Annotated in this window: 51 protein-coding genes (2 of these 51 cut by a window edge); 17 read left to right on the top strand and 34 right to left on the bottom strand. The window is 53.2% G+C overall.

The window, feature by feature from the left end; genetic code table 11:
- The 9 genes from OGY68_RS21070 to maeB all read right to left on the bottom strand — a co-directional run.
- On the bottom strand, nucleotides 1-855 hold the 5' portion of the coding sequence (locus OGY68_RS21070; RefSeq protein WP_003835050.1) for an aldehyde dehydrogenase family protein. Its footprint begins 549 nt before the window's first position; the window shows 855 of its 1,404 coding nt (coding positions 1-855); it begins with the start codon at nucleotides 853-855; its stop codon lies beyond the left edge, outside the window.
- A gap of 11 nt (nucleotides 856-866) precedes the next feature.
- On the bottom strand, nucleotides 867-1,154 hold the full coding sequence (eutN, locus tag OGY68_RS21065) for an ethanolamine utilization microcompartment protein EutN (RefSeq protein WP_003038011.1): 288 nt from the start codon (nucleotides 1,152-1,154) through the stop codon (nucleotides 867-869).
- A gap of 114 nt (nucleotides 1,155-1,268) precedes the next feature.
- Complete coding sequence (eutM, locus tag OGY68_RS21060) at nucleotides 1,269-1,562, bottom strand: ethanolamine utilization microcompartment protein EutM (protein WP_003835054.1); 294 nt, start codon at nucleotides 1,560-1,562, stop codon at nucleotides 1,269-1,271.
- Between the two features lie 36 nt (nucleotides 1,563-1,598).
- Nucleotides 1,599-2,615, bottom strand: a complete 1,017-nt coding sequence (gene pta / locus OGY68_RS21055; RefSeq protein ID WP_032944169.1) for a phosphate acetyltransferase — start codon at nucleotides 2,613-2,615, stop codon at nucleotides 1,599-1,601.
- Nucleotides 2,612-3,415, bottom strand: coding sequence for an ethanolamine utilization cob(I)yrinic acid a,c-diamide adenosyltransferase EutT (gene eutT, locus OGY68_RS21050; RefSeq protein ID WP_003835057.1), 804 nt, complete (start codon nucleotides 3,413-3,415; stop codon nucleotides 2,612-2,614). The genes pta and eutT overlap by 4 nt, the downstream gene beginning before the upstream one ends.
- 9 nt (nucleotides 3,416-3,424) lie before the next feature.
- Nucleotides 3,425-4,123 carry an ethanolamine utilization acetate kinase EutQ gene (gene eutQ, locus OGY68_RS21045; RefSeq protein ID WP_032944171.1) on the bottom strand — a complete coding sequence of 233 codons (699 nt, stop codon included), beginning with the start codon at nucleotides 4,121-4,123 and terminating at the stop codon, nucleotides 3,425-3,427.
- A complete protein-coding gene (gene eutP, locus OGY68_RS21040; protein WP_003037998.1) occupies nucleotides 4,101-4,580 on the bottom strand; it encodes an ethanolamine utilization acetate kinase EutP in 480 nt (159 codons plus the stop codon). Before eutP ends, eutQ begins: the two co-directional genes overlap by 23 nt.
- 12 nt (nucleotides 4,581-4,592) lie before the next feature.
- The gene (gene eutS, locus OGY68_RS21035; RefSeq protein WP_003037995.1) at nucleotides 4,593-4,928 is read right to left on the bottom strand and encodes an ethanolamine utilization microcompartment protein EutS; all 336 of its coding nucleotides are present in this window, start codon (nucleotides 4,926-4,928) and stop codon (nucleotides 4,593-4,595) included.
- Nucleotides 4,929-5,088: 160 nt separating this feature from the next.
- Nucleotides 5,089-7,368, bottom strand: a complete 2,280-nt coding sequence (gene maeB / locus OGY68_RS21030) for an NADP-dependent oxaloacetate-decarboxylating malate dehydrogenase (RefSeq protein WP_003835063.1) — start codon at nucleotides 7,366-7,368, stop codon at nucleotides 5,089-5,091.
- A 280-nt stretch (nucleotides 7,369-7,648) separates the two neighbouring features.
- Between maeB and tkt the strand changes: the two genes are divergently transcribed.
- Nucleotides 7,649-9,643 carry a transketolase gene (gene tkt, locus OGY68_RS21025; protein ID WP_057066929.1) on the top strand — a complete coding sequence of 665 codons (1,995 nt, stop codon included), beginning with the start codon at nucleotides 7,649-7,651 and terminating at the stop codon, nucleotides 9,641-9,643.
- On the opposite strand, the gene OGY68_RS21020 is transcribed toward tkt, so the two are convergent.
- From OGY68_RS21020 to aegA, 3 genes are all read right to left on the bottom strand, one after another.
- The gene (locus OGY68_RS21020; RefSeq protein ID WP_008785425.1) at nucleotides 9,633-10,676 is read right to left on the bottom strand and encodes a DUF1176 domain-containing protein; all 1,044 of its coding nucleotides are present in this window, start codon (nucleotides 10,674-10,676) and stop codon (nucleotides 9,633-9,635) included. The genes tkt and OGY68_RS21020 overlap by 11 nt on opposite strands.
- A gap of 123 nt (nucleotides 10,677-10,799) precedes the next feature.
- Nucleotides 10,800-11,375: a GDP-mannose pyrophosphatase NudK gene (gene nudK / locus OGY68_RS21015; RefSeq protein ID WP_008785426.1), complete on the bottom strand. Its 576-nt coding sequence runs from the start codon at nucleotides 11,373-11,375 to the stop codon at nucleotides 10,800-10,802.
- A 156-nt stretch (nucleotides 11,376-11,531) separates the two neighbouring features.
- Nucleotides 11,532-13,511, bottom strand: coding sequence for a formate-dependent uric acid utilization protein AegA (aegA, locus tag OGY68_RS21010; protein WP_008785428.1), 1,980 nt, complete (start codon nucleotides 13,509-13,511; stop codon nucleotides 11,532-11,534).
- Nucleotides 13,512-13,771: 260 nt separating this feature from the next.
- Between aegA and narQ the strand changes: the two genes are divergently transcribed.
- Nucleotides 13,772-15,469, top strand: a complete 1,698-nt coding sequence (gene narQ / locus OGY68_RS21005; protein WP_032944178.1) for a nitrate/nitrite two-component system sensor histidine kinase NarQ — start codon at nucleotides 13,772-13,774, stop codon at nucleotides 15,467-15,469.
- 184 nt (nucleotides 15,470-15,653) lie between these two features.
- Nucleotides 15,654-18,767 (top strand): multidrug efflux RND transporter permease AcrD, encoded by a 3,114-nt coding sequence (gene acrD / locus OGY68_RS21000; RefSeq protein WP_008785430.1) that lies wholly within the window; start codon nucleotides 15,654-15,656, stop codon nucleotides 18,765-18,767.
- A 75-nt stretch (nucleotides 18,768-18,842) separates the two neighbouring features.
- On the opposite strand, the gene ypfM is transcribed toward acrD, so the two are convergent.
- Complete coding sequence (gene ypfM / locus OGY68_RS20995) at nucleotides 18,843-18,902, bottom strand: protein YpfM (RefSeq protein WP_001386977.1); 60 nt, start codon at nucleotides 18,900-18,902, stop codon at nucleotides 18,843-18,845.
- A gap of 389 nt (nucleotides 18,903-19,291) precedes the next feature.
- Here ypfM and OGY68_RS20990 point away from each other — a divergent pair, with 389 nt between their 5' ends.
- Genes OGY68_RS20990 through OGY68_RS20980 form a run of 3 tightly spaced genes read left to right on the top strand, consistent with a single transcriptional unit; the run spans nucleotide 19,292 to nucleotide 21,007 of the window.
- Nucleotides 19,292-19,648, top strand: coding sequence for an ArsC family reductase (locus tag OGY68_RS20990; protein WP_003835078.1), 357 nt, complete (start codon nucleotides 19,292-19,294; stop codon nucleotides 19,646-19,648).
- A gap of 3 nt (nucleotides 19,649-19,651) precedes the next feature.
- A complete protein-coding gene (gene dapE / locus OGY68_RS20985) occupies nucleotides 19,652-20,779 on the top strand; it encodes a succinyl-diaminopimelate desuccinylase (RefSeq protein WP_003037976.1) in 1,128 nt (375 codons plus the stop codon).
- A gap of 27 nt (nucleotides 20,780-20,806) precedes the next feature.
- Complete coding sequence (locus OGY68_RS20980; protein WP_003835080.1) at nucleotides 20,807-21,007, top strand: YpfN family protein; 201 nt, start codon at nucleotides 20,807-20,809, stop codon at nucleotides 21,005-21,007.
- 103 nt (nucleotides 21,008-21,110) lie between these two features.
- Here the strand turns inward: OGY68_RS20980 and ypfH are convergent, their stop codons facing one another.
- The 6 genes from ypfH to dapA all read right to left on the bottom strand — a co-directional run bounded on the left by ypfH (nucleotide 21,111) and on the right by dapA (nucleotide 27,660).
- Nucleotides 21,111-21,809: an esterase gene (gene ypfH / locus OGY68_RS20975; protein ID WP_057066931.1), complete on the bottom strand. Its 699-nt coding sequence runs from the start codon at nucleotides 21,807-21,809 to the stop codon at nucleotides 21,111-21,113.
- A 73-nt stretch (nucleotides 21,810-21,882) separates the two neighbouring features.
- Nucleotides 21,883-23,898: a tRNA(Met) cytidine acetyltransferase TmcA gene (locus OGY68_RS20970; RefSeq protein ID WP_057066933.1), complete on the bottom strand. Its 2,016-nt coding sequence runs from the start codon at nucleotides 23,896-23,898 to the stop codon at nucleotides 21,883-21,885.
- Between the two features lie 15 nt (nucleotides 23,899-23,913).
- A complete protein-coding gene (gene ypfJ / locus OGY68_RS20965) occupies nucleotides 23,914-24,777 on the bottom strand; it encodes a KPN_02809 family neutral zinc metallopeptidase (protein ID WP_032944186.1) in 864 nt (287 codons plus the stop codon).
- Nucleotides 24,778-24,905: 128 nt separating this feature from the next.
- The gene (purC, locus tag OGY68_RS20960) at nucleotides 24,906-25,619 is read right to left on the bottom strand and encodes a phosphoribosylaminoimidazolesuccinocarboxamide synthase (RefSeq protein ID WP_003835086.1); all 714 of its coding nucleotides are present in this window, start codon (nucleotides 25,617-25,619) and stop codon (nucleotides 24,906-24,908) included.
- 111 nt (nucleotides 25,620-25,730) lie between these two features.
- The gene (bamC, locus tag OGY68_RS20955; RefSeq protein WP_003835088.1) at nucleotides 25,731-26,765 is read right to left on the bottom strand and encodes an outer membrane protein assembly factor BamC; all 1,035 of its coding nucleotides are present in this window, start codon (nucleotides 26,763-26,765) and stop codon (nucleotides 25,731-25,733) included.
- Between the two features lie 16 nt (nucleotides 26,766-26,781).
- Entirely contained in the window at nucleotides 26,782-27,660 is an 879-nt protein-coding gene (dapA, locus tag OGY68_RS20950; RefSeq protein ID WP_003037957.1) for a 4-hydroxy-tetrahydrodipicolinate synthase, read from the bottom strand.
- A gap of 145 nt (nucleotides 27,661-27,805) precedes the next feature.
- On the opposite strand from dapA, the gene OGY68_RS20945 reads away from it, so the two are divergent.
- Together OGY68_RS20945 and bcp are read left to right on the top strand one after the other, a co-directional pair.
- Nucleotides 27,806-28,378, top strand: a complete 573-nt coding sequence (locus OGY68_RS20945) for a glycine cleavage system transcriptional repressor (protein ID WP_003037954.1) — start codon at nucleotides 27,806-27,808, stop codon at nucleotides 28,376-28,378.
- Nucleotides 28,378-28,848, top strand: coding sequence for a thioredoxin-dependent thiol peroxidase (bcp, locus tag OGY68_RS20940; protein WP_003835095.1), 471 nt, complete (start codon nucleotides 28,378-28,380; stop codon nucleotides 28,846-28,848). The genes OGY68_RS20945 and bcp overlap by 1 nt, the downstream gene beginning before the upstream one ends.
- Before the next feature lie 107 nt (nucleotides 28,849-28,955).
- Here bcp and iadA read toward each other — a convergent pair whose 3' ends face one another.
- From iadA to OGY68_RS20920, 4 genes are all read right to left on the bottom strand, one after another.
- Nucleotides 28,956-30,119 carry a beta-aspartyl-peptidase gene (gene iadA / locus OGY68_RS20935; RefSeq protein ID WP_057066937.1) on the bottom strand — a complete coding sequence of 388 codons (1,164 nt, stop codon included), beginning with the start codon at nucleotides 30,117-30,119 and terminating at the stop codon, nucleotides 28,956-28,958.
- An 11-nt stretch (nucleotides 30,120-30,130) separates the two neighbouring features.
- On the bottom strand, nucleotides 30,131-30,592 hold the full coding sequence (locus OGY68_RS20930; protein ID WP_003835099.1) for a YjiG family protein: 462 nt from the start codon (nucleotides 30,590-30,592) through the stop codon (nucleotides 30,131-30,133).
- A gap of 1 nt (nucleotide 30,593) precedes the next feature.
- Nucleotides 30,594-31,253, bottom strand: coding sequence for a nucleoside recognition domain-containing protein (locus tag OGY68_RS20925; RefSeq protein ID WP_032944189.1), 660 nt, complete (start codon nucleotides 31,251-31,253; stop codon nucleotides 30,594-30,596).
- A 166-nt stretch (nucleotides 31,254-31,419) separates the two neighbouring features.
- Entirely contained in the window at nucleotides 31,420-32,484 is a 1,065-nt protein-coding gene (locus OGY68_RS20920) for an AI-2E family transporter (RefSeq protein WP_003037941.1), read from the bottom strand.
- A 226-nt stretch (nucleotides 32,485-32,710) separates the two neighbouring features.
- On the opposite strand from OGY68_RS20920, the gene bepA reads away from it, so the two are divergent.
- Entirely contained in the window at nucleotides 32,711-34,174 is a 1,464-nt protein-coding gene (bepA, locus tag OGY68_RS20915; RefSeq protein ID WP_125363143.1) for a beta-barrel assembly-enhancing protease, read from the top strand.
- 123 nt (nucleotides 34,175-34,297) lie between these two features.
- Nucleotides 34,298-34,657 (top strand): arsenate reductase (glutaredoxin), encoded by a 360-nt coding sequence (arsC, locus tag OGY68_RS20910; RefSeq protein ID WP_003037937.1) that lies wholly within the window; start codon nucleotides 34,298-34,300, stop codon nucleotides 34,655-34,657.
- A 34-nt stretch (nucleotides 34,658-34,691) separates the two neighbouring features.
- Here arsC and OGY68_RS20905 read toward each other — a convergent pair whose 3' ends face one another.
- The 4 genes from OGY68_RS20905 to OGY68_RS20890 all read right to left on the bottom strand — a co-directional run bounded on the left by OGY68_RS20905 (nucleotide 34,692) and on the right by OGY68_RS20890 (nucleotide 39,115).
- Entirely contained in the window at nucleotides 34,692-35,393 is a 702-nt protein-coding gene (locus OGY68_RS20905; protein ID WP_211924219.1) for a DnaA inactivator Hda, read from the bottom strand.
- Nucleotides 35,394-35,488: 95 nt separating this feature from the next.
- The gene (uraA, locus tag OGY68_RS20900) at nucleotides 35,489-36,778 is read right to left on the bottom strand and encodes a uracil permease (protein ID WP_003835107.1); all 1,290 of its coding nucleotides are present in this window, start codon (nucleotides 36,776-36,778) and stop codon (nucleotides 35,489-35,491) included.
- 96 nt (nucleotides 36,779-36,874) lie between these two features.
- On the bottom strand, nucleotides 36,875-37,501 hold the full coding sequence (upp, locus tag OGY68_RS20895) for a uracil phosphoribosyltransferase (RefSeq protein WP_003835110.1): 627 nt from the start codon (nucleotides 37,499-37,501) through the stop codon (nucleotides 36,875-36,877).
- Nucleotides 37,502-37,684: 183 nt separating this feature from the next.
- Complete coding sequence (locus OGY68_RS20890; RefSeq protein ID WP_057066941.1) at nucleotides 37,685-39,115, bottom strand: 6-phospho-beta-glucosidase; 1,431 nt, start codon at nucleotides 39,113-39,115, stop codon at nucleotides 37,685-37,687.
- 295 nt (nucleotides 39,116-39,410) lie between these two features.
- Here OGY68_RS20890 and purM point away from each other — a divergent pair, with 295 nt between their 5' ends.
- The 4 genes from purM to ppx all read left to right on the top strand — a co-directional run bounded on the left by purM (nucleotide 39,411) and on the right by ppx (nucleotide 44,915).
- Nucleotides 39,411-40,448 (top strand): phosphoribosylformylglycinamidine cyclo-ligase, encoded by a 1,038-nt coding sequence (purM, locus tag OGY68_RS20885; protein ID WP_020996702.1) that lies wholly within the window; start codon nucleotides 39,411-39,413, stop codon nucleotides 40,446-40,448.
- Nucleotides 40,445-41,086: a phosphoribosylglycinamide formyltransferase gene (purN, locus tag OGY68_RS20880; protein ID WP_008785442.1), complete on the top strand. Its 642-nt coding sequence runs from the start codon at nucleotides 40,445-40,447 to the stop codon at nucleotides 41,084-41,086. Before purM ends, purN begins: the two co-directional genes overlap by 4 nt.
- Nucleotides 41,087-41,302: 216 nt before the next feature.
- Nucleotides 41,303-43,369, top strand: a complete 2,067-nt coding sequence (gene ppk1 / locus OGY68_RS20875; RefSeq protein ID WP_032944192.1) for a polyphosphate kinase 1 — start codon at nucleotides 41,303-41,305, stop codon at nucleotides 43,367-43,369.
- A 4-nt stretch (nucleotides 43,370-43,373) separates the two neighbouring features.
- Nucleotides 43,374-44,915 (top strand): exopolyphosphatase, encoded by a 1,542-nt coding sequence (gene ppx, locus OGY68_RS20870; RefSeq protein WP_032944195.1) that lies wholly within the window; start codon nucleotides 43,374-43,376, stop codon nucleotides 44,913-44,915.
- On the opposite strand, the gene OGY68_RS20865 is transcribed toward ppx, so the two are convergent.
- The gene (locus OGY68_RS20865; RefSeq protein WP_057069344.1) at nucleotides 44,895-47,165 is read right to left on the bottom strand and encodes a bifunctional diguanylate cyclase/phosphodiesterase; all 2,271 of its coding nucleotides are present in this window, start codon (nucleotides 47,163-47,165) and stop codon (nucleotides 44,895-44,897) included. The two genes, ppx and OGY68_RS20865, sit on opposite strands and share 21 nt — an antisense overlap.
- A gap of 350 nt (nucleotides 47,166-47,515) precedes the next feature.
- On the opposite strand from OGY68_RS20865, the gene OGY68_RS20860 reads away from it, so the two are divergent.
- Together OGY68_RS20860 and mscS are read left to right on the top strand one after the other, a co-directional pair.
- On the top strand, nucleotides 47,516-47,719 hold the full coding sequence (locus OGY68_RS20860) for a YfgG family protein (protein WP_008785446.1): 204 nt from the start codon (nucleotides 47,516-47,518) through the stop codon (nucleotides 47,717-47,719).
- Nucleotides 47,720-48,084: 365 nt separating this feature from the next.
- Entirely contained in the window at nucleotides 48,085-48,963 is an 879-nt protein-coding gene (mscS, locus tag OGY68_RS20855) for a small-conductance mechanosensitive channel MscS (protein ID WP_057069350.1), read from the top strand.
- Nucleotides 48,964-49,084: 121 nt separating this feature from the next.
- On the opposite strand, the gene guaA is transcribed toward mscS, so the two are convergent.
- Nucleotides 49,085-50,662, bottom strand: coding sequence for a glutamine-hydrolyzing GMP synthase (guaA, locus tag OGY68_RS20850; RefSeq protein WP_048216398.1), 1,578 nt, complete (start codon nucleotides 50,660-50,662; stop codon nucleotides 49,085-49,087).
- 63 nt (nucleotides 50,663-50,725) lie between these two features.
- Complete coding sequence (gene guaB, locus OGY68_RS20845; protein ID WP_003037756.1) at nucleotides 50,726-52,192, bottom strand: IMP dehydrogenase; 1,467 nt, start codon at nucleotides 52,190-52,192, stop codon at nucleotides 50,726-50,728.
- Between the two features lie 160 nt (nucleotides 52,193-52,352).
- Here guaB and xseA point away from each other — a divergent pair, with 160 nt between their 5' ends.
- On the top strand, nucleotides 52,353-53,726 hold the full coding sequence (gene xseA / locus OGY68_RS20840; protein ID WP_057068022.1) for an exodeoxyribonuclease VII large subunit: 1,374 nt from the start codon (nucleotides 52,353-52,355) through the stop codon (nucleotides 53,724-53,726).
- Here the strand turns inward: xseA and OGY68_RS20835 are convergent.
- From OGY68_RS20835 to der, 4 genes are all read right to left on the bottom strand, one after another.
- Nucleotides 53,723-53,938 (bottom strand): zinc ribbon domain-containing protein, encoded by a 216-nt coding sequence (locus OGY68_RS20835; RefSeq protein ID WP_003835160.1) that lies wholly within the window; start codon nucleotides 53,936-53,938, stop codon nucleotides 53,723-53,725. The genes xseA and OGY68_RS20835 overlap by 4 nt on opposite strands.
- A 52-nt stretch (nucleotides 53,939-53,990) precedes the next feature.
- Nucleotides 53,991-55,073 (bottom strand): Gfo/Idh/MocA family oxidoreductase, encoded by a 1,083-nt coding sequence (locus OGY68_RS20830; protein WP_286617523.1) that lies wholly within the window; start codon nucleotides 55,071-55,073, stop codon nucleotides 53,991-53,993.
- Nucleotides 55,074-55,136: 63 nt separating this feature from the next.
- Entirely contained in the window at nucleotides 55,137-56,678 is a 1,542-nt protein-coding gene (locus tag OGY68_RS20825) for a peptide MFS transporter (protein ID WP_048225012.1), read from the bottom strand.
- A gap of 300 nt (nucleotides 56,679-56,978) precedes the next feature.
- Nucleotides 56,979-57,671: the 3' end of a ribosome biogenesis GTPase Der gene (gene der, locus OGY68_RS20820; protein WP_003835168.1), read on the bottom strand. It continues 780 nt past the right edge of the window; only the last 693 of its 1,473 coding nucleotides appear in the window; the start codon falls outside the window, past its right edge — the gene reads right to left on this strand; its stop codon occupies nucleotides 56,979-56,981.

Genomic DNA, 57,671 nt, shown 5'->3' with positions numbered 1-57,671 from the left:
CAGTTCATCAGCGACGCTATCGACCACGATCAGCACTTTTTCGTCGGCGCAGATGATGTTGTTATCAAACGATGCACCTTTGACTATCGACTGCGCCGCGCGTGCCAGGTCAGCCGTTTCATCAACCACCACTGGTGGATTACCCGCACCAGCGGCAATCAGACGTTTGTTGGTGTGCTTACGCGCGGCGTCTACTACGGCTTCACCACCGGTCACCACCAGCAGGCCGATACCTGGGTACTTGAACAGACGCTGCGCAGTCTCGATATCCGGGTTGGCAACCGTCACCAACAGGTTTGCCGGACCGCCTGCAGCAACCACCGCCTGGTTAAGCAGAGTGATAGCGCGCTGAGAGACTTTTTTCGCCGCCGGATGCGGTGCGAAGACCACGCTGTTACCAGCGGCAATCAGGCTGATAGCGTTGTTAATGACGGTCGCGGCCGGGTTGGTGGATGGGGTTACCGAGGCCACCACGCCCCACGGTGCGTTTTCAATCAGCGTCAGACCGTTATCGCCGGTCAGAACCTGTGGAGACAGGCATTCCACACCCGGCGTGCCGCGCGCCTGCGCCACGTTTTTGGCAAATTTATCTTCGACGCGTCCCATGCCGGTTTCAGTGACGGCAAGTTCCGCTAATTCTCTGGCGTGCTTTTCGCCCGCCTCACGTAGAGCCGTGATAGCCAGTTGGCGCATGGCGACGCTTTTCAACCCCTGCTGGGCCAGTTTTGCTGCCGCCACTGCGTCATCCAGGGAGGCAAAAACGCCCATTTCTTGAACGGCACTGACGGGTTGGCTGCTGTCTTTCATTTTCAGCAGTACCGCTTTCACGACCTGTTCAATATCCTGTTGATTCATGATTTTCTGCCTTATTTATGGAAGATCACCTGACCACCTGCCACCACTTCATCGACAATGCCAATCACGCACAGATCGACAGGCGATGATTCATTCCGGTGCGCCTGACGGGCGGAGCTTCCGCTGACCAGCAGCACCCACTCTCCGGTTCCCGCCCCGATGCTGTCGATAGCAACAGCACATTGCCCGTCGGGATTTCCCTGGGCGTCAATCATTTCCACCATCAGCAACTTGTCGTGCGCGAGCCCCTGATGGCGTACGGTACAAACAATTTGTCCTGTAACGATTGCCAGTTTCATACGCGCCTCCGTGGCATATTTCAGGTAAAACCTCCCCCTACCCTCCGCAGAAGGTAATGTGAAAAGGAGAGAGGGTGACGCCAGCAATGAAGTCTGTGGCGTCACATGGACGACTTACATGTCGTTGCTGTCGCCTTTAAAGCTGATCGGGAACACTTCTTCCAGATCGCCGTGCGGACGTGGGATCACGTGTACTGAAACCAGCTCACCAATACGCTGTGCAGCCGCAGCACCTGCGTCCGTTGCAGCTTTACATGCCGCTACGTCGCCACGGACCATGGCAGTGACCAGACCGCCACCGATCTGCTTCACGCCAACCAGTTTCACCCGTGCCGCTTTAACCATTGCGTCAGAAGCCTCAATCAGTGCAACCAGGCCCCGGGTTTCAATCATTCCTAATGCTTCCATTGTGTTTTCCTCTCATTAAGGGGTCCAGAACGGGACCTAAACAACCAGTGTTTGTGAGGCGTTTTCACGACTCACGTCAGTCTGGCGCGGCACTGCTGCCACCAACGCCAGTTCGATAATTTCCTGTACGCTACAGCCACGAGAGAGATCATGAAGCGGTGCGGCAAGCCCTTGAATCAACGGACCTACTGCGCGATACCCTCCCAGACGCTGAGCGATTTTGTAGCCAATATTGCCTGCCTCGAGCGATGGGAAGACCATCACATTGGCATTGCCCTTTAACGGACTGGCGGGCGCTTTTTGCGCTGCGACATCCGGAACAAAGGCGGCATCAAATTGCAGTTCTCCGTCCACGGTAAGCTGCGGGGCACGCTCACGAACGATCTCGGTCGCCTGCTGCACGTTAGCGACGTTAGGATGGCGAGCACTGCCATTACTTGAAAACGACAGCATAGCGACGCGCGGCTCTTCACCTGTGATCGCCTGCCATGTCTGCGCGCTGGCAATCGCAATATCCGCAAGCTGTGCGGCGGTGGGCTGCGGCACGACGCTGCAATCGGCAAAACCTAATGACGGACCAAGGTACTGCGGCAGCATCAGGAAAATTGACGACAGCGTTTTACAACCAGGCTGTAGCCCGATAATGCGTAATCCGGCACGCAGCACGTTCGCTGTTGATGAGAGATTGCCCGCAATACAGACGTCAGCTTTACCCGCGCTGACCATTGCAGCGGCGAACATCAGCGGATCGTTGAGTTTTTCCAGCGCATCCGCAGGCGTTTTATCTCCCGCGCGGGCCAGCCAGCGCAGCGCAAACTCTTCGCGCATTGGCTGATTGCTTTGCGGATCGATAACCTGAATGCCATCCATTGCCACCCGGTGACTGAGGGCAAACTGGCGCAGCGCAAACGGACTGGCAACGAGAATGGGATGTGCCAGACCGTGCTGATGCAGGTAATTCGCCGCCTTCAGCACCCGGACATCCAGAGCATCCGGGAACACCACCCGTGCCGGTGAGCGTTGGGCGAGTTGACGAGCACGTTCAATGATCATTGCTTCTCCCCCAGTCGCTGTTGAATTTGGTTAACCGTCAGCGGATGCTTCGCAACGCTCAGAATCATCATCACGTAGACCGTACTGGAAAGGCGGTTGAGCGCCTGCATAATGTCCGGTCGCATAACCTCAAAACTGCGAGTGATGAACACCTGGGCCGCCACCGTCTCCGTTTCACGGACTTTGGTACGCAGCAGATTAAGCAGCGCGCAATCACGTCCGTGGCTGGCTTCAGGCACCAGGTGGTCGTGGTCCAGATAGCGCAGCGGTTGATGAGAAAGACGGTGTAAATCTTCGTCACTTAACCCCACGACAGCTTGTGCTGCCAGCGGCTCATCCATGGCGTCAGCGCGCATAATATTGCCCAGGCGCGAGCGGATATCCGCCAGCCACGGCTGCCACGGTTCTGCCATCTCAATCTGCAACCACACAGCCAGGGCGATGGTGCTGTCCAGCGCGGCGCGAAATCCCAGCCGAGGGTCACTTTTGGCGACCATCTTGTCCGCCGTCAGATGCGTCAGGGTGTCCGGTTTCTTCGCCACCGGTTGATGGCACAGTTCGCAGCTGGCCTGTGGATGCGTATCGCTGCTGGTTAATCCATGCACCGGCTGCGGCTGCTGTTCTTCGTCATCAATAAACAGGCTGCCCTGCTCGTCGATAAACTTAATACGCAGATGTCGGCTTTCCAGTAATTCCCGGGCAGACGGCGTCAGGCGAGCGTCAGCGGGGAGATGAATTTCAGCCCCTTCGCTGAGCGTATGATTCGCTCTGAGCCATGCTTCGGTAATGAAATCCTTCATACATCCGCCTTAGCAGGACTGCCAGTTCGCAGGCCAGGCCACATACAGAAACTTCACCGTCGATGGCGTACCAAATTCGATGCTGGAACCTTTCGGGATAAACATGACGTCCCCGGCTTTTGCAATCATGGTTTCGCCTTCGTGGCGAACGTGCAGCTCGCCTTCCAGAATCATGTCGATTTCGTCGTAGTTCAGCGTCCATGGGAAAAAGGCGTTATCCCACTGCATAAACCCGGCGGCCATGCTGCTACCGTCCTGGTCGGTCACCAGATCGGTTAAGCCCACGCAGTGCGGCTGCGCGCCGTCAAAACGACCAAACTTCACGCTGCTACCGTCGATGACTTTGACGCCGCCTTTGCCGGTTACCGAGTTAAAGCTCGGCTGCATTCCGCCCTGCTCCAGCGACTGCTTCTCCTTCATAACTTTGTCCATCAGCTGGGCGACCAGGCTTTCGGTAAACTGCCCTTCCGGTAACTGCGCAATGATGGTTTCGCGAATGCGCTGGCTTTCCGTTTTGCCATCATCAACCGCCGCCGGTACAGCAGCAGTTGGCGCGGATTCATCGCATTCACTGATGGTAACGCCCAGCAGCTCCGCAACTTCGCGCGCCTCCGGGGTGATGATGCTGGCGCGCAGAACAACCGACATTTCCTGTTCGCCGCGTGCGTGGGCCGCACGAATATCGTTAGCTGTGATGAGTTTTTTCACCTGCCCTTTCCTCCTTTTGGCTGAGCTCAGTCAGATAATCCACCAGGTGCTGCACGCTGCGCGGGTCATGGCTATTGAGCTCAAAAATCGGCTCCTGAAACCCCATCCCGCGAAGTAGTTGTCGCGTTGCGGCGACGTCGGCATCCGGCATGTCCGTTTTACTGATAACGGCGATTTGTCGTTTACTGGCGCCGATATCCAACAGCCCGGCAGGTAAGCGACTTTCTTTGTCATTTGCCGCGTGTATATAAATCAACGTATCGACATCCTGCAGCGTGGTAATTAAGGCGTGATACCAGCGCGGATGGCTAAAATATTCCCCTGGCGTATCGATATCGCCATTTTCATTAAACTCCACGGCCTGTGTTTTTCTGGCGAGGGAATAATTCCCCTGTAGCGCATTAAAGAGCGTTGTTTTCCCCGCCCCCACCGTACCGACAAATGCAATACGTTTCATCGCCGCCTCTGATTAACTTTTTGTCAGGTTGCACAAAGTGAAATTTAATAATCGACCCAGACCACTTACCGTCTGTAATAACGCTTCTTCTACTGCGCCTACCGAACCGTAGATCACCAGTGCGCCGCTGAATCTATCGAGAAAACCGATATGTACATCCGCCGCCTTCATGGCTAAGTCACCGGCAATCATCGCGGTTTCGCCTGGCGTCAGCGTCATGATGCCGATAGCGCCCGCTTCGGGTACGCCGATCTTTTTCGCTAATTCCTCGCCGGGGTGCGCAATGAGATGCGCCAGCGTGACCTGTTTCCCCGGCACAAATTCCTGAATAATGCGTTCTTTTTCCATTGCTCACCGCCTCCGCTAAAACTGCCCTCATCGTGGCAATTTTTTGTCAGAGTAAATAACAAAATTCGGCAACCAGGTTTAAAAGGTGAAGTAGATCACTAAGAAAGGGAAAATAAAAAGGCGCGGGAGAAACCCGCGCCGGAAATAAATTAAAGTGAAATTACAGCGGCTGCGTTTGGGCTTCTACAACCGCCAGCGCCACCATATTAACGATACGACGAACAGAGGCGATCGGCGTTAATACGTGAACCGGTTTCGCAACCCCCATCAGCACCGGGCCAACCGTTACGCCTTCAGAACTGGAAACGCGTAGTAAGTTGTAACTAATACGGGCAGCTTCCATATTCGGCATCACCAGAATATTCGCTGAGCCTTTCAACGGACTGTCCGGCATGCGGTCATTACGGATGCTTTCCACCAGCGCGGCGTCGCCGTGCATTTCGCCGTCAATCATCAACTCTGGCGCGCGCGCCTTAATCAGCTCCAGCGCGTCGCGCATTTTGCTGGCCGACGGACAGTTAGAGGAACCAAAGTTGGAGTGCGACAGCAACGCCACCTTCGGTTCGATACCAAAGCGACGCACGGTCTCTGCCGCCATCACGGCGATTTCCGCCAGTTGCTCAGGCGTAGGATCGTCGTTGACGTAGGTATCGGCGATAAAGGTGTTACCGCTTGGCAGCAGCAAGGCGTTCATCGCCCCGGCAGTATGCACGCCGTCGCGATGACCAAATACCTCTTTCACCACGCTGAAGTGCTCATGGTAGTCGCCAATCGTACCGCAGATCATCGCATCCGCTTCGCCGCGCTGTACCATGATTGCGCCGATCACCGTAGTGTTGGCGATCACCGCACGCTGCGCCTGCTCCTGGGTAATCCCACGACGCTTCATAATCTGGTAGTACTCGCTCCAGTACTCTTTAAAGCGCGGATCGGACTCATTGTTGACGATTTCAAAATCGACGCCCGCTTTGATCTGCAGACCCAGTTTCTGGATGCGCATCTCGATCACGCTCGGACGACCGATCAGGATCGGTTTTGCCAGCCCTAACGTGATCAGCTCCTGGGTAGCGTGCAGTACGCGCGCTTCTTCCCCTTCGGTCAGCACCACGCGCTTCGGCGCTTTGCGTGCCAGGGAGAAAATCGGCTTCATGAACAGGTTGGTTTTGTAGACGAATTCAGTCAGCTTATCGATGTAAGCGTCAAAGTCGGCAATCGGACGCGTTGCCACGCCGGAGTCCATCGCCGCTTTCGCCACCGCGGGGGCGATTTTGACGATCAGACGCGGGTCGAACGGTTTCGGAATGATGTATTCAGGGCCGAAGCTCAGGTCCTGATCGCCATAAGCAGAGGCCACCACTTCACTCTGCTCAGCATGCGCCAGCTCAGCAATCGCGTGCACCGCCGCCAGTTTCATCTCTTCGTTGATGGCCGTCGCACCAACGTCCAGCGCACCGCGGAAGATGAACGGGAAGCACAGGACGTTGTTAACCTGGTTCGGGTAGTCTGAACGACCGGTACAGATGATGGCGTCGGAACGCACCTCTTTTGCCAGCGGCGGCAGGATTTCCGGCTCCGGGTTGGCGAGTGCCAGAATCATTGGCGCACGCGCCATCTTCTTAACCATTTCCTGCGTCAGCACTTTCGGGCCCGAGCAGCCGAGGAAAATATCTGCGCCGTCAATGACATCATCCAGCGTACGCTTACCGTCATCCACCACCGCGTAAGCCGCTTTGGTTTCCGCCATGTTCGGTTCGCGGTCTTTGTAAATCACACCTTTGGAGTCACAGACCACAATATTGTGTTTCTGCATACCCAGCGCTACCAGCAGGTTCATACAGGCAATCGCCGCCGCACCTGCACCAGACACCACCATGCGCACGTCAGAGATATTTTTCTCAACCACCCGCAGACCGTTCAGAATAGCGGCAGTACTGATGATTGCCGTACCGTGCTGATCATCGTGGAAGACCGGAATATTCATGCGCTCGCGCAGTTTTTGCTCAATGTAGAAGCACTCTGGCGCTTTAATATCTTCGAGGTTGATACCGCCAAACGTGGGCTCCAGGGCCGCAACCACATTGATAAACTTATCCGGATCGAGTTCATCGACTTCAATGTCGAACACGTCGATCCCGGCGAATTTCTTAAACAGAACGCCTTTACCTTCCATCACCGGTTTGCCGGCCAACGCGCCAATGTTGCCGAGACCCAGCACCGCTGTGCCGTTGGAAATAACCGCAACCAGGTTGCCGCGCGCGGTGTATTTGTAGGCTGCCAGCGGGTCCTTTTCAATTTCAAGACACGGTGCAGCCACGCCCGGCGAGTAGGCCAGCGCCAGGTCGCGCTGCGTTGCCAGAGGCTTGGTCGGAGAAACCTGGATTTTACCGGGTACCGGAAATTCGTGGAAATCGAGGGCGCTTTGTTTTAACTGGTCATCCATCTTGTTGTTCCTTTCACGTATCTATCAAAAAAGTGGCGCGGGTAACCATTCTACTGAGCCGCACATTATCACCTCAGTCAACGGTACAAACTTTGAAGGTCCCCAAACTCTCACCATTCAAAGAAAGAATTTGTTATCAATTTATAACAACCATGTTACCTGCTTAATCCAGCAATACCATGTCTGTCTGCTATGCTTTTTGCTGACAACGCCCGCAATTTTCCCAAAAGTGTGAATCACAACACGCATCTAACACTTTACTTTTCAAGGAGTATTTCCTATGACCCGTAAAGAGCTTGCCAATGCCATTCGTGCGCTAAGTATGGATGCCGTCCAAAAAGCTAACTCCGGCCACCCTGGAGCACCAATGGGGATGGCCGATATCGCCGAAGTTCTGTGGAACGATTTTCTACGCCATAACCCGACCGATCCCACCTGGTACGATCGTGACCGGTTTATTCTGTCCAACGGCCACGCCTCAATGCTGCTTTACAGCCTGTTGCATCTTTCCGGTTACGACCTGCCAATCGAAGAATTAAAGAACTTCCGTCAGCTCCATTCGAAGACGCCAGGGCACCCGGAAATTGGCTACACGCCAGGCGTGGAAACCACGACAGGACCGCTGGGTCAGGGTTTAGCCAACGCAGTCGGTATGGCCATTGCCGAACGTACGCTGGCAGCGCAGTTTAACCAGCCGGACCATGAGATTGTTAACCACTTTACCTGGGTCTTTATGGGCGACGGCTGTCTGATGGAGGGTATTTCACACGAGGCTTGTTCGCTGGCGGGCACGCTGGGGCTTGGCAAACTCATTGGTTTCTACGATCACAACGGCATCTCGATTGATGGTGAAACCGACGGCTGGTTTACCGACGATACTGCAAAACGCTTTGAGGCTTATCACTGGCATGTGGTACACGACATTGACGGTCATGACCCAGAGGCGGTGAAAAAAGCCATTCAGGAAGCGCAGGCTGTTACCGATAAACCATCGCTGATTATCTGCCGCACGGTGATTGGTTTTGGCTCACCAAATAAAGCAGGGAAAGAGGAAGCGCACGGCGCTGCGCTGGGCGAAGAAGAGGTGGCACTGACCCGGCAGAAGCTGGGGTGGCATCATCCTGCTTTTGAGATCCCCAAAGAGATTTACCGGGCGTGGGACGCACGCGAGAAAGGCGAAAAAGCGCAACAGGGCTGGAAGGAGAAATTCGCAGCTTACCAACAAGCCTACCCGGAACTGGCGGCAGAGTTTTCTCGCCGGATGAGCGGTGGGCTGCCGAAAGAGTGGGAGGCAACAACCCAGAAATATATTACCGAGCTGCAGGCCAATCCGGCCAAAATCGCCACCCGTAAGGCCTCGCAAAATACCCTTAACACCTACGGGCCTATACTGCCAGAGCTGCTTGGCGGATCGGCGGATTTGGCCCCCAGCAACCTGACCATCTGGAAAGGCTCCTCCTCTCTTAAAGAGGATCATGCAGGAAACTACATCCACTACGGCGTGCGTGAATTTGGTATGACGGCGATTGCCAACGGTATCGCCCATCACGGGGGCTTCGTACCGTACACCGCTACGTTCCTGATGTTTGTCGAATATGCCCGAAATGCCGCGCGTATGGCGGCGCTGATGAAAGCCCGACAAATCATGGTTTATACCCACGACTCAATTGGCCTGGGGGAAGATGGTCCTACGCACCAGGCCGTTGAACAGCTCGCCAGCCTGCGCCTGACGCCTAATTTCAGTACCTGGCGACCGTGCGATCAGGTTGAAGCGGCAGTAGGCTGGAAGCTGGCAGTCGAACGTCATGACGGGCCAACGGCGCTGATCCTCTCGCGGCAGAATCTGGCACAGGTTGAGCGCACGCCAGAGCAGGTGCAGCAAATTGCCCGCGGCGGCTATGTGCTGAAGGATGGCGGCGGTAAGCCGGATGTTATTTTGATTGCTACCGGTTCAGAAATGGAAATCACGCTGCTGGCAGCGGAAAAACTGACCGGAGAAGGTCGTAACGTGCGAGTGGTTTCTCTGCCCTCAACCGATATCTTTGACGCCCAGGATGAGGCGTACCGGGAATCGGTCCTGCCAGCAAACGTCAGCGCTCGCGTGGCGGTAGAAGCAGGAATTGCTGACTACTGGTACAAATATGTCGGGCTGAAAGGGGCAATTGTTGGGATGACGGGTTATGGAGAGTCGGCTCCAGCGGACAAACTGTTCCCGTTCTTCGGCTTTACGGTAGATAACATCGTCGACAAAGCGCACAAGGTGCTTAACGCGTGATCCACAGTGTGGGCCAGGCATCTGGCCCATGCCAGTTATCGCAGCTTGGCTCCTGGGCATAGCGCACCAGGCGAAAACGTTGACCGTCGTAGCGCCAGCGGGTCTGGATACCGCAATCTGCCAACCCTCGTCCTTTAGCGAGGGTGACCAGCTCCCGCGACTTCTCGTCAAACGTAGCGTTGGTCAGCTCCATATCGCGACTTTCTGCATCCGTTTTAAACGGCAGGCTTAACCGTACCGCGCGTGAAGTCAACGGAGTCGTACGTGAAACCACCCACGCCAGATCGATGGTGTTATACGCCCCGGCCTCACAGCCAATCATCAGCAGCGCTTTATCGTCTGTTAGGGCCGTGACGCGCATCTCGCGACGCAGCGGATCGATAGAGCAACGAATACCGTTGATCCGCCAGTTACCATAGTCCAGCAGTTCACTGCGCTCCTGCTGCGTGAGAGGCGTTGGCGTTGGATTAATGACCGCTACACCTTTCAGCGCGGGGGCCGGAGGTACGCTGAGCGGAGGCTCGTCACCTTTTTCAATCCATGCGGTTTCGCTCCCCACCCGTTTTTGCTGGGCGTCGATAAACAACAATGCGGCTTTTAGCCCGACCAGCGAAAGGTTTTGCGCACCTTTTTGCAGGGTAATCGCCTTCGCGTCCTGTACGGTTTGTAAAAATGCGCTGATGGTGGCGGGATCATCGGTCGTCAGCTGCCAGGGAGTTATGCGCCAGTGCTCGCCGCTCAGCGAGAGTGGCGCACCATCCAACAGCAGACGCGGCGCAATATCGCTCTCTTTGACGCTGGACGATTCCAGCCCGCCCAGCTCAATACGCAACACGGCGTCGGTATGCGCCCCGGCGCTGCGGCTCAAGGTCATGACCAGGCCGTGGTGCTCTCCGGTATTGCGCGCCACGCAAAAATTTTGGTTATTACACGTCACCTGCCAGTCAGAAAACGCCTGTTGCGCGGGCGCAGCCCACAGCAATCGGGCGGGTAGCAACCCGAGCAGGAAAAGGAGAATAACGCGATAGCGCATGGACGGTACAACCCCGAAGTCAAAACACACAGCCTAAGCGGTATCTTCCTTGCGCGACTGATGTGGCTCAATAAGAATCGTCGGATTGGCCGTAAATTTGTAAAGAAATATAAATCCCGCGCATTAGTCCATGAGATGCGATGACTGCAAATAGTTCAGCAATAGCACCGTTTTACCGTCACGGATCTCACCCGTTTTGATCATTTCCAGCGCCTGTGTGAACGGCAGTTCCAGAACTTCAATATCTTCATCTTCCACGCCGCCACCCGCGTTTGTCCGCTGACTGTCACGGTATTGCGCGATGAAGAAGTGGATTATTTCCGTCACACCGCCCGGCGACATGTATAGCTCAAACAGTTTACGTACTTCACCCACTTCAAAGCCGGTCTCTTCAATCGCCTCTTTTCGAATACATGCTTCCGGTTCGTCGTTATCCAGCAGCCCGGCGCAGGTTTCAATCAGTTGACCGTCTTCGTTACCGTTGACCCATGTCGCAACGCGAAACTGGCGGATGAGCACCACCGTTTTCTTCTCCGGGTTATACAGCAGGATTGTGGCGCCGTTGCCACGATCGTAAACCTCACGTTTGTGACGGATCACCTCTCCATTCTTACGGGTCAGGTCATAAGTGATATTGCGCAGGACGAAGTAGTTATCGGAAAGGACTTTATCTTTGATGAGGGTAATTTTTTGCGACATACCGGCTCCACAGCAAGAAGTGAGAAATAATACTACGCCGTGAAACCGGGTTTGTCTTGGAACAATGTAGGCCTGATAAGCAAAGCGCCATCAGGCATTCATGCGGCACATTGCCGGATGGCAACGCTAACGCGTTTTATCCGGCCTACTCGCCGATTAATGAGATTTGACTGATTTTACGCCCAGCCAGTCGACGATCCCCTGGGCGGCATGCCGCCCTTCCGCCATAGCCGTCACCACCAGGTCTGCACCGCGTACCGCGTCACCACCGGCAAAGATTTTCGGGTTACTGGTTTGATAACGGTATGCACTTTCAACATCGGCGGCAATGCGCCCCCAGTTATCGACCTTAACGCCATGCGACTCCAGCCACGGCATGCCATGTGGGTGAAAACCAAACGCCATAATCACCGCATCTGCGGGCATCACAAACTCACTCCCGGCAATGGGAACCGGGCGGCGACGGCCCTGCGCATCAGGTTCGCCAAGTTGAGTACGTAAGAAACGCACACCGCTGACTCGCCCATCGGCATGCAACACCAGCTCAACCGGCTGAACGTTAAACTCGAAATTTGCCCCCTCTTCCCGGGCGTTCTTCACCTCTTTTTTCGAGCCGGGCATGTTGGCTTCATCACGACGATAGGCGCAGGTCACCTGGCTTGCGCCATGACGCAGGGCGGTTCGCACACAGTCCATTGCCGTATCGCCTCCGCCCAGCACAACCACGTTTAGTCCGGCGGTATCGATAAACGGTTCTTCAGGCAGTTCCTCCAGCCCCATCACCTGCTTGGTGTTGGCAATCAGGAACGGCAGCGCATCATACACGCCTGGCGCGTCTTCATTTGGCAGGTCCGCCTTCATGGAACGATAGGTTCCTACGCCCACGAACACGGCATCGTAATCCTCCAGCAGCTTTTCAAGCGCGACATCCTTACCCACTTCACAATTAAGTTCAAAATGAATGCCCATGGCGCTGAAGATTTCACGGCGACGCGCCAGCAGCGATTTGTCCAGCTTGAAGGCCGGAATACCGAACGTCAGCAAACCGCCAATTTCAGGATGGCGATCGTAAACGGTGGCGCTGACGCCGCTGCGCGCAAGCACATCCGCACAGGCCAGACCCGCCGGACCCGCACCGATGATGGCAACACGCTTGTCCACTTTCTGCACATGGCTTAAGTCCGGTCGCCATCCTTTACTCAGCGCCCGATCGGAGATGTAACGCTCAATATTACCGATGGTAACTGCGCCATGCTCGCTACGCACCGTACATGCCCCTTCGCAGAGTCGATCCTGCGGGCATACGCGTCCGGTCACCTCCGGCAGGCAGTTGGTCTGGTGAGAAAGCTCAACCGCCGCGTCGATATTCCCGGCTTTGACCAGTTCAATCCACTGCGGAATGTGGTTATGCAGTGGACAGGTCCATTCGCAGATACTGTGGTCGCCGCATTTCAGGCAGCGAGAGGCTTCGCGCTCCGCCTGCGCCGTACGAAACGGCAGATAGATCTCTTCAAAGCTGGTTTTCCGGGCCTCAATCGCCAGTTTATCCGGCTCCCCGCGCGCAGGCGTCGCCTGCATTTGCTCACGTTTAGTGATGACATGTGGAACAAAATCGGTAGTGCTGGCATGCCATGGCTGGCTTTCCAGACTTGCGGTACGCAGCCTGCGCGCTTTTGACAGACCGGTAAGCGAATTTTCCGTCACCAGCTGTAACGCCTGCGCCGGACAGTTCTCTACGCAGGCGGGTCCCTGTTCACGCCCCTGGCACAGATCGCATTTGTGCGCGGTAGCTTTCACCTTCCCTTTGGCGACGGGAGTGAGTACGATCTGCATCGTGCCGAAAGGGCAGGCTACAACGCACGATTTACAGCCAATACACTTTTGCGGGTTCACCTGAACGCTGTCGTTATCATGGCTAATTGCCCCGTTTGGGCAACTTCTGGCGCAGGGTGCATCTTCGCAGTGGTGGCAGGTCACCGCGCTGCGCTGCTGCTGATGCTTAATGACGGTAATTCGGGGCTGAAAATGCCGTTGACTCAGGACATGCTGTTCGCCATTGTGAGCCATGACGCAGGCGACCTCACAGGCATGGCATCCCAGGCACTGCTGGCTATTGACCATAATAAAACGATTCATGGCTTCCTTCTTTTTTGGTTGCAAAAACCTTATTCTTTATAAGAGTGTTATTAACCGACACGGAAGGAAGCGGCAATGTTCATTTGCCCAGGAAGCACAACTATTTATCCAGAACCTGTGGCAGATCAATTTATTTCATCGCATATGAAATTGTGTTTCAGTTACCATCCAGTTTCATGGCGTTTTATTAACATTTATCAAATACACCGCATCGTTCACGCTGTTTTCAGGCGCGACGTGTATTGTGTGAGGATGCACAAGTGACGGTAAAGCGTCCGGTCTCGGCCAGTCTGGCTAAAGCTTTTTTCTACATAGTGATGCTGTCGATTCTCTCAACGGGTATTGCGCTGCTCACGCTGACCAGCAGCTTGCGAGATGCCGAAGCCATCAACGTTGCTGGCTCATTGCGCATGCAAAGCTACCGTCTGGGTTACGATCTACAAAGCCAGAGCCCGCAGCTTAATGCCCACCGCCAGCTTTTCCAGCAGGCGCTAAACTCGCCAGCATTACAGAATCTGAACGCGTGGTATGTGCCACAAGCGGTAAAAAGCCGCTATGGACGTCTGCATGCTAACTGGCTGGAAATGAACGCCCGCCTGATCGACGGCGATTTAAAATGGTACCAGGCCAACATCAACAACTACGTCGATCAGATCGATCTCTTCGTGCTGGCGTTGCAGCATTATGCCGAACGTAAAGTAATGCTGGTATTTGGCATCTCGCTGGCGGGCGGGATCGGCATATTCACCCTCGTCTTCTTTACCCTGCGGCGCATTCGCCAGCAGGTGGTGCGTCCGCTGAATAAACTGGTGATGGCCAGTCAGCAAATTGAACACGGTCAATTTGATATCCCACCGCTGGATACCGGTTTGCCTAATGAACTGGGGTTGCTGGGCAAAACATTTAGCCAGATGTCGAGTGAATTACACAAACTGTATCGCTCGCTGGAAGCGTCTGTGGCCGAGAAAACTCACGATCTGCACGAAGCCAATCGCCGTCTGGAGGTGTTGTATCAGTGCTCGCAGGCGTTAAATACCAGCCAGATTGATGTGCACTGCTTCCGCCATATTTTACAGATCGTCCGCGAACATGACGCCGCGTATTTCCTTGAACTCACTGTCGGTGATAACTGGCGGATTAGCGAAGGGACTAAAAGCCTCGAGCTACCGATGCAGATCCTGCCTGTCACCATGCAGGAAACCGTCTACGGCGAACTGCACTGGCAAAGTCCAAACGTCAATGCTTCTACTCCGCTGCTCAACAGCGTCTCCTCGATGCTGGGACGCGGGTTGTACTTCAACCAGGCGCAAAAACATTTTCAGCAGCTGTTGTTAATGGAGGAGCGAGCGACGATTGCACGCGAGCTGCACGACTCGCTGGCGCAGGTGCTCTCTTATTTACGCATTCAGCTCACGTTGCTTAAACGTTCAATCCCGGAGGATAACGCCCCGGCGCAAAGCATTATGGCGGATTTCTCCCAGGCGCTGAACGATGCCTACCGTCAGCTACGCGAACTGCTCACCACCTTCCGTCTGACCTTACAGCAGGCAGACTTACCCTCCGCCCTGCATGAAATGCTGGAAACGCTGCAAAATCAAACCTCAGCTAAACTCACACTCGACTGTCGGTTACCCACGCTGGCGTTGGATGCGCAAATGCAGGTGCACCTGTTGCAGATCATCCGCGAAGCGGTGCTGAACGCCATTAAGCATGCCAGTGCGAGCGAAATTGCCGTCAGCTGCGTAACGGCTCCGGACGGCAACCACACGGTTTATATCCGCGATAACGGCATCGGCATTGGCGAGCCGCATGAGCCTGCAGGGCACTATGGACTAAATATTATGCGTGAGCGGGCGGAAAGACTAAGCGGCACGTTGACCTTCTCTCAACCTTCCGGAGGGGGTACGTTGGTGAGCATCAGTTTCCGTTCGGCTGAATCAGACAGTGAGCTAACGTAAAGAACCGCAAAGCGCCGTCGGGTCTGGATCCAGGCCTGACGGCGTTGGCACGAAAGGTATGCTGTAAACGGGCATGATAATTTACATTATCTTCTTTTTTTCTCCACGTTTGACCCGTACCTTGCCGCTAAAGTGAAGCAAGCCATACCCATAACGATACGCAGAAACACGAGGTCCTCTTTTAATGGCGAATTTTTTCATCGATCGCCCCATTTTTGCCTGGGTGTTAGCTATCCTGTTGTGCCTGACAGGAGCCCTGGCTATTTTTTCACTGCCCGTTGAGCAATATCCCGATCTGGCACCGCCAAACGTGCGTGTCACCGCCAACTATCCTGGCGCTTCGGCTCAGACTCTGGAAAACACCGTCACCCAGGTTATCGAGCAGAACATGACCGGTCTCGATAACCTGATGTACATGTCATCGCAGAGCAGCGGGACAGGTCAGGCTACGGTTACGTTGAGCTTCGTTGCCGGAACCGATCCTGACGAGGCCGTCCAGCAGGTGCAAAACCAGCTGCAATCGGCAATGCGTAAACTGCCGCAGGCAGTACAGGATCAGGGGGTCACGGTGCGTAAGACCGGGGACACCAATATTCTGACTATCGCCTTTGTCTCCACCGATGGCTCAATGGATAAGCAGGACATCGCCGACTACGTCGCCAGTAACATTCAGGATCCACTCAGCCGTATTAACGGCGTAGGAGATATTGACGCTTACGGCTCACAGTACTCCATGCGTATCTGGCTTGACCCGGCCAAACTGAACAGTTTCCAGATGACCGCTAAAGATGTGACCGACGCTATCGAGTCACAGAATGCGCAGATTGCCGTCGGGCAACTTGGCGGTACGCCTTCGGTGGACAAGCAGGCGCTGAACGCGACGATCAACGCCCAGTCGCTACTGCAGACTCCGGATGAATTCCGCGCCATTACGCTACGCGTCAACCAGGATGGTTCAGAAGTTAAACTGGGCGATGTGGCGACGGTCGAAATGGGTGCTGAAAAGTATGATTACCTCAGCCGCTTTAATGGAAATCCTGCCTCCGGCCTGGGCGTGAAGCTGGCTTCAGGCGCCAATGAAATGGCGACAGCAACGCTGGTCATTAACCGTCTGAACGAGCTGTCACAATATTTTCCGCATGGGCTGGAATATAAGGTGGCTTATGAAACCACCTCCTTTGTCAAAGCCTCAATCATCGACGTGGTAAAAACCCTGCTGGAAGCTATTGCACTGGTATTCCTCGTGATGTACCTGTTCCTGCAAAACTTCCGCGCCACGCTGATTCCCACCATCGCCGTTCCCGTCGTCCTGATGGGTACCTTCTCCGTGCTTTACGCCTTTGGCTATAGCGTAAACACCTTGACGATGTTTGCGATGGTGCTGGCGATCGGTCTGCTGGTCGATGACGCCATTGTGGTGGTGGAAAACGTCGAGCGTATTATGAGTGAGGAAGGACTCTCACCGCGGGAAGCGACACGGAAATCGATGGGGCAAATCCAGGGTGCGCTGGTCGGTATCGCCATGGTGCTGTCAGCGGTGTTTATCCCGATGGCCTTCTTCGGCGGCACTACCGGGGCCATTTACCGCCAGTTCTCGATTACTATCGTCTCCGCCATGGTGCTGTCTGTTCTGGTGGCGATGATCCTGACCCCCGCTCTGTGCGCCACCCTGCTCAAACCACTGCATAAGGGCGAGCATCACGGACAAACCGGTTTCTTCGGCTGGTTTAACCGGATGTTTAATCGCAACGCCGAGCGCTACGAAAAAGGCGTTGCCAGAATTCTGCACCGCAGCCTGCGCTGGATACTGATCTACGGCCTGCTGCTCGGTGGAATGGTTTTCCTGTTCCTGCGCCTGCCAACCTCCTTCCTGCCGCTGGAAGACCGCGGCATGTTTACCACCTCGGTACAGCTGCCCAGCGGCTCCACACAGCAGCAAACATTGAAAGTGGTTGAGGAAGTGGAGAAGTATTACTTCACCCATGAGAAAGACAACATTATGTCAGTCTTTTCCACGGTCGGTTCTGGCCCTGGCGGGAACGGTCAAAACGTGGCGCGTATGTTTGTCCGCTTAAAAGACTGGGATGAGCGCGACACCACTACCGGAACCTCTTTCGCCATCATCGAACGTGCGACCAAAGCCTTTAATAAGATTAAAGAAGCCCGCGTCTTCGCCAGCAGCCCTCCGGCTATCAGCGGCCTCGGAAGCTCTGCCGGTTTCGATATGGAGCTGCAGGATCACGCCGGTGCGGGCCATGATGCGTTAATGGCCGCGCGCGACAAACTCATTGAGCTGGCCGGGAAAGACACGTCCCTGACCCGCGTTCGTCATAACGGTCTGGACGACAGCCCGCAGTTGCAAATTGATATCGATCAGCGCAAAGCCCAGGCGCTGGGCGTTTCCATCGACGACATCAACGACACATTGCAAACGGCCTGGGGTTCCAGCTACGTCAATGACTTTATGGACCGGGGCCGCGTGAAGAAGGTTTACGTGCAGGCGGCAGCAAAATATCGCATGCTCCCGGACGACATTAACTTGTGGTACGTCCGCAACAACAGCGGTGGCATGGTGCCTTTTTCGGCCTTTGCGACTTCACGCTGGGAAACGGGTTCTCCACGTCTGGAACGCTATAACGGCTACTCCGCGGTCGAGATTGTCGGCGAAGCTGCGCCGGGCGTCAGTACCGGTACGGCAATGGACGTGATGGAATCGCTGGTGCGCCAGTTACCGACAGGGTTTGGCCTCGAATGGACTGCGATGTCTTATCAGGAACGGCTATCGGGCTCTCAGGCCCCTGCCCTGTACGCCATTTCTTTGCTGGTCGTGTTCCTGTGTCTGGCGGCACTGTACGAAAGCTGGTCGGTACCCTTCTCCGTCATGCTGGTCGTGCCATTGGGGGTTATTGGCGCGCTACTGGCGACCTGGATGCGCGGCCTGGAAAACGATGTTTATTTCCAGGTCGGGTTACTTACCGTGATCGGGCTATCGGCGAAGAACGCAATATTGATTGTTGAATTCGCCAATGAGATGAACGAGAAAGGACACGATCTGCTCGACGCCACGCTCCATGCTTGTCGCCAACGTTTACGCCCAATTCTGATGACGTCACTGGCGTTTATCTTCGGGGTGCTGCCGATGACCATCAGCAGTGGCGCTGGTTCTGGCGGTCAACATGCGGTGGGGACAGGCGTAATGGGCGGGATGATTTCAGCCACTATCCTGGCGATTTACTTCGTTCCCCTGTTCTTTGTGCTGGTGCGCAGACGCTTCCCATTGAAGCCACGCCCAGAATAATCGGACACAAAAAAGGCGACTTACGTTGAGTCGCCTTTTTTTATCCTTTACAGGATATGAATTTCTTCCAGAAAATTATTTACGAAGCATCACTTCGATAAAGTCTTTCCAGTTCCCCAGTTCACGTTCAATCATAACAACCTCTCTTATTATTATGGGCATTCTACGAAATCATCATCATTAAAAGAAGGCAATTTAACCGATGGTTGCGATTGATTCCTCCAGTGTTTGGGGTTTATGTGATCACTATGCGCTATACCCATAAATTTTATGTGACTTACTGCAATATTTTGAAATATTCATACATCATCTACTACTTTTGCAATTCTGATGGAAAAACAGTCTGATGCAAACAGGCAGATTCTGATTTTTAGTTATACGGTATTTTTTGGAGCTTTCAGGAATCATTATTCACTGTTGTTCAACAATGTTATATTTTTCTATAACGATTGAATGACAATATGTATTATTCATTGCCACAGAATAAAAGAATAAATATTCAAGTTACGTCAATAAGGATTCAAATGATCACCCTTTACGGCATTAAGAATTGCGACACGATTAAAAAAGCCAGACGCTGGTTGGAGGCTCAAGGTATTGACTACCGCTTTCATGATTATCGCGTCGACGGTCTGGACAACACGCTATTACAGTCCTTTATCAGCGAATTAGGTTGGGAGGCGCTGCTCAATACGCGTGGAACCACCTGGCGTAAACTCGATGAATCCACGCGCAGTCAAATCACCGATGCGGCTTCCGCCGCCGCGTTGATGATTGAAATGCCAGCAATTATCAAACGCCCATTGCTCTGCGCGCCGGGTAAGCCTATGCTGCTTGGTTTCAGTGAATCCAGTTATACTCTGTTTTTTAATGAGGTGTAGTCTATGTCGTGCCCGGTCATTGAGCTGACACAGCAGCTTATTCGCCGTCCTTCCCTGAGCCCGGATGATGCCGGGTGCCAGGCGTTAATGATTGAACGCCTGCGTGCGGTAGGTTTTACCGTTGAGCGAATGGACTTTGGTGACACACAGAATTTTTGGGCATGGCGCGGTAAAGGTGAGACCCTGGCATTTGCCGGTCACACCGACGTAGTGCCTGCCGGCGATGTCGATCGCTGGATCAATCCACCGTTCGAACCGACCATTCGCGATGGCATGTTGTTCGGGCGTGGCGCTGCCGATATGAAGGGTTCACTGGCGGCGATGGTCGTGGCCGCAGAACGTTTTGTCGCCCAGCATCCAAACCATCAGGGTCGTCTGGCCTTTTTGATAACGTCTGACGAAGAAGCCAGCGCCAAAAACGGCACCGTGAAGGTGGTTGAAGCGCTGATGGCGCGTAATGAACGACTGGATTATTGCCTGGTGGGTGAGCCATCCAGCACGGAAATCGTTGGCGACGTGGTGAAAAATGGACGTCGTGGTTCACTGACCTGCAACCTGACCATTCACGGCGTGCAGGGCCACGTAGCCTATCCGCATCTGGCCGATAACCCGGTACACCGCGCGGCCCCCATGCTCAACGAACTGGTGGCGATCGAGTGGGATCAGGGTAACGAATTCTTCCCGGCGACCAGCATGCAGATTGCCAATATTCAGGCTGGAACCGGAAGCAACAACGTTATCCCTGGAGAACTGTTTATCCAGTTCAACTTCCGTTTCAGCACTGAGCTGACCGATGAGATGATTAAAGCACGGGTTCACGCGCTGCTGGAGAAACATCAGCTGCGTTATACCGTCGACTGGTGGCTTTCCGGTCAGCCGTTCCTGACCGAACGCGGTAAACTGGTGGATGCAGTGGTGAACGCCATTGAGCACTATAATGAGATTAAACCGCAGTTACTGACTACAGGCGGGACGTCCGACGGGCGTTTTATTGCCCGCATGGGGGCGCAGGTAGTAGAACTTGGGCCGGTCAACGCCACTATTCATAAAATTAATGAATGTGTTAATGCCGCCGACCTGCAGCTGCTTGCCCGTATGTATCAACGTATCATGGAGCAACTCGTCGCCTGATGAGTGTTCCTGTAAGAGGAAATGAGCATGGACTGGCTGGCAAAATATTGGTGGATTCTGGTGTTGGTGTTTCTGGTAGGCGTGCTGCTGAACGTGATTAAAGATCTCAAGCGCGTCGATCACAAGAAATTTCTTGCCAACAAGCCGGAGCTTCCCCCGCATCGTGACTTTAACGATAAATGGGATGACGACGACGATTGGCCGAATAAGGACCAACCGAAGAAATAATTAGTAGGCAGATAATTCCCGTAGGCCCGGTAAGCGTTAGCGCCACCGGGCATTACGTGCCGGATGGCAACGCTTCGCGTTTTATCCGGCCTACGGTGATCAATCAGATCATGGCAATCACATCATCATCGTGAGGCTTACCGCCGCTCAGCGCTTCATCAAAGTAGTGCTTCGGTACGGTAAAACGCAGATGATCGAGCGCAAACTGCATGCTGCGTTCATCAATGGCGTGCCCCAGATTTTCGACGATATCCAGCGTCACATCCCCACCGGCGCGAATTAACGCTTCCTGCGCGGCAACGGCATGAGATAACTCAATTACCCGGTCTTCGCCACCGTGAATCAAATGCACCGTCGTCGCGGTGGTTGCAGCCTCTGGCAAGGTGGCATAGCGGCCATTGAAGGCGATAACCCGCGACGCCAGCCCCGGCTCAGCTTTGATGCTCTCAAGTGACATAATCGACCCTTGAGAAAAACCAATCAGCGCGGTTGCCTGCGGCGAAACGCCGCTTTGCTTCTGCCAGTAGCGCACGGTTTCGATAAACACCGGCATAATGGCGTCAACACGTTCCTGACGATTCTCTTCTGTTACGCCCTGCACCGAAAACCACTGACGTCCGGACGTCGTTCCGTAAGGCTCTGCTCCACCAATGCTAACGATTAGCGCATCCGGAAACAGCGGCGCAAACCAGGAGCCGATTTCGCCCATGGCAACCGGGTTATCGCCGACGCCATGAAACAGCAGCAGTAGCTGTTGAGCGGGTTTATCGGGACTTTGAACAACAAAATGGTCATGTTTCATGGCGATCTCCTTAACTGATGAGAATCATTCTACGCCGCTTAACCGCAATGACCATGCCAGGAAATTGAAGAAGTTAGTGAAAAAATTGCCATTGCATAATGCGATTATGTAGCCGCTGTTCACGCTCTGCATCCAGCTGATTTAATGCCTGTGCCGCTTCGGCGCGCTGAATGACCAGCAACGCTTTACGACCAGAAATCTTGAGCTGTTGGCACAATTCGGCGTCGCTACGTTTAGCCTGGATGCGTCCGCGCAAGGCCGGAAGAGGTAACTCACTGTGCTCAAGCAGACGACTCAGACAGCCTAGCGACGTCAATAATGGCCGATGCGCGAAGGCAAACCCAGCCAGCTCAGCCCAGTCATCCTCATTAAGCGTAGTCTCTTTCAGCGGGACCAGCGGAATGCTCTCACCGTTCCATCGCGCAAGGATTTCCGCATCACGGCGCAAATGCTGGTGCTCCCGCTCGGCAAGGCGTTTCCCCGCTTCGCTAATGGGAAGTAACGCCATGGCGGTATAACAGCCGCTGCTGGCTTCCCGATGATTTCCCATTCGCACCAGCACAAAACCGCAGCGTTGCCAGAAACGCCATAGTTCAGCCGTATAACCAAAGCTGACGGACAGATAATCACACTGCATGGAATAACGCAGGGCCTGCATAATCAACTGCTGTCCGATACCTTCTCGCTGGCGAGCAGGATGAACCGCAATTCGACTGACCCGTCGCCCGACAAGCGTCGCCGCCAACGGGTCACCACCGTGCGCCGCCAGCGACTGCGCAACCAGATTCCCTCTCGGTCGACGATATCCGGCCCAGACGGCCTGGCTTAATTCCGCGGATAGTCCCCCTTCATCGACCAACCAGACAGCCCCCGCCACTGAGTCAGCGGTTGATGCCTGAAGAAAATGCTGACCAGGCGCGTCCATCATCCGCCGCAGGTCCAATGGCGAGGTGCGATAATGCGCTCCAGAAAGCAGCTGGTATACCGCTAACGGCAGCGCCGGATTAACATGCCAGGACTGTTGCTCAAATGCCGAGAAGTGAAGCTCCCCCAATGGGGCATGCGTGAACGTTTCATCATCAAACACCAGCACATCGCTGACGATTTGCTCCAGCGGACATCCCTGCGCCCAGCGTACCGGTTGTTGCAACTCATAGTGTTGAAGATTGGGGAAGCGGGCACAGAATTTCAGCAGGAAGCCTCTCCCCGTTCCCTCGTAGCCTTGTACTGTAGTGGTTAACAGCGTTCGAGGAAAACGCGCCACCAGTTGGTGCAGCAGCGGCGCGGGGATCGCGGCGGCTTCATCCACAATTAGCCAGTCTGCGATTGCAGAACTGCTTAACAGCGCATCCGGGGCCATAAAACGGTAACGCTCTCCGGCAAATTGCGCCAGCACATCGGTTGCCGCTTTGGCAGGCGCTGTCACAATCGCAGTGCCATTAATCCGCGCTATGAGTTGCCCTGCCAGAGCGGATTTGCCCCGACCCCGTGCCGCCGTCACCGCAACCACACCGGGAGGCATAGCCAGCAAATGATTTAATATCATCGCCTGTTCTGGCTGGGGTTCGCCGGTTGCCGCGTGCCAGGCTGCGCGAGCAGGAAAGTGCGGACAGGCAACCGGCTGATGCTGTTGCCAGTGCAGAGCCTGTCTATCGCGGGAAATCACCCGTTTGACGTGTTCAATAAAGTGCGGTGTAGGGATAGGTTCAGCACAATCGCTCCAGCGTAGTGAATCCGCGTCCGGATGCGTGTGCCAGGAATGCCAGGGTGGGGTCAGCAAAACCAGCCAACTGCCAGCAAGCAGTGTGCCGCTTAAGGCGGCAAACGCCGCAGCGTCAAAACCCTGCCCTGCGTCAAAAACCGCATGACGAAACTCGCGCCCTAATAATGTTTTTAGCGCCTGCGGCGTACAGCACGGCTCGGTAGGGGCTTGCTCCCCTACCCACAGCCAGTCGCCGGGTAACGTGCTACGTAGCGCTAATGCCTGTTCCTGACACCAGTTATCCTCGCCGCTGATAATCAGCAGACGACGGATCCCTTCGTGGGTCATTTGTTCGGTTAACGCGCTCAGCGCCGTGTTATCGGACATCCCTGCCTCAGTATCTTAAATACCTTTACCAAAAGTATTACATTGCCCCGGATCGCCGCTGTCAAAGCCGCGTTTGAACCAGGTAAAACGCTGTTCAGAGGTTCCGTGAGTAAAGCTGTCCGGCACGACGCGTCCTTGTCCCTGCTGTTGCAGACGATCGTCACCAATGGCCTGTGCGGCGTTCAGTGCCTCTTCCAGGTCACCAGACTCCAGTACGCCCTGCTGCTGCATGCTGTGGCCCCAGACACCGGCAAAGCAGTCTGCCTGCAGTTCCATTCGAACGGAAAGACGGTTCACTTCTGCCTGTGAGGCATTCTGCTGCATCTGACGAACTTTAGGTTCAATGCCCAGCAGTTTCTGCACGTGGTGACCCACTTCATGGGCGATAACATAGCCCTGAGCAAAATCACCATCGGCGCCCAGCTTGTTTTTCATGTCGTCATAGAATGAAAGGTCGATGTAAACCGTACCATCTGCCGGGCAATAAAACGGTCCCATCACGGACTGACCCGCGCCGCAGCCGGTACGCGTCGCGCCCCGGTACATCACCAGCTTCGGCTGTTGGTAGGTGCGACCCATTTTTTCAAACTGCTGTCCCCAGGTATCTTCTGTTGTAGCCAGAATCACCGAGGTAAATTTTGCCGCTTCATCATCGTTTGGGCTGATGGAGCGTGATGATTGCTGTTGGGAGACCGGCTGGCCAGTCATTAGCCCGGTGAGATCCACGCCATAGTAACCCGCCACCAGCACCACAATCAGCAGGATGATGCCTCCTTTACCACTGGGCAGACGAAAACCAGGCCCACCCATAGAGGGGCCGCCAGAGCTGTTTCGTCTGTCTTCCACGTTGTCACTTTCACGACGCCCTTGCCAGCGCATAATCACCTCAACTTTTTATTCATTATGATGATGATCGTAGGCGGTTCGGAACAGGATTACCATAAGAAATAGTAATCAAATCAGGTGGGGTTAATGAGCCGGAGAGCGATCGCCGGCTCAGGGGAAGATTAGTCTAACTTCACACCCAGGCGATGCGCGACGGCTTCATAGGCTTCGATCAGGCCGCCCAGACTCTGGCGGAAGCGATCTTTGTCCATTTTATCCAGCGTTTCTTTGTCCCACAGGCGGCTACCGTCCGGTGAGAATTCATCACCCAGGACCACTTCACCTTTATACAAACCAAACTCAAGTTTGAAGTCGACCAGAATCAGACCAGCATCATCAAACATCTTTTTCAGCACGTCGTTAGCTTTGTAGGTCAGCTCTTTCATACGTGCCAGATTCTCTTTGCTCACCCAACCAAAAGTTTCGCAATAGGAATCGTTAATCATTGGATCGTGCATAGCATCGTTTTTCAGGAACAGATCAAACAGCGGCGGATTCAGTTCAATACCTTCCTCAACGCCTAAACGCTTAACCAGAGAGCCTGCCGCGCGGTTACGTACCACACATTCAACCGGTACCATCTCCAGTTTTTTCACCAGACATTCGGTATCAGAAAGCAGTCGCTCCATCTGGGTAGGAATACCCGCTTCTTGCAGTTTAGTCATAATGAAATGGTTGAATTTGTTGTTCACCATGCCTTTACGGTCAAACTGTTCAATGCGCGCGCCATCCCCTGCTGACGTATCATTGCGGAATTCGAGCACCAACAGGTCCGGGTTTTCCGTGCTGTATACGGTCTTCGCTTTACCACGATACAACTCAGCTTGCTTTTGCATCTTTATTACTCCTGGGTGTGAATTAACGATAAATATTGCGTTTTTCTGCCGACGCACACGTTTGCGTATCATATCAGAAAAAAAGGGCTGGAGTTATCCAGCCCTTTATTTTTACTTACTGAACGCTGCCTGGAAGACGGCGACCAGCGCGTCGTTCTGGCTTTGCGTCAGGGTATGCCCCTTCGGATCGATAAACTGCAAGCTGCTGCGGTTGTCTAAATCACCGACCTGCAGTTTATAGTCGCCGGATACCAGACCCGGATCGCTTGCGCCCAACTCCTGCCAGTTGCTATCGGACAGTGGTTTGTAGGTCACCGCGATGCTGCCCTGAGAACGGGTGCTGTCGGTTACCTTCATCCCCACTTTCTCAAGCGCTGCCGGCAGACGCTGCCACACCACGTTGAACGGCCCACGTACCACCAGCATTGGTAAACCTGTGTCATCGGCGGCGCTCTGAACATCCATGGTGGCTGCAGAGCGGTTCTGCGCGGCATTCGCGGCGTCGGTGGCGTTTTTATCCAGACCAGCAGAGATAACGTTCATCATCTCAGCGCTGTAGCGCTGCATTGATGCCGCATCGGCTACGGGTTTACCCGCCTGCTCGAGGTTAACCAGTTTCACCGTTACCGCTTGCTGATAGCCCTGCGGTTTAACCGAGATTTGATAACGTCCACGGTACTGCTCGTCTTCATCCAGACGGTTCCAGTCAACCCAGTCGGTGGTCAACGTCTGGCTGGCATCATCACGTTTGGTGATCGTGTAGTTTTTAGACTGAATGACGCTAACGACCTGCGGCCACAGTGTGTTGCCACGACCGTTTTCCACCAGTAATGTCGACGTATCACCCGCGATCTGTGTGCGAGCACCGGTGACTAATGCTAACGGCTGAGCCGGTGGACGAATATCCAGCGCTTTACCCACGGCACCACTGCCGTTGGTTACCGGGATATTATAGTCGCCCGACATAACCGGCAAAATCATCCCAGCTGGAGCATGAAGCTCAGCAAGCGGTGCGGCCTCCAGATAGGATTCATCACCGCTCACCTGGCGCTTATAGCGCGAGTCAGAGCTACAGGCCGCGAGCAACATAACAAGCGAAACACCCGCAACCTTGGCCAGGCGCGACTTTTGTACTGAGTAAGCCATCAAATCTCCCTAAACTTTACAGCAAACCGGCATGCTTAAGCGCCGCTTTGACGATTTCACGAGCATTGTCCGTAATTGGCGTCATCGGCAGACGTAGCGTATCGGTCGCCACAAGTCCCAACTCCTTACACGCCCATTTCACGGGGATAGGATTGGGTTCGACAAATAGTTTGTTGTGTAACGGCATCAGACGCTGGTTAATCACCCGCGCCTCGGCAAATTGCCCGGCTGCCGCCAGTTTGCACATTTCAGCCATATCACGTGCCGCAACGTTAGACGTTACGGAAATCACGCCATGACCACCGAGCTGCATAAAATCCAGTCCGGTCGCGTCATCACCGCTGAGCAGAATAAAGTCGTCCGAAACCAGCTCTTTGATCTGGTGAACGCGACTTAAGTTCCCCGTGGCCTCTTTAATAGCGATAATATTTTTAACTTTCGCCAGACGACCAACGGTTTCCGGCAGCATATCGCAGCCAGTACGGGACGGCACATTATACAGAATTTGCGGCAGGTCAGTATGCTCAGCGATGGCTTTGAAATGCTGGAACAAACCTTCCTGGGTTGGGCGGTTGTAGTAAGGCGTCACCGTCAGGCAGCCGACAACACCGCTGTCGTTGAAACGCTGCGTCAGACTAATGGCTTCCGCGGTCGCATTGGCGCCGGTTCCGGCAATCACCGGAATACGCCCGTCAGCCAGTTCCAGCGTCATCATCACCACATCGCCATGTTCATCATGACTCAGGGTGGCGGACTCACCGGTGGTGCCAACAGAAACGATCGCCGAGGTGCCGCTGGCGACATGATAATCAATCAGTTTTTTCAGGCTCGACCGGCAGACTTTACCTTTCTCATCCATCGGCGTAACAAGCGCGACAATACTTCCCGTGAACATGGGCCATCCTCTGTGCAAACAAGTGTCTCAATGGTACGTTTGGTACGACAATAAAAGCAAGCGACCAGAGCCGTTCTGATTGTTGTATGCATGTTTTTTTTATGCTTTCCTTATGATTACCTCACCGCTCAAAGGAAGAACAGGTTTGACATCGTCATCGCAACACTATCTGGTCATTACTGCGCTGGGTGCCGATCGCCCAGGAATTGTGAACACCATCACGCGTCATGTCAGCAGTTGCGGCTGTAATATCGAAGACAGCCGACTGGCCATGCTGGGTGATGAGTTCACGTTTATCATGTTGCTGTCGGGCACCTGGAATGCCATCACCCTGATTGAATCAACCCTGCCATTAAAAGGCGCAGAGCTGGATTTACTCATTGTGATGAAGCGTACGACCGCGCGCCCCCGTCCGGCAATGCCTGCTACGGTATGGGTGCAGGTCGATGTCCCTGATTCTCCCCATTTGATTGAACGCTTCACCGCTCTGTTTGACAGCCACCAAATGAATATTGCGGAACTGGTTTCACGCACGCAACCGGCTGAGAATGGAAAGGCGGCGCAGTTGTTTATTCAAATTACCGCACATAGTCCTGCGTCACATGATTCGGCAAATATTGAAGATGCGTTTAAAGCACTCTGTACAGAACTCAATGCGCAAGGCAGTATTAACGTCGTCAATTACTCACAGCATGATGAACAGGATGGAGTTAAGTAATGAACCCACTGAAAGCCGGTGATATCGCACCGAAATTTAGCTTGCCGGATCAAGACGGAGAACAAGTAAATTTAACCGACTTCCAGGGACAGCGTGTTCTGGTTTATTTTTACCCGAAAGCCATGACACCCGGCTGTACCGTACAGGCCTGCGGCCTGCGCGATAACATGGATGAGTTAAAAAAAGCGGGTGTTGAAGTGCTGGGGATCAGCACTGACAAACCAGAGAAGCTTTCCCGATTCGCGGAGAAAGAAGTCCTGAATTTCACGCTCCTGTCCGATGAAGATCATCAGGTTTGCGAGCAGTTCGGCGTCTGGGGTGAGAAGTCATTTATGGGAAAAACCTACGATGGCATCCACCGCATCAGCTTCCTGATTGATGCCGAAGGGAAAATTGAGCATGTGTTTGATGACTTCAAAACCAGCAACCACCACGACGTAGTAATGAATTGGCTGAAAGAGAACGCCTGACCGTGAAATGCCGGATGGCGGCGTGAACGCCTTATCCGGCCTACAAATGCACGCGCGTAGGCCGGATAAGACGCGTTAGCGTCGCCATCCGGCAGATGACCGCCCGGTTACTCAAACGTCCCTTTCACGCACGCTTTCTGCTCCCTGACTACGGCTTTTCCCTTCGCCCACAGGTGATGAACTTCCAGCGCGTCGTTGAGCACCAGAATGTCCGCATCGCATCCCACCGCCAGACGCCCTTTATGCTCCAGTGCCAAAAATTCTGCGACCGTACGCGTCAGCGGACACAGCGCCTGTTCCAGCGGTATGGCATGAATCTTCACCAACTGGCGCACCGTCTCAGCCAGTGATTCAAACCCCGCGACACCGATGCCAGTGAGATTGCCAAGCTCATCAAATTCCGGCTGGCTGCCGTTGCCATCCGAGCTAAGGGTAATGCGCGACAGCGGCACGTTCTGGCGCAGCGCCGTGGCGATAGCCGTGGCCGGGTCGACGGGCTCATCAATGCTGCTGGTAATGTCGATATAACCGCCTTTACGGGCATACTCCAGCGCCGCCTGGAACAGCGGTTCCGCACGGTTAACGTGTGTCGGCAACAGTTTAGTAATCGGCACATCGCAGCAGTCGAGGATCTGGTACAACGGTTCCAGCATGCGCGGGCTGTCGCCCATATGGAAAACGCTGATCCCTGGTTTGCGCCCTAACAACCCGCCGACGCGCGACTGCGCGGCCATGTTTGCCAGCGCCGAGGTATCCGGGGCTGAGGAACGATGGTCCGAAATCGCACATTTCACGCCAATAACTTTATCAATCAGTGCCACGTCGCGATCGATACTGCCGGTGATAGTCGGGGAAGGCAGAGAATACGCCCCGGTCAGCATCCATGCGCTGATGCCTTCAAACTCCAGCGCGCGGGTTTTTGCCAGCAGCGATTCCGGGTGACGGGTAATGCCATCGGTCCCCAGCAAACCCACCACCGACGTGACGCCAGCTTCAACCAGCCGTGACAAGCGCACTTCCGGCGTGCGGGTATGCGGCCCCGCCTCCCCACCGCCGCCAATAAGATGGACGTGTTGATCGATAAATCCTGGGCACACAATCGCGCCGTCAAGATTGATACACTCGCAACCGGGAAAGTCTTCAGGAGAAATTGACGGGGCGATGGCAACAATTTTGCTGCCGGAGACCAGTATATCCTGTCGCCCTAAATCTTCCGGCGCATACACGTGTCCCTGCTGGAACAACGTCAAATCAAGAATTGAACAGTTCATAACCTTCCTTGTCAGGCAATAACCTGCATAACCCAAATAGAGAGCAGCGCATTAATGACGCATACCGCAATAATTAGCGGGTAATAACGAGGATGAACCCCCGCGGTCCCCAGACAACGGCCCACATTTTGCACCGGATTGCCCATCAGGTAGATAGCCGGTAACAACACCGTGGCATCATGTCCCGAAAGCGTACCGGCGACAACCAGGCTGGCGCACACGCCGACGCCGCCTCCCATACTCATCACCGCTGCCAGCAGCACAGTGGCAGATTCCCCCGGCAGCCCCCACAGCGCCATTACCGGCTCGCATACCCGCCCGACAACCTCGAGCAGCCCTGTCACCTTCAGCGCCTGAATAATCACAAACGCCATCACCACGTTAGGTAACAGACTGGTTGTTGCAATGGTAAACCCGCGCCGTGCGCCATCGATAAACATATCCATGACGTTTTTACGTACCTGTGTTGTCATCTCACGCCTCCTGCTGCATACGGCGATTTTCCAGCTGCGCGATCCATACACGCAACAGGTTCGCGCCCACAAATTTGAAGACAAGGATCACAGCCAGCGGCGTAATCACCGGAACGGTCACCATCGTAAACAGCGCTGCGCCAGAAGAAAAATAGTTGGTAATGCACGCGCTGCCGCTGGTTTGCCAGCAGGCAAAAATAGCGCGTTCCTGCTCTGTGATAATGCCCTCTTCCGCCATTTCTTTGGTCATCCCTGCCGCGGCATCGGTATTTTGCAAATTCGCAATCAACGCCAGCGAACAAATACCCGGAATGCCCAGTAACGGACGCAGGACCGGCGTCATCAGCTGTTGTGCCGCGCGCAACCCACCCAACCCTTCGGTGACGGAAATAATCCCGAGCGAAAGAATGACGGAAGGTGCCAGTTCAAGCGCGAATAAGAAGCCGTCTTTTGCCCCCATCCCCCCAGTGCCACGAAAAGAGACTGCCGTGTCGCCCGCAGCATTAATCTGCCCAAACGCACCGTTGAGGACGGTGAAGTCAAAGACCCGCCACCATTCGGTACTTTTCGCAAACATGCCGGAAAAAAGAATAATCGTAATAAAAAAAGCGAGATAACCGCCCCATCCCACCTTTTGCTGCGTGTGTGTGCTGTGACCCATTTTGTTCTCCTGTTGGCCTTAATCCTTGTGTGACTAAAAGACATCACGATGGTCAAGTTAAAGACAAACGCGGAGAAAAACGACAGCAGAAGAGATTATTCAGAAAGTGTGGATAGAGGTCAGACAAGTTCAGATCCGGCGACATGATATCGCCGGATCTTGCAGATTAGGGTTCGTCAACGACCTGACCATCCGGCCAGGCATGCATTACCGCTTTGATTAACGTCGCCAGAGGAATCGCAAAGAATACGCCCCAGAATCCCCACAGACCGCCGAAAATCACCACGGAGAGAATAATCACCAGTGGATGCAGATTGACCGCCTCGGAGAACAACACGGGAACCAGCAAATTGCCGTCCAGTGCCTGGATTATCAGGTACACAGCAAAACAGCTCCAGAACTCGGTGCCAAGCCCGAACTGGAACAGCGCCACGCCAACCACCGGAATCGTCACCACAAAAGCGCCGATATACGGGATCAGCACAGAGAACCCGACCAGCACCGCCAGCAGCAGCGAATAGTTGAGACCAAACAGCAGGAAGCCGAGCCAGGTTGCTACGCCGACCACCACCATTTCCAGCACCTTCCCGCGGATATAGTTGGTGATTTGCTGATTCATCTCTTTCCATACCTGCCCCGCCAGCCCGCGGTTACGCGGCAGCACCCGGCGCACGGCGTTCAGCATCTGTCCTTTATCTTTGATCAGAAAGAACACCATCAATGGGACGAGAACCAGGTAAACCGCCAGCGTCAGCAAACCGACCAGTGAGGCCAGCGAATATTTCACCACCGAATCGCCCATGGTGAGCATTCGCGAGCGCATATTTTCCGCCATCGCATCAATGATGCCCGCATCCATCAGCGCCGGGTAACGTCGTGGCAAGGTGGCGGCAAAATCAGACAATTTATTGAGCATGCCGGGCATGTCGCGGATCAGGTAAATTCCCTGCTGCCACGCAACGGGCATCACCACAAAGGCCATCAGCAGTAAAATACCGACAAATACCACCAGCACAATCGATGTCGCCCAACGCCGTGAACACCCAATATGTTCCAGCCGCACTGTCGGCCATTCAAGCAGGTACGCCAGCACAATGGCGACCAGCAGCGGCGCCAAAAGACCGCTAAAGAAAAACAGGATGCCAAAACCGGCAACAAGAATAATCAGCAGGGCGATGGCTTCGGGGTCGCTAAAGCGGCGACGATACCATTGCATCAACATTTCGAGCATAAAACCCTTCCATGAACCCAATAGCGGGATTGCGATCCCGAATTGTATCGAAATGTCACAAAAAAGACTTCGCTTTTTATGGCTGATTACGCAAAGTGAAAAGACATTTTTCCTGGGTGTTCATCGTCAGGTTTCGCAGTTACACTCCGTAAGCTTGCGGAGTGTGAACGATACTTCACAGCATCGGTCAAATGGCTATCTCAAAAAAGAATACAGGACAGAGGTTATGTTCAGGCAGTTGAAAAAAAACCTGGTTGCTACCCTCATTGCCGCACTGACTATCGGTCAGGTTGCGCCCGCATTTGCTGATACTGCGGACACCCTGCCTGATATGGGAACGTCGGCAGGCAGTACGCTTTCCATAGGACAGGAAATGCAGATGGGCGATTATTACGTACGCCAACTGCGCGGCAGTGCGCCATTAATTAACGATCCATTGCTCACCCAATACATTAATGCGCTGGGGATGCGTCTGGTCTCGCACGCCGACTCGGTAAAAACGCCCTTCACCTTCTTTTTGATTAACAACGATGAAATCAACGCCTTTGCTTTCTTTGGCGGCAACGTTGTCCTGCACTCCGCACTATTCCGCTATTCCGACAACGAAAGCCAGCTGGCATCGGTTATGGCGCACGAAATTTCCCACGTTACACAGCGTCACCTGGCGCGTGCCATGGAAGATCAGAAACGCAGCGCACCGCTAACGTGGGTTGGCGCATTAGGTTCAATTTTATTAGCAATGGCCAGCCCGCAGGCGGGTATGGCGGCGCTGACCGGTACGCTGGCGGGTACACGTCAGGGAATGATCAGCTTTACGCAGCAAAACGAACAGGAAGCAGACCGCATCGGTATTCAGGTGCTGCAACGCTCGGGATTCGATCCCCAGGCCATGCCAACGTTCCTGGAAAAACTGCTCGACCAGGCTCGTTACTCTTCGCGTCCGCCGGAAATTTTGCTGACTCACCCCCTGCCGGAAAGCCGTCTGTCTGATGCCCGTAACCGCGCCAACCAGATGCGCCCGGTGGTCGTCCAGTCGTCAGAAGATTTTTATCTGGCTAAGGCACGAACCTTAGGCATGTACAACTCTGGTCGTAACCAGTTGACCGATGACCTGCTGAGTAGCTGGTCGAAAGGCAACGTACGTGAGCAACGTGCGGCCCAGTATGGCCGGGCATTGCAGGCGATGGAAGCCAGTAAATACGACGAGGCGCGTAAAGCGCTGCAACCGCTGCTGGCGGCGGATCCTAACAATACCTGGTATCTCGACCTGGCAACAGATATCGATCTCGGCCAGAAGAAAACCAGTGATGCCATTAACCGCCTGAAAAACGCCCGCGACCTGCGCACTAACCCGGTTCTGCAGCTCAACCTGGCGAATGCCTATTTACAGGGTGGACAAGCCAAAGAGGCGGCGACCATCCTGAATCGCTATACGTTTAACCATAAAGATGACCCTAACGGCTGGGATCTGTTAGCGCAAACAGAAGCCAACCTGAGCAACCGCGATCAGGAGCTGGCGGCGCGCGCGGAGGGGTATGCCCTCGCGGGACGTCTGGATCAGGCTATTTCGATGCTCAGCAGCGCAAGCTCTCAGGTGAAACTGGGTAGCCAGCAGCAGGCCAGATACGATGCCCGTATTGACCAGCTACGCCAGCTGCAAGAACGCTTTAAACCGTACACGAAAATGTAATTATCGAACCCTTGCCGGATGGCGACGCTGTCGCGTCTTATCCGGCCTACGTCAGACGCAATATGTAGGCCGGATAAGGTCTTTTGGCCGCCATCCGGCAGTATTGTTATGCAAGGAGAAGTCATGTCAGACGCGATTAAAATCTACCATAACCCACGCTGCTCCAAGAGCCGTGAAACGCTGGAATTACTGAAGTCCAACGGCGTGGACCCGGAAGTGGTGTTGTATCTGGAAACGCCGGCTGACGCAGCAACCCTGCGCGAACTGCTGCAAATGCTCGGTATGTCCAGCGCGCGTGAACTGATGCGCCAGAAAGAGGATCTCTATAAATCGCTTAACCTGGCGGACAAAAATCTGAGTGAAGATGCGCTGATTCAGGCAATGGTGGAAAACCCGAAACTGATGGAGCGCCCGATTGTGGTTGCCAAAGGTCAGGCTCGAATTGGACGCCCGCCTGAGCAGGTACTGGAAATCGTCGGTTAACCTGCAACCTGCCGCGTCTTCTCGGCTGCGGCGCTTACAGCTTCAGAATTTCTTTTACGAACGGAATGGTCAGCTTACGCTGGGCGGTGATCGACGCATGATCTAACTGATCCAACGTCATAAACAGCGTTCGCATTTCACGATCTAGACGCTTCAGCAGAAAACGTCCCACATCTTCCGGCAGTTCAAATCCACGAAGTCTGGCGCGTAATTGCAACGCCTGCAGCTTATCTTCATCGGAAAGCGGTTGTAGCTTGTAGATTTGCCCCCAGTCCAGGCGTGAGGCGAGATCCGGCAACCCCAGATTCAGCTGTCTTGGCGGACGATCGCCGGTGATCAGCAAACGCGTTTTCCCCGACTCCAGGATACGGTTGTAGAGATCAAAGATCGCCATTTCCCACAGCGAATCACCGGCCACACATTCGATGTTATCAATGCAAACCAGCGATAAATGCTCCATCCCGTCGAGCACCTCGGGGACGAACCAGGTGCGTTTGTCGAGCGGCACGTAGCCTACCGCATCGCCGCGCGCGGACAGTTCCGCACAGGCTGCATGCAGCAAATGACTACGGCCAGCGCCTTCACGCGACCAGAGATAAATATACCCGCTATGTTCCTGACGCAGCACGTTTTGCAGTGCAGCCAGTAAAGAGGAGTTATCCCCCGGCCAGAAACTTGCGAAAGTTTCGTCGTCAGGAAGATAAAGTGGCAAAGAGAGCTGTGCCGGTGTGTTCAGAGATACCTCAACCCAGGATTTCATAAAATCGCGTTGAGTTTAACACAGAAATACGTCGCGATAGAACCGGGCAGCGCTGCCGCCCGGTCAGAGATTTACTGTTGCGGACTGTCTGCATCTTTCGCGTCAAGCACGACTTCTTCCGGACGCAGCAGGCTGATAACTTTGAAAATCAGGCTCAGACAGACACCAACGATGGTCGCCAGTGCCATGCCTTTCAGCTCTGCGGCACCGATGTGAACTTTCGCGCCACTTACGCCGATGATCAAAATAACCGAGGTCAGGATCAGGTTCTGCGCCTTGTTATAGTCAACCTTCGACTCGATCAGTACGCGAATACCAGAAGCGCCAATCACACCGTACAGCAGCAGCGATACGCCGCCCATCACCGGCAGTGGAATGATTTGGATCGCCGCCGCCAGTTTACCCACGCAGGAGAGCAGAATGGCGAAAATTGCCGCACCGCCGATAACCCAGGTACTGTAAACGCGGGTGATCGCCATTACGCCGATGTTTTCGCCGTACGTGGTGTTCGGCGTAGAGCCGAAGAAACCAGAGATTACCGTAGACAGACCGTTGGCAAACATAGAACGATGCAGGCCAGGATCGCGAATCAAATCTTTTTTCACGATATTCGCCGTCACCACCAGATGCCCGACGTGTTCGGCGATGACCACCAGCGCCGCTGGCAGGATGGTCAGAATGGCAACCCATTCAAAACGCGGCGTGTAGAACGTCGGCAGCGCGAACCAGTGGGCCTGCGCAATCGGCGTAGTGTCCACAACGCCCATCACGAAGGAAAGCGCATAACCGGCCAGCACCCCGATCAGAATCGGGATAATCGCCATAAAACCGCGGAACAATACGGAACCAAAGACCGTTACCGCCAGCGTCACCATAGAAATGATGATGGTTTTTGAATCCGGTAATTGCCCCTCAGCAGGCAGTAACCCCGCCATACCCGCAGCAACGCCAGCCAGCTCCAGACCGATGACGGCAACGATTGCGCCCATCGCCGCAGGCGGGAACATGACATCCAGCCAGCCGGTTCCTGCCTTCTTAACAATGAAAGAAACCAGGCAGAACAGGACGCCACACATAATGAAACCGCCCAGCGCCACTTCATACCCTAACGGCAGCAGCAGCAGTACCGGGGAAATAAAGGCAAAGCTGGAACCCAGATATGCGGGAATTTTACCCTTACAAATAAAGAGATACAGCAACGTACCAATGCCGTTAAACAGCAGAACGGTAGCCGGGTTGATGTGGAACAGGACTGGCACCAGTACCGTTGCGCCAAACATGGCGAACAGGTGCTGCAAACTAAGCGGGATTGTCTGTAAAAGCGGCGGTCTTTCACTCACCCCGATAGCACGGCGCGTCATAGTGTTTTCCTCTGAGTGTTGTTTGTTATTAGCCATTGGGTTGTTTTATTCAAAAAAAAGCCGACTCTTAAAGTCGGCTTCTTTTCACTTATTCGTTTACTTAGTACCAAAAATCTTATCGCCGGCATCGCCGAGCCCCGGAATAATGTATCCGTGCTCGTTCAGTCCCTGATCGATGGAGGCGGTGTACAGCTCCACATCCGGGTGCGCTTTTTCCAGTGCCGCGATACCTTCCGGTGCCGCAACCAGGACCAGCACTTTAATGCTGGTGCAGCCTGCATTTTTCAGCAGATCGATAGTGGCGATAACAGAGCCGCCGGTTGCCAGCATTGGGTCAACGATCAGCGCCATACGCTCATCGATGTTAGAAACCAGCTTCTGGAAATACGGAACCGGCTCCAGCGTCTCTTCGTTACGGTACATACCAACAACGCTGATACGCGCGCTCGGAACGTTTTCCAGAACGCCTTCCATCATGCCCAGGCCCGCACGCAGGATAGGCACAACGGTGATTTTTTTGCCTTTGATTTGGTCAACTTCAACTGGACCGTTCCAGCCTTCAATGGTCACCTTTTCGGTTTCCAGACCAGCGGTTGCTTCATAAGTCAGCAGACTGCCAACTTCCGAGGCGAGTTCACGAAAGCGTTTAGTGCTGATGTCGTTTTCACGCATCAGTCCCAGCTTGTGTTTGACGAGTGGGTGTTTGACTTCCACGATCTTCATACTCTTCTCCTTTCCTCAGACGAATGGCAACCACAAAAAAAATCGCCGGATTATACCGCTTTTCCTCTCTGGCGCAACACTGCATACGCTTGATATGGATCAACCAAAGTCATTTGCGTCTGAATGATGAGTATAAAACAAGCCCCGCACTGATGGCGGGGCTTGCTGTCAATGCTATGAATTTCAAAGATATTCAGCATTGGTCTGGATGACTTTTTGATACCACGAAAAAGATTTTTTAGGTGAGCGCGTTAATGTCCCGCTACCGTCATTATTTTTATCGACATAGATAAACCCGTAGCGTTTTTTCATCTCCCCTGTCCCGGCAGAGACTAAATCAATGCAGCCCCACGGGGTATATCCCATCAGATCCACGCCATCTTCCACCACCGCTTTTTTCATCTCACGTATGTGGGCGGCAAGGTAGTCGATACGGTACTGGTCGTTAACTGTACCATCGTCCTCGCGCACATCAATGGCGCCAAATCCATTCTCCACAATAAATAGTGGCAGCTGATAATGATCCCAGAACCAGTTCAGTGAATAACGCAGGCCAACCGGATCAATCTGCCAGCCCCAGTCAGATTTCTGCACGTACGGGTTGGAAACCAGGCTTTTCGACTCATCGTAATCCAGTTGTGGGTTGTCCGCCGTTGCCTGGGTCGCGAAAGACATATAATAGCTAAAGCCGATGTAATCAACGCAGCCCTCGGTCAGCGCCTGACGGTCTTCCTCGGTGATATCCAGTTCAAAGCCACGACGGGCAAAGTAGTTGAGAAGATGCCGCGGGTATTTGCCGCGCACATGGACGTCAGTAAACCAGTAACGCCGGTGCATGGCATTCATCGCCATCATCATATCGTCTGGCGCGCAGGTCAGCGGATAGATAGGACACATGGCAATCATGCACCCTATCTGTAATTCCGGGTTAATCTCACGCGCAACCTTTACCGCCAGCGCGCTTGCCACCAGCTCATAGTGCGCCGCCTGGTACATGACCGGCTCGCGGTCCTCGCCGGGCTGGTATTTCAGACCTGAGTTAGTAAAGGGCGCGAAATCTTCGTGATAATTTGCCTGGTTGTTAATCTCATTAAACGTCATCCAGTACTTCACTTTGTGCTGGTAACGAGTGAATACCACCCTGGCAAAACGGACAAAGAAATCGATAAGCTTGCGGTTGCGCCAGCCGCCGTACTCCGTCACCAGATGGTAAGGCATCTCAAAATGCGACAGCGTAATCACCGGCTCAATGCCGTATTTCAGGCATTCGTCAAACAGGTCATCATAGAACTGTAGGCCAGCTTCATTGGGTTGTTCTTCATCGCCTAAGGGGAAAATACGTGTCCAGGCAATAGAGGTGCGAAAACATTTAAACCCCATTTCGGCAAACAGCTTTATGTCGTCTTTATAGCGATGATAAAAATCGATGGCCTCATGGTTAGGGTAATTTTTACCGGCAATCACACCGTCGGTAATTTCACGCGCCACCCCATGCGCTCCCGCGGCCATGACATCAGCAACGCTGACGCCTTTTCCGCCCTCCTGCCAGCCACCTTCCAGTTGATGAGCAGCGACAGCACCACCCCACATGAAATCTGCTTTAAATCCTGACATACCCTTCCCCTATCGTGATGACTCTGCGCAAAACGCTGTTGATGAGGTCCGCAACAGAAAACAGAAACCGGTTTCAGTACGATACTGTGCATTCGGCTAACAGGATTCAAGCACAAGACTGTACCCGGTTTCATTTTCGTGGCGCAGCTCAAACAAATAGATAAATGATTGTAAAATGCTGAAAAAACCAGCAGATAAAACTTGATGCAGAGCAGGCTCGCAAACGTTTGCTTTCCCTGTTAGAATTGCGCCGAATTTAACTTTTACTGCAAGTAAACATGTGGGGAAGCAGGCAGTGACCGATAAAACCTCTCTTAGCTACAAAGATGCCGGTGTTGATATTGATGCAGGTAATGCTCTGGTTGATCGAATCAAAGGCGTAGTAAAGAAAACTCGTCGTCCGGAAGTTATGGGTGGTCTGGGTGGCTTCGGCGCGCTGTGCGCATTGCCGCAAAAATATCGTGAACCGGTACTGGTTTCCGGCACTGATGGCGTTGGTACAAAACTGCGTCTGGCGATGGATCTGAAACGCCACGACACTATCGGCATTGACCTCGTCGCAATGTGCGTCAACGACCTCGTGGTTCAGGGCGCTGAGCCGCTGTTCTTCCTCGACTACTATGCAACCGGCAAACTGGATGTGGACACCGCAGCCAGCGTCATTAACGGGATTGCCGAAGGCTGCCTGCAGTCTGGCTGTGCGCTGGTCGGTGGGGAAACAGCTGAAATGCCGGGGATGTACCACGGCGAAGATTACGACGTGGCAGGTTTCTGCGTTGGCGTCGTCGAAAAATCAGAGATTATCGACGGTTCAAAAGTGGCTGACGGTGACGTACTGATTGCGCTCGGCTCCAGCGGCCCGCACTCCAACGGCTACTCTCTGGTGCGTAAAATTGTAGAAGTCAGCGGTTGTGACCCAGAAACCACCGAGCTTGAAGGCAAGCCGCTGGCCGATCACTTACTGGCCCCTACCCGCATTTACGTGAAATCCATTCTGGAACTGATCGAGAAGGTTGATGTGCACGCCATTGCCCACCTGACCGGCGGCGGCTTCTGGGAAAATATTCCACGCGTTCTGCCAGACAACACGCAGGCAGTGATCGACGAATCTTCATGGCAGTGGCCAGCCGTCTTCAACTGGCTGCAAACGGCGGGTAACGTCAGCCAGCATGAGATGTATCGCACCTTTAACTGCGGTGTAGGTATGGTTATCGCCCTGCCAGCTCCGGAAGTGGACAAAGCCCTTGCTTTGCTCAATGAGAAAGGTGAAAACGCATGGAAAATCGGTATCATCAAAGCTTCTGATTCCGAACAGCGTGTGGTCATTGAATGAAAAACATCGTGGTGCTCATTTCCGGCAACGGAAGTAATTTGCAGGCGATAATCGACGCCTGCGAACAGAAAAAAATCAATGGCACCATACGTGCAGTATTCAGTAACAAGGCCGATGCGTTCGGCCTTGAGCGCGCACGCGAAGCGAATATTCCGGCACACTCGCTGGAAGCCGCCCAGTTTGCCAGTCGCGAAGCATTCGACCGCCAACTGATACAAGAGATTGACGCCTATGCACCCGATGTCGTGGTGCTGGCCGGTTATATGCGTATCCTCAGCCCGGCGTTTGTCGCTCACTATGCTGAACGATTGCTGAATATCCACCCGTCTTTATTGCCGAAGTATCCCGGCCTGCATACGCACCGCCAGGTACTGGAAAACGGCGATGAAGAACATGGTACCTCAGTCCATTTCGTGACGGATGAGTTGGACGGCGGACCGGTCATTCTCCAGGCCAAAGTCCCAGTATTTGAAGGCGACAGCGAAGATGACGTCACGGCACGGGTTCAGGCTCAGGAACATACCATTTACCCGCTGGTGGTAAGCTGGTTTATCGACGGTCGCCTGAAGATGCGTGATAACGCTGCATGGCTGGATGGCGTTCGTTTGCCTCCACAAGGCTACGCCGCCGACGAATAATAAAAAAACCAACCTGTAAGCCGAATGTCACCATCCGGCTTACAGGCATAACTACCTTTTCCGGTTAATACCACCGGTATTCATCTACGCTCCCCCTTTCTCTTTGCTATCAGACGGTTTATTGTCATATTTTTCTGGCACAGTTGGACATCTGAGAGCAATGCTCGCCATAATAAATCGGTAGTGTCCCGTGAATGAAACGGAGTAAAAGTGGTAATGGGTCAGGAAAAGCTATACATCGAGAAAGAACTCAGCTGGTTAGCGTTCAACGAACGTGTACTCCAGGAAGCTGCTGATAAGTCAAACCCGTTGATCGAACGGATGCGTTTCTTAGGCATCTATTCCAATAACCTCGACGAGTTTTATAAGGTTCGTTTTGCCGAACTGAAGCGCCGAATCATTATTAGCGAAGAACAGGGTTCAAACTCTCACTCCCGCCATTTGTTAGGCAAAATCCAGGCCCGCGTATTAAAAGCCGATCAGGAATTTGACGGCCTGTACAACGAGTTGCTGTTGGAAATGGCGCGCAATCAGATTTTCTTAATCAACGAACGCCAGTTGTCGGTCAATCAGCAAAGCTGGTTGCGTCATTACTTCAAGCAATATCTTCGCCAGCACATCACGCCGATCCTGATTAACCGCGAGACGGATTTAGTCCAGTTTTTGAAAGATGACTACACCTATCTGGCGGTAGAAATTATCCGTGGCGATACGATCCGCTACGCGCTGCTGGAAATTCCTTCCGACAAGGTTCCTCGTTTTGTGAATCTGCCGCCGGAAACCCCACGCCGTCGCAAACCGATGATCCTGCTGGACAACATATTACGTTACTGCCTTGACGACATTTTCAAAGGGTTCTTTGATTACGACGCACTGAACGCCTATTCGATGAAAATGACCCGTGACGCCGAATACGATTTGGTGCACGAGATGGAATCGAGCCTGATGGAGCTGATGTCATCCAGCCTGAAACAGCGTCTGACCGCAGAACCTGTACGTTTTGTCTATCAGCGTGACATGCCCAACGCGCTGGTCGAGGTACTGCGTGAAAAACTGACGATTTCTCGCTACGACTCGATTGTTCCCGGCGGGCGTTACCATAACTTCAAAGACTTTATTAACTTCCCCAACGTTGGTAAAGCTAACCTGGTGAACAAACCGCTGCCGCGTCTGCGCCATATCTGGTTCGACAACGAGAAGTTTCGTAACGGCTTTGACGCCGTTCGTGAACGCGACGTGCTGCTGTATTACCCCTATCACACCTTTGAGCACGTTCTTGAACTGCTGCGCCAGGCCTCTTTCGACCCGAGCGTGCTGGCTATAAAGATCAACATCTACCGTGTGGCAAAAGATTCACGCATCATAGATTCAATGATCCATGCCGCGCACAACGGTAAGAAAGTCACCGTGGTGGTGGAATTGCAGGCCCGCTTCGATGAAGAAGCCAACATCCATTGGGCCAAGCGTCTTACCGAAGCAGGCGTTCACGTCATCTTCTCCGCGCCAGGCCTGAAAATTCACGCCAAACTGTTCCTTATCTCGCGTAAAGAAGGTGATGAAGTCGTGCGCTATGCGCATATCGGGACGGGGAACTTCAACGAAAAAACGGCACGCCTGTATACCGACTACTCGTTGCTAACTGCCGATTCGCGCATTACCAACGAAGTGCGTCGGGTGTTTAACTTCATCGAGAACCCGTATCGCCCGGTGACGTTCGATTATCTGCTGGTTTCCCCGCAGAACTCACGTCGTCTGCTGTACGCGATGATCGACAAAGAGATCGCCAACGCGCAGCAAGGACTGCCTTCCGGCATTACGCTAAAACTGAATAACCTGGTCGATAAAGGTCTGGTTGACCGCCTCTATGCGGCCTCAAGCTCAGGTGTGCCGGTCAATTTGTTGATTCGTGGTATGTGTTCTTTGATTCCGAATCTGGAAGGTATCAGCGACAATATTCGCGTTATCAGCATCGTTGATCGCTATCTTGAACATGACCGGGTCTATATCTTCGAGAACGGGGGTGACAAGCAGGTGTATCTCTCCTCCGCTGACTGGATGACAAGAAACATCGACTATCGTATCGAAGTTGCCACACCACTTCTTGACCCGCGCCTTAAGCAACGCGTGCTGGATATTATCGATATCCTGTTCAGCGACACGGTGAAAGCCCGCTTTATTGATAAAGAACTGAGTAATCGCTACGTACCGCGCGGAAACCGCCGTAAGGTTCAGTCACAATTGGCGATTTACGATTACATCAAATCACTCGAGCAACCTGACTAAAGATATGCCAATACACGACAAGACTCCACGACCGCAAGAATTTGCTGCGGTCGACCTTGGTTCAAACAGTTTCCATATGGTCATTGCCCGCGTGGTTGATGGCGCAATGCAAATTATTGGGCGACTGAAACAACGCGTACATCTGGCGGATGGCCTCGGCGAAGATAACAAGCTGAGCGAAGAGGCCATGGAGCGCGGGCTAAGCTGTTTATCACTGTTCGCCGAACGTTTGCAGGGGTTTCCTCCATCAAGCGTATGTATCGTGGGAACCCATACTTTGCGTCAGGCACTGAATGCGACTGATTTTCTCAAGCGAGCGGAAAAAGTCATCCCCTACCCAATTGAGATTATTTCCGGCAACGAAGAAGCCCGATTGATCTTTATGGGCGTTGAACATACGCAGCCGGAAAAAGGTCGCAAGCTGGTTATCGATATCGGCGGCGGCTCAACAGAACTGGTGATCGGGGAAGATTTCGAGCCTAAACTGGTCGAAAGCCGCCGTATGGGCTGCGTCAGCTTTGCCCAGATGTATTTCCCGCGCGGTGTAATTAACCGTGAAAATTTCCAGCGTGCCCGCATGGCGGCTGCGCAAAAGCTCGAAACCTTAACCTGGCAGTTTCGCATTCAGGGCTGGAACGTTGCGCTGGGCGCATCGGGCACCATTAAAGCAGCCCATGAAGTGCTGCTGGAGATGGGTGAAAAAGACGGTTTTATCACCCCCGAACGTCTGGACAAGCTGACATCTGAAGTGTTGAAGCACGCGTCATTTGATGCGCTCAGCTTGCCGGGGTTGTCAGAAGAAAGAAAAGCAGTATTTGTACCCGGACTCGCGATTCTGTGCGGCGTTTTTGACGCGTTAGCTATTCGCGAACTTCGCCTTTCTGATGGTGCGTTACGTGAAGGCGTGTTGTACGAGATGGAAGGCCGTTTTCGCCACCAGGACGTTCGCAGCCGTACCGCCAGCAGCCTGGCGAACCAGTACAACATTGACAGCGAACAGGCCCGGCGCGTACTAGAAACGACGATGCAAATGTACGACCAGTGGCATACGCAGCAGCCAAAGCTGGCCAATCCCCAACTGGAAGCGTTACTGCGTTGGGCAGCAATGCTGCATGAGGTTGGGCTGAACATTAACCACAGCGGTTTGCATCGCCACTCTGCGTATATCTTACAAAACAGCGATCTTCCTGGTTTCAATCAGGAACAACAGCTGATGATGGCAACATTAGTTCGTTATCATCGCAAAGCGATTAAGCTCGACGACTTGCCCCGCTTTACGCTGTTTAAGAAGAAACAGTTTCTGCCGTTAATTCAGCTGCTGCGCCTGGGCGTGCTGTTGAATAATCAGCGTCAGGCGACCACCACACCGCCGACTTTGACCCTGATAACCGACGACAGCCACTGGACCTTACGCTTCCCGCATGACTGGTTTAGCCAAAATGCGCTGGTGCTGCTCGATCTGGAGAAAGAGCAGCAATACTGGGAAGCCGTAACAGGCTGGCGACTCAAAATTGAAGAAGAGAGCTCACCCGATATCGCCGCATAAGATCTCAGCAGGTGTCAGTTCATCTGGCACCTGCTTTTCCAGAGTTTCATTCAACGGCAGTGGCTCACCAATCAGATACCCCTGCATGTAATCAATCCCCAGCGAAATCACCGCACTGCGTATTTCTTCGCTTTCGACGTACTCCGCAACCACCAGCATTCTTTTCATCCGCGCCAGATGGCAAATAGAGGCCACGATTTGGTAGTCGAGGCTGTTCGAAACAATATTGCGAATAAAGCTACCGTCAATTTTCAGGATATCGGCATTCACATTTTTCAGCCGCGCATAGCTGGCATACCCAGTACCAAAATCATCAATCGCAATCTGACAGCCCAGTGATTGCAGCTGCAGCAACGTTGCCTGTGCCTGTTCCGCATTGGTCAAGGCATTGCTTTCCGTCACTTCAAAGATAAGTTGCCATGCTTCAACCTTGTACTTATTCAGTAACTGATTGATGTCATTAGGAAGTCGCGCGCGACATACTGAGGTGGGTGATAAGTTGATAGCAAACCGGTGGGCGGGCATTTTTTCCCGATTCTGCGCCATAAATTTCAACGTATTTTCAATCACCCACAGATCGATACGGGATGACAAACCAAACTCATGGGCTACCGGCAAGAAGTTATCAGGGGCAATAGTTTCACCGTCATCCCCCTCAAGCCGCAGCAGGATTTCGTGATAAACGTCGCCACGTACGCCAAAAATCGGCTGCGCCTTCAGGAAAAAGCGATTGTTCTCCAGCGCCTGCTGAATACGGTTCATCATCGCAACCTTATCTTTCAGGTCGCGTTGCAGGTGCATCACACCACGCCGCTGCAAATTCTCTGGTGAATTGGTTGCCAGCGATAATTCGGCAATGGTACTTAACTCTCCCAGCAACAAATAGATATGGTTAACAGGAGAACGGACATAGCAAAAGCTGATCCCAACCTGCGGTTGCAAAGGCATTCCGTCCCAGACAAAACGAAACTGCTTGATATGCCTGTCCAGTGCTTCAATGCGTTCCTGGTGTAGCTCAGTGTTAAAACGCAGGATTAAATCATTACCTGACAATTGATAGACATGCTCATCCTGTTCAAGCAACGGTGTTATCCACTGAGCCAGTTTTTGCTTGTACTGGATACGCAGCATAATGCCGTAATTTTTCACCAGCAGCTCCATGCCCGGAACACCCAAAAAGCAAAGCACTGACCATGGCGCGTTTTTCAAATCCCGGTTCAAAGCGCGCAAATTCGGAATATGCACCATAGGGTCAAAGAAGGCCAGGCGATGGTTGCGCCGGGTAACAAAACGTTGACGCGTTGCCAGGACAGCAATGAAATTCACGATGAAGGAAAAAACCAGATAACTTGATGAGGTAATGGCAAGCTGCGTATCATAACCCGAATACCAGGGCATATAGCGCTGATAATAATGAATTGCGGTAATAAGTACGACCGCCCATATTAACGAAATAAATTTATAACCGTAACGCATTGCCCCCCACAGCATGACAGGCAGTAACAGTGACAGTGTATAATTCGTGCTGAATATTGAGCTTTGTTCATTGAGCGGCATACACAACATTGCCATTAGCACAGTCAATATAATCAACCAGACCGCAAACTCTGTTTTAGTCACTTTGGTATCAAACTGCTGCTTTAACTGAGAAAAATAGCCTCTCAGATGCAAGGGGTTGCGAATTGTTCGAATGATGAAATAACACAGCGGCACACCTACAAGATTCCCCGCGAGTATGGACTGATAGTTGATCAATGTGCCTGTATTGAAGGGCATAACGCCCACCATGCCGGATTTGCTTTCATAAACACCCACAAATGCAGCAAACTGGAAGAGTATCAGAAACAGCGTTGCCGGGCAGAAGACTTGCCAGAACATACGCTGAAACAACAGATGAGAGTCGCCGTGGGAAACGTTGTTTCGTCGGGGAGAAAATACTTTATATCCTCCCCAGCTAAGCACGATTGTAACTATAAAGTGCGAAATTATTGAAAGTGTTTCAAATAACCCGACCTGCGGATATTTGTACCAGATAATGGAAATGATAATACCTGGCAATGCCGCCCAGCCAAAAAAAAGCATCAGGCTAATCATCAGCGCTAACGGCAGGTAGAAAAGAATTACGGCCCCCGTACTAATATGGGCATAGGTGGTGGCAGTGCTCAATATAGGCAACAACAAAGAAGGTAAGATGAGAGGTAATGCCCACCATCTATCTCTAATACCAATATAATTTTTATTGAGTTTCATAGATGCTCAGTAGAATCCCACACATCCTGTAGGGGGTATTCAGACAGGCATCCCACCTGACCTTAAAACGATAAAGTAAAATACATCACAATGATTCATCAATTTTAGTTGTCAGCAAAGTGTGATGCTTGATACATATCAAAAAACATGCCCCTCATTCATCAATTATTACTCTTTTCATTATTTTTTATCGTTAATACATTATTCATGCAAATAATAATATTAATTTCCATAACATAAGAAGATAAAACAACTGAAGCAATTTTACATAAGGAAGAATTGACCATTCCCTCTCAGTGTGCCTTAATGTGAGTATCGCCCTCAGTTGGGTACACTACAAGGAACCTTTTGTGAGCCAGGTTACCAGCCTACGCAAACGACACCGATTTAACAGTCGCATGATCCGGATCGTACTGCTTATCAGCTTTCTCTTCTTCTTCGGACGCTTCGTCTACTCCGCCATTGGTGCGTGGCATCACCACCAGGACAAAAAAGAATCTCAGCAGACCACTCAGCCGCAACAGACAGCTCCTGCGCAAACCGACGAACATTGATCGCTCGCCCCTGTGATATCCCCAGCATTAAGATTCCTTACCGGATGGCTAATCGCCTGACATTTAACCATCCGGTAAGGGATTTGAGTGATGAAACTTTACACACCCCTCCCCCTCTCTCGCTTAATTATCAGATAATCGACCGTATTTTTCGCACAAATGCACAATCTTTTCATCCCACTTCACCGCACCATTCGCGCTGATTTTTACGTTACGATTTAACGGACATAAAAAGACAAACAGTGCTCAAATAAACGCTAATTAATATCACCAGCAAATATCACTGACGCAAGCATTTATATTTCGCATGAAAATTAAATAGTTATTTGAATTGTTATCATTTTTAAATACTACAGGGTAATACCATGAGTGGTTTTTTATTATTCCCGAAAATAAGAAGCGGCCTTGAGTGGATCGCCGGGCACAGCGATGCTGTCATTCAATTCGGCTGGAATATCGTTGCCGCCGTGATCTTATTGTTTATCGGTAAATTTATCGCTCGTCTGCTCTCTCGTGGGCTGGAAAAGTTACTGCTTAAACGTAAAGTCGACAGAACGATCATTCAGTTCTTCACCGCGCTGGTACGTTACATTACCCTCGCCTTTTCCGTCGTCGCCGCATTAGGTCGCATCGGTATTGAAACATCCTCCATTATTGCCGTCATCGGTGCTGCCGGACTAGCCATTGGCCTCGCGCTACAAAGCTCGCTTTCCAACTTTGCCGCTGGCGTGCTGTTGGTTTCCCTGCGGCCTTTTCGCGCCGGAGAAGTAGTGCAGATTGGTGCAGTCACCGGAACAGTAGAAAAGGTGCACATCTTCTCCACCACCCTGCTAACCGCGGACAGCAAAGAAGTGGTGATTCCAAACGGTAAGATCATCGCTGACAACATCATTAACTATTCCCGTCACCCTTTTCGTCGTATCGATCTGGTGATTGGTGTGGGTTATCAGAGTCGGATTGCAGAGGTTAAGCAAGTTATTAATCACATTATCGAGCAGGACAGCCGCATCGATAAGCAACGTGGGGTAACCGTTCGTCTGGGCGAACTGGGCGCTTCAGCGTTGAATTTTTACGTGCGCGTATGGGTGCCCAATATCGAATACTGGAATACCTATTACGATCTGCTGGAAAACATTAAAGAGGCGCTGGACGCCAACCACATCGACCTACCCTATCCACAGATGGATGTGCGTATTCAGAATGTCGCACCTCAGCAACAGTCTCAGCTGCAACTGGTCGATTAGCGTACTTTCCTGCAGAACATGCGCCTGAAGTATTTGCTGAAATGCGTGCAATAAAAAACCCTCTGTAAACAGAGGGTTTTTTGCATATTACCGGTTCAAAAACCGCTAACGGAAAGGGATATTATTCCCACTCAATGGTAGCTGGCGGCTTACCGCTGATGTCATACACCACGCGGGAAATACCGTTCACTTCGTTGATAATGCGGTTAGAAACGCGGCCTAAGAAGTCATACGGCAGGTGTGCCCAGTGCGCGGTCATAAAGTCGATGGTTTCTACCGCACGCAGGGAAACAACCCAGTCGTACTTGCGGCCATCGCCCATCACACCAACGGAACGAACCGGCAGGAACACGGTGAACGCCTGGCTTACCTTGTTGTACAGGTCAGCTTTGTGCAGCTCTTCAATGAAGATAGCATCCGCGCGACGCAGCAGGTCGCAGTACTCTTTCTTCACTTCGCCAAGCACACGTACGCCCAGACCCGGTCCCGGGAACGGGTGACGGTACAGCATGTCGTACGGCAGGCCCAGCTCCAGACCAATCTTACGCACTTCGTCTTTGAACAGCTCACGCAGCGGCTCAACCAGACCCATCTTCATCTCTTTCGGCAAACCGCCCACGTTGTGGTGAGATTTGATAACGTGCGCTTTACCGGTGGCAGATGCCGCGGATTCGATCACGTCCGGGTAGATAGTGCCCTGCGCCAGCCACTTAACGTCTTCCAGCTTCAGCGCTTCTTCATCAAATACTTCCACGAATACGCGGCCAATGATTTTACGTTTAGCTTCTGGGTCGTTCTCGCCTTTCAGCGCGTCCAGGAAACGCTGCTCGCCTTCCACGTGAACGATGTTCAGGCCAAAGTGGTCGCCGAACATATCCATCACCTGCTGAGCTTCGTTGAGACGCAGCAGACCGTTGTCGACGAACACGCAGGTCAGGTTTTTGCCGATAGCACGGTGCAGCAGCATCGCGGTCACGGAGGAGTCAACGCCGCCGGACAGACCGAGGATAACTTTATCATTGCCAACCTGCTCACGAATGCGGGCAACGGCGTCATCGATAATTTTTGCCGGCGTCCACAGCGCTTCACACTGGCAGATGTCGCGCACAAAACGCTCCAGCATGCGCATACCCTGACGTGTGTGGGTAACTTCCGGGTGGAACTGCACGCCGTAGAAGCGTTTTTCTTCGTGCGCCATGATAGCGAACGGGCAGTTGTCGGTGCTGGCAACGGTCACGAAACCTTCCGGAATGGCGGTCACTTTGTCGCCGTGGCTCATCCACACGTCCAGCAGCGGTTTGCCGTCTGCGGTCAGGGAGTCTTCAATACCGCGGACAAGCGCGCTGTCGGTCTGAACTTCAACCTGCGCATAGCCGAATTCACGTTCGTTAGAACCTTCAACATGACCACCGAGTTGCATTGCCATGGTCTGCATGCCGTAGCACACGCCGAACACCGGCACGCCCGCGTTGAAAACGTATTCCGGCGCACGCGGGCTGTTTTCTTCGGTGGTACTTTCCGGACCACCGGAAAGAATGATACCGCTTGGGTTGAATTCGCGAATTTGTGCTTCCGTAACATCCCATGCCCACAGTTCACAGTAGACGCCCAGTTCACGTACGCGACGTGCAACCAGCTGAGTGTACTGCGAGCCGAAATCGAGGATGAGAATGCGATGTTTATGAATATTGTCTGTCATTGACGCTAATTCCGAGGCAAGTGAAACAAATTCGCCCGGCATATAGCCGGGCGCGGAAACTTATCAGGAGCCCATGCGGTAGTTAGGGGACTCTTTGGTGATGGTCACATCGTGAACGTGACTTTCCTGAATACCCGCACCGCTGATGCGTACAAACTCTGCTTTCGTTCGCAGCGCGTCGATAGTACCACAGCCGGTCAGACCCATACAGGAGCGCAGGCCGCCCATCTGCTGGTGAATGATCTCTTTCAGGCGACCTTTATAGGCAACGCGACCTTCGATACCTTCCGGGACCAGTTTGTCAGCAGCGTTATCGCTCTGGAAGTAACGGTCAGAAGACCCTTTGGACATCGCGCCCAGAGAACCCATACCGCGGTAAGATTTGTAAGAACGGCCCTGGTACAGTTCGATTTCGCCCGGGGATTCTTCAGTACCCGCCAGCATGGAGCCAACCATCACTGCGGCAGCACCAGCAGCAATCGCTTTAGCGATGTCGCCGGAGAAACGAATACCGCCGTCGGCGATAACCGGAATACCGGTGCCTTCCAGCGCTTCAACGGCATCAGAAACGGCAGTGATCTGCGGAACACCGACGCCGGTCACGATACGGGTAGTACAGATGGAGCCAGGGCCGATACCCACTTTAACTGCGCTACAGCCAGCTTCAGCAAGCGCGCGAGCACCTGCGCCCGTAGCAACGTTACCGCCGATGATCTGCAGGTCAGGATATTTAGCGCGAGTTTCACGGATACGCTGCAGAACGCCTTCAGAGTGGCCGTGAGAGGAGTCAATCAGCAGAACGTCTACGCCAGCGGCAACCAGCGCGTCTACACGCTCTTCGTTACCTGCGCCAGCACCTACCGCTGCACCAACGCGCAGACGACCATGCTCGTCTTTACAGGCGTTAGGTTTACGTTCTGCTTTCTGGAAATCTTTTACGGTGATCATGCCGAGCAGGTGGAAGCTGTCATCAACAACCAGCGCTTTCTCAACGCGTTTTTCGTGCATTTTGGCAAAAACGACATCGCGCGCTTCGCCTTCACGAACGGTCACCAGACGCTCTTTTGGCGTCATATATACGCTAACCGGCTGGTTCAGGTCAGTCACAAAACGCACGTCACGGCCGGTGATGATGCCGACCAGTTCGTTATCTTCAGTCACTACCGGGTAGCCAGCAAAGCCGTTACGCTCGGTCAGTTCTTTCACTTCGCGCAGAGTAGTGGTTGGCAGTACGGTCTGTGGGTCAGTTACCACGCCAGATTCGTGTTTCTTCACGCGGCGAACTTCTTCAGCCTGGCGCTCGATGGACATGTTTTTGTGGATAAAACCGATGCCGCCTTCCTGGGCCAGGGCAATTGCCAGGCGCGCTTCCGTCACGGTGTCCATTGCTGCGGAGAGCATAGGAATGTTCAGGCGAATGGTTTTCGTCAACTGGGTGCTGAGGTCAGCAGTATTCGGCAGAACGGTAGAATGAGCGGGAACGAGGAGGACGTCGTCAAACGTCAGGGCTTCTTTTGCGATACGTAGCATGGGCAATATCTCACCTGGGAGGTTATTAAATATTGCCGCGGCATTATACAGAGCGTAACCGATTGCATCCACACTTTTTTGCAAAAAAACCTTGCGCTCCTCTGTGAGCATGTTACTTTCGACTGAATAACTTGCTGATTTAGAATTTGATCCCGCTCACATGTTATCCTCTCAGACCACCTCAATTTTTACCGTAAGCCGCCTTAATCAGACGGTTCGTTTGCTGCTTGAGCAGGAAATGGGACAAGTTTGGATCAGCGGTGAAATCTCGAATTTCACTCAGCCGTCCTCCGGTCACTGGTATTTCACGCTCAAAGATGACACCGCCCAGGTACGCTGCGCGATGTTTCGCAACAGCAATCGACGGGTAACGTTCCGCCCGCAGCACGGTCAGCAGGTCCTGGTACGCGCCAACATTACGTTGTACGAACCGCGTGGCGACTATCAGATAATTGTTGAGAGCATGCAGCCAGCTGGTGAAGGCTTGTTGCAGCAAAAATATGAGCAACTCAAAGCCAAACTGCAGGCTGAAGGGCTATTCGATCAGCAGTTCAAAAAATCACTACCCTCTCCGGCTCACTGCGTTGGGGTCATTACCTCGAAAACCGGGGCTGCGCTGCACGACATTCTCCACGTGCTGAAGCGCCGTGACCCATCCCTGCCCGTTATTATCTACCCGACCGCGGTCCAGGGCGACGATGCGCCAGGACAGATCGTTCGCGCCATTGAGCTGGCGAACGCGCGGGGCGAGTGCGATGTGCTTATCGTCGGGCGCGGCGGCGGTTCTCTGGAAGATTTGTGGAGTTTTAACGACGAACGCGTAGCACGGGCAATCTTTGTCAGCCGCATTCCGGTAGTAAGCGCCGTCGGCCACGAAACAGATGTCACTATTGCCGATTTTATTGCAGATTTACGGGCGCCTACGCCATCAGCAGCGGCGGAAATTGTTAGCCGCAATCAACTGGAACTGCTGCGTCAAATTCAGCATGGCCAGCAGCGTCTGGAGATGGCGATGGACTACTACATCGCCAACCGTACTCGTCGCTTTACCCAGCTTCATCACCGTTTGCAACAGCAACATCCGCAACTGCGTCTGGCCCGTCAGCAGACCGTGTTGGAGCGGCTGCGTCAGAGGATGAATTTCGCCCTTGAGAATAAGATTAAGCAGGCCAATCAGCGCCAACAGCGCGTAAGTCAACGCCTGAGCCAGCAAAACCCACAGCCGCGCATTTATCGGGCGCAAACCCGTATTCAGCAACTGGAGTACCGTCTGGCAGAGAATATCCGCGCGCGTTTAAGTGCACAGCGAGAACGCTTCGGTAATGTGGTGACGCATCTTGAAGCGGTGAGTCCTCTCTCGACGCTCGCTCGCGGCTATAGCGTCACTACCGCGACCGACGGCAAAGTGCTGAAGCAGACCAAACAGGTAAAAACCGGTGATGTGCTCACTACCCGCCTGTCAGACGGCTGGGTAGAGAGCGAAGTGAAAGGCGTAACGACGGCAAAGAAAACGCGTAAGAAAAAGCCAGATTAAACCGGCACAAACTCCACACGTTTCTTCGAAATCAGACCATGACCATTCTGACAGAAGTAATCCACCGCACCGCAGGCTTTTAACACCTGGAGTGGCTGATGGCACTCCGGGCAGCGCGCTTCTAACGGAATATCTTTTTTACAGTTTTCACAGTGTGCCACACCGTTTTGTGGTTCCAGTTCTGCATGACAATCCGGGCAGGTCATCGACATGGTGACTCCTTTAAATGGCGTTCAATTCTGCGCTAATTTTACCATGATACGCTTAGTGTGAACCACGCAACTGTTGCTGTAGGATCAGTAATCGTTCTACCTCATCCAGCCTGCGCTGCGTCGTGCGGCTCACCTCCTGCGGGCTGCGTTCAAACAGACTTTGCGTCCCCAGAATATGTTCCGCCAGACAATGGGCATAAATCGTACCAGGCAGACACCAACGTTGCACAACATCACCGTCAATCAATTCGAGCACATCATCGGCACCCCGTCGGTCGTAGCTGATGATACGCCCATCACGCAGATAAAGGCGCAGACCTTTTTGTCCACCAGCAGGCCCCGCGTATTTATTCAGCCAGATATCCAACGGTACACCGCTAATCAGTCCTTGCAGATGCGCCTCTCCTTCAGCCGTGGTCAGGTCACCCTGGATGATGTTACGTCCCAGACGGTCTTTAGCGCTATTCACCTGCAGGGTCATGCTGTCATTACCGCCCAGGTAACGCACTGTTTCACGCAGCATGGCCAGTACGTGTGTGCCAATGTCCAGAATCACACCGTCCGGGTGGCGAAGCTCACGCGTATCTGGCTCACCAGTGGCAAAGTTGAGCGCGATCGGCTCTCCTGTAGCGTTATATCCGCTCGGCTCCTGCAAAAAACCGTCGATTTTAACAACGTCTGAAAAGTGAGAGACAAGTGCCTGTTGTGGGTTATCGCCCTGCCACTGCGCACCGAGTTTTCCCAATGCCAGCTGCATTGCGCCATTGCGCGCCATCCAGTGGTCGAGCGCCAGCACACGGTCGGCAGCGTCGGGTGGCTCCAGCAGCGTTTTCAGTTTTTCAATTTGGGAAAGCGTGGCAACAATCGGTTTTTCAACCACGATTCGTGCGATGGGAGCGGCCAGCGCCTGTTCAAGCACATCGAGATGATGCAGGGATGCGGTGGTGATAAACAGGGTATCAAGCGGTGTTGCAAGAAGTTCAGCGAGCGATGCACAGCGTGTCACACCAGCGGGCTGTTTTGCGGGTTGCACGTCAAATCCCACACAGCACAGGGAATCACCGTAAAGTTTACGCAATGCGGGCAAGTATGCCGTTTCAACGACTGCGCCAAGCCCAACAAACCCTAACAGCATGTTCTCACCTCGTAAATGAATTGGCCGGGACATCACGTCTGCCCCGGCACAATCGAGGTGTTATCAGGCGCTAGTAGCCGGTTTAGTTTGCGTATTCTCCAGCATGCGACGGATCGGCACAATGAGGACGATCAGTACCGCAGCGCAGATAAGCAACGCAATCGAGCAGCGAGCGAAGAGATCCGGCAGCATATCCAGTTGGTCGGCCTTCACATGACCACCAATCAGACCTGCGGCCAGGTTACCCAGTGCACTGGCGCAGAACCACAGGCCCATCATCTGCCCGCGCATTCTTTCCGGGGCCAGCAGCGTCATGGTCGCCAGACCGATCGGGCTCAGGCACAACTCACCAAGCGTCAGCATCAGGATACTGCCCACCAGCCAGAATGGGGAGACGCCTGCGCCACCGTTACTGAGAACGTTTTGCGCTGCCAGCATCATCAGACCAAAGCCTGCAGCGGCACAGAGAATACCGATAACGAACTTGGTGATGCTGCTCGGGCGAATATTCATGCTCGCCAGTTTCGGCCACGCCCAGCTGAATACCGGTGCCAGCAGAATGATAAACAGTGCGTTTATCGACTGGAACCAGACCGCCGGGATTTCAAAATCGCCGATCATACGGTTAGTGTAGTCGTTAGCGAACAGGTTGAATGATGTTGGCTTCTGCTCAAATGCAGACCAGAAGAACGCGGCGGAAACCAGCAGGATAAAGCAGACCAGCAGTCTGGCGCGCTCTTTACGGTTCAAACCGGCAAAGATGAACAGGTAGATAAAGTACAAGGCAACGGAGGCTGCAATCACGTATACCAGTATGCTGGCAACCGCGACCGGATTTATCACAATCACGCCCTGCGCAATCAGCGTAACGATAACGGCTACGCCGACGGCCAGCGCCAGCAGCCACGCGCCCACACCGTTACGTTTCACTACCGGGCTGTTCCAGGTTGAGTCCAGACCCACTTCGCTGTCATAACGTTTCATCGATGGAACGGCAAACACACGGAAGATGATCAATGCCACCAGCATCCCGATACCACCGATGCCAAAGCCCCAGTGCCAACCGTGGGATTTAATCAGCCAGCCGGAGATCAGCGGCGCGATAAACGATCCCATATTGATGCCCATATAGAACAGCGAGAAGCCGCCGTCGCGACGCGCATCGCCTTTTTTATACAGCGTGCCAACCATCACTGAGATACAGGTTTTAAACAGACCAGAACCGAGCACGATAAACATCAGGCCGATAAAGAACAGGTTGTTCCCCATAATGGCCGAGAGCGCGATCGACAAGTGACCGAGCGCAATCAAAATGGAACCGTACCACACCGCTTTCTGTTGGCCGAGCCAGTTATCCGCCAGCCAGCCACCAGGCAACGCGGCGAGATACATCGTACCGGCAAAGATACCCACAATCGCCGAGGCATTTTCACGCGCCAGCCCCATGCCGCCGTCATAAACGGTAGCAGCCATAAACAGGATCAGTAACGGGCGAATGCCGTAAAACGAGAAGCGCTCCCACATCTCTGTGAAGAACAGCGAGCCGAGCGGGTAAGGATGACCGAAGAAAGTTCGGCTTTCTTTTTGATTAACAGAGGATTGCATAATTCTCCCGAAAGTTATGTCGTCGTGCGTGTAAACACCGCGATGTACGCCAGCCAGTTACGTATCTGACCGATTTTTTACATGCGGCGAAAAGTTATTTAACCATTTGATAACCTAAGGCTAGTTTTGTCTAGTACCAGCCCCCGGACTTTAAGATGAAAACTCGACAAATGTCTACTTTCTTAGATTTAAACTTGGCAAAAAACGAATAGTGATTGACTTTACACAGGGGGAGATCAGCAATGGGCAGACGAAAAAAAACCCGCGACAAGCGCGAGTTTTTATCTGCATCAGCAACAGTTACTTGCTTTTTTTGATGTGCTTAATCAAACGCTTACGCTTACGCATCTGAGTCGGCGTCAATGTATTACGTTTGTTCGCAAACGGGTTCTCCCCTTCTTTGAACTGAATACGGATCGGCGTCCCCATTACGTCCAAAGACTTGCGGAAATAGTTCATCAGATAGCGCTTGTAGGAATCCGGCAGGTCTTTGACCTGGTTGCCGTGAATCACCACGATTGGCGGGTTATAACCACCAGCGTGGGCATATTTCAGCTTCACACGACGACCACGCACCAGCGGCGGCTGATGATCTTCTACTGCCATGGTCATGATGCGCGTCAGCATCGCGGTGCTCACGCGACGTGTAGAGCTATCGTATGCTTCACGGACCGATTCAAACAGGTTACCCACGCCGCTACCGTGCAGAGCTGAGATAAAGTGTACGCGCGCAAAATCAATAAAGCCCAGACGGAAGTCCAGCGTCTCTTTGACCTGCTCTTTTACTTCCTGCGTCAGGCCATCCCACTTGTTCACAACGATAACAAGTGAGCGCCCACTATTGAGGATAAAGCCCAGCAGCGACAGGTCCTGATCGGAAATCCCTTCACGCGCGTCAATCACCAGCATCACCACGTTGGCATCTTCAATTGCCTGCAGCGTTTTGATTACTGAGAATTTTTCTACCGCTTCGGTAATTTTGCCGCGCTTACG

Origin of the sequence: Citrobacter sp. Cpo065 (genome assembly GCF_030332805.1) — a bacterium.
GTDB lineage: Bacteria > Pseudomonadota > Gammaproteobacteria > Enterobacterales > Enterobacteriaceae > Citrobacter > Citrobacter portucalensis.
This window is presented reverse-complemented; position numbering and strand designations above follow the sequence as displayed.

Coding starts and splice junctions, on each gene's coding strand:
- eutM (WP_003835054.1), bottom strand. CDS start 1,562: ATGGAAGCATTAGGAATGATTGAAACCCGGGGCCTGGTTGCACTGATT.
- upp (WP_003835110.1), bottom strand. CDS start 37,501: ATGAAGATCGTGGAAGTCAAACACCCACTCGTCAAACACAAGCTGGGA.
- dapE (WP_003037976.1), top strand. CDS start 19,652: ATGTCGTGCCCGGTCATTGAGCTGACACAGCAGCTTATTCGCCGTCCT.
- xseA (WP_057068022.1), top strand. CDS start 52,353: ATGTTATCCTCTCAGACCACCTCAATTTTTACCGTAAGCCGCCTTAAT.
- uraA (WP_003835107.1), bottom strand. CDS start 36,778: ATGACGCGCCGTGCTATCGGGGTGAGTGAAAGACCGCCGCTTTTACAG.
- ppx (WP_032944195.1), top strand. CDS start 43,374: ATGCCAATACACGACAAGACTCCACGACCGCAAGAATTTGCTGCGGTC.
- purC (WP_003835086.1), bottom strand. CDS start 25,619: ATGCAAAAGCAAGCTGAGTTGTATCGTGGTAAAGCGAAGACCGTATAC.
- acrD (WP_008785430.1), top strand. CDS start 15,654: ATGGCGAATTTTTTCATCGATCGCCCCATTTTTGCCTGGGTGTTAGCT.
- dapA (WP_003037957.1), bottom strand. CDS start 27,660: ATGTTCACGGGAAGTATTGTCGCGCTTGTTACGCCGATGGATGAGAAA.
- aegA (WP_008785428.1), bottom strand. CDS start 13,511: ATGAATCGTTTTATTATGGTCAATAGCCAGCAGTGCCTGGGATGCCAT.
- pta (WP_032944169.1), bottom strand. CDS start 2,615: ATGATCATTGAACGTGCTCGTCAACTCGCCCAACGCTCACCGGCACGG.
- OGY68_RS20925 (WP_032944189.1), bottom strand. CDS start 31,253: ATGGGTCACAGCACACACACGCAGCAAAAGGTGGGATGGGGCGGTTAT.
- OGY68_RS20990 (WP_003835078.1), top strand. CDS start 19,292: ATGATCACCCTTTACGGCATTAAGAATTGCGACACGATTAAAAAAGCC.
- mscS (WP_057069350.1), top strand. CDS start 48,085: ATGAGTGGTTTTTTATTATTCCCGAAAATAAGAAGCGGCCTTGAGTGG.
- OGY68_RS20830 (WP_286617523.1), bottom strand. CDS start 55,073: ATGCTGTTAGGGTTTGTTGGGCTTGGCGCAGTCGTTGAAACGGCATAC.
- bamC (WP_003835088.1), bottom strand. CDS start 26,765: ATGGCTTACTCAGTACAAAAGTCGCGCCTGGCCAAGGTTGCGGGTGTT.
- eutS (WP_003037995.1), bottom strand. CDS start 4,928: ATGGAAAAAGAACGCATTATTCAGGAATTTGTGCCGGGGAAACAGGTC.
- nudK (WP_008785426.1), bottom strand. CDS start 11,375: ATGTCGCAAAAAATTACCCTCATCAAAGATAAAGTCCTTTCCGATAAC.
- eutP (WP_003037998.1), bottom strand. CDS start 4,580: ATGAAACGTATTGCATTTGTCGGTACGGTGGGGGCGGGGAAAACAACG.
- OGY68_RS20825 (WP_048225012.1), bottom strand. CDS start 56,678: ATGCAATCCTCTGTTAATCAAAAAGAAAGCCGAACTTTCTTCGGTCAT.
- ypfH (WP_057066931.1), bottom strand. CDS start 21,809: ATGAAACATGACCATTTTGTTGTTCAAAGTCCCGATAAACCCGCTCAA.
- ppk1 (WP_032944192.1), top strand. CDS start 41,303: ATGGGTCAGGAAAAGCTATACATCGAGAAAGAACTCAGCTGGTTAGCG.
- iadA (WP_057066937.1), bottom strand. CDS start 30,119: ATGAACTGTTCAATTCTTGATTTGACGTTGTTCCAGCAGGGACACGTG.
- OGY68_RS21020 (WP_008785425.1), bottom strand. CDS start 10,676: ATGCGCTATCGCGTTATTCTCCTTTTCCTGCTCGGGTTGCTACCCGCC.
- arsC (WP_003037937.1), top strand. CDS start 34,298: ATGTCAGACGCGATTAAAATCTACCATAACCCACGCTGCTCCAAGAGC.
- OGY68_RS20970 (WP_057066933.1), bottom strand. CDS start 23,898: ATGTCCGATAACACGGCGCTGAGCGCGTTAACCGAACAAATGACCCAC.
- OGY68_RS20865 (WP_057069344.1), bottom strand. CDS start 47,165: ATGAAACTCAATAAAAATTATATTGGTATTAGAGATAGATGGTGGGCA.
- OGY68_RS20980 (WP_003835080.1), top strand. CDS start 20,807: ATGGACTGGCTGGCAAAATATTGGTGGATTCTGGTGTTGGTGTTTCTG.
- eutN (WP_003038011.1), bottom strand. CDS start 1,154: ATGAAACTGGCAATCGTTACAGGACAAATTGTTTGTACCGTACGCCAT.
- guaA (WP_048216398.1), bottom strand. CDS start 50,662: ATGACAGACAATATTCATAAACATCGCATTCTCATCCTCGATTTCGGC.
- bcp (WP_003835095.1), top strand. CDS start 28,378: ATGAACCCACTGAAAGCCGGTGATATCGCACCGAAATTTAGCTTGCCG.
- eutT (WP_003835057.1), bottom strand. CDS start 3,415: ATGAAGGATTTCATTACCGAAGCATGGCTCAGAGCGAATCATACGCTC.
- bepA (WP_125363143.1), top strand. CDS start 32,711: ATGTTCAGGCAGTTGAAAAAAAACCTGGTTGCTACCCTCATTGCCGCA.
- maeB (WP_003835063.1), bottom strand. CDS start 7,368: ATGGATGACCAGTTAAAACAAAGCGCCCTCGATTTCCACGAATTTCCG.
- guaB (WP_003037756.1), bottom strand. CDS start 52,192: ATGCTACGTATCGCAAAAGAAGCCCTGACGTTTGACGACGTCCTCCTC.
- ypfJ (WP_032944186.1), bottom strand. CDS start 24,777: ATGCGCTGGCAAGGGCGTCGTGAAAGTGACAACGTGGAAGACAGACGA.
- tkt (WP_057066929.1), top strand. CDS start 7,649: ATGACCCGTAAAGAGCTTGCCAATGCCATTCGTGCGCTAAGTATGGAT.
- purN (WP_008785442.1), top strand. CDS start 40,445: ATGAAAAACATCGTGGTGCTCATTTCCGGCAACGGAAGTAATTTGCAG.
- OGY68_RS20890 (WP_057066941.1), bottom strand. CDS start 39,115: ATGTCAGGATTTAAAGCAGATTTCATGTGGGGTGGTGCTGTCGCTGCT.
- OGY68_RS20920 (WP_003037941.1), bottom strand. CDS start 32,484: ATGCTCGAAATGTTGATGCAATGGTATCGTCGCCGCTTTAGCGACCCC.
- OGY68_RS20930 (WP_003835099.1), bottom strand. CDS start 30,592: ATGACAACACAGGTACGTAAAAACGTCATGGATATGTTTATCGATGGC.
- OGY68_RS20835 (WP_003835160.1), bottom strand. CDS start 53,938: ATGTCGATGACCTGCCCGGATTGTCATGCAGAACTGGAACCACAAAAC.